At 69.6% G+C, this 57,671-nt stretch carries 53 protein-coding genes and 1 pseudogene (1 of these 54 running past the window's edge); 28 read left to right on the top strand and 26 right to left on the bottom strand.

The annotated features are described in order from the left end of the window. Together LY40_RS20565 and LY40_RS20560 are read left to right on the top strand one after the other, a co-directional pair. Window positions 1-223: the end of a hypothetical protein gene (locus LY40_RS20565; protein WP_258937880.1), read on the top strand. It extends 464 nt beyond the left edge of the window; only the last 223 of its 687 coding nucleotides appear in the window; the start codon falls outside the window, past its left edge; its stop codon occupies window positions 221-223. 61 nt (window positions 224-284) lie between these two features. Then, the gene (locus LY40_RS20560; protein WP_258937879.1) at window positions 285-767 is read left to right on the top strand and encodes a YbaB/EbfC family nucleoid-associated protein; all 483 of its coding nucleotides are present in this window, start codon (window positions 285-287) and stop codon (window positions 765-767) included. Between the two features lie 31 nt (window positions 768-798). Here the strand turns inward: LY40_RS20560 and LY40_RS20555 are convergent, their stop codons facing one another. Beyond that, the gene (locus LY40_RS20555; RefSeq protein WP_183780100.1) at window positions 799-1,164 is read right to left on the bottom strand and encodes a VOC family protein; all 366 of its coding nucleotides are present in this window, start codon (window positions 1,162-1,164) and stop codon (window positions 799-801) included. A gap of 193 nt (window positions 1,165-1,357) precedes the next feature. Between LY40_RS20555 and LY40_RS20550 the strand changes: the two genes are divergently transcribed. Next, window positions 1,358-1,882, top strand: a complete 525-nt coding sequence (locus tag LY40_RS20550) for a CGNR zinc finger domain-containing protein (RefSeq protein WP_258937878.1) — start codon at window positions 1,358-1,360, stop codon at window positions 1,880-1,882. A 387-nt stretch (window positions 1,883-2,269) separates the two neighbouring features. Here LY40_RS20550 and LY40_RS20545 read toward each other — a convergent pair whose 3' ends face one another. After that, window positions 2,270-3,559, bottom strand: a complete 1,290-nt coding sequence (locus LY40_RS20545) for a DUF445 domain-containing protein (RefSeq protein WP_258938049.1) — start codon at window positions 3,557-3,559, stop codon at window positions 2,270-2,272. A gap of 83 nt (window positions 3,560-3,642) precedes the next feature. Between LY40_RS20545 and LY40_RS20540 the strand changes: the two genes are divergently transcribed. From LY40_RS20540 to yczE, 3 genes are all read left to right on the top strand, one after another. Continuing rightward, a complete protein-coding gene (locus LY40_RS20540) occupies window positions 3,643-4,809 on the top strand; it encodes a pyridoxal phosphate-dependent aminotransferase (protein ID WP_183780105.1) in 1,167 nt (388 codons plus the stop codon). Between the two features lie 131 nt (window positions 4,810-4,940). After that, window positions 4,941-6,068: a hypothetical protein gene (locus tag LY40_RS20535; protein ID WP_258937877.1), complete on the top strand. Its 1,128-nt coding sequence runs from the start codon at window positions 4,941-4,943 to the stop codon at window positions 6,066-6,068. Between the two features lie 541 nt (window positions 6,069-6,609). Continuing rightward, window positions 6,610-7,209: a membrane protein YczE gene (yczE, locus tag LY40_RS20530; protein ID WP_258945841.1), complete on the top strand. Its 600-nt coding sequence runs from the start codon at window positions 6,610-6,612 to the stop codon at window positions 7,207-7,209. Window positions 7,210-7,213: 4 nt separating this feature from the next. On the opposite strand, the gene LY40_RS20525 is transcribed toward yczE, so the two are convergent. Together LY40_RS20525 and LY40_RS20520 are read right to left on the bottom strand one after the other, a co-directional pair. Further along, window positions 7,214-7,798 (bottom strand): Clp protease N-terminal domain-containing protein, encoded by a 585-nt coding sequence (locus LY40_RS20525; protein WP_221212655.1) that lies wholly within the window; start codon window positions 7,796-7,798, stop codon window positions 7,214-7,216. Further along, complete coding sequence (locus LY40_RS20520) at window positions 7,795-8,004, bottom strand: helix-turn-helix domain-containing protein (protein ID WP_183780114.1); 210 nt, start codon at window positions 8,002-8,004, stop codon at window positions 7,795-7,797. The genes LY40_RS20525 and LY40_RS20520 overlap by 4 nt, the downstream gene beginning before the upstream one ends. Before the next feature lie 62 nt (window positions 8,005-8,066). Here LY40_RS20520 and LY40_RS20515 point away from each other — a divergent pair, with 62 nt between their 5' ends. The 3 genes from LY40_RS20515 (at window position 8,067) to LY40_RS20505 (ending at window position 10,387) form a co-directional block, all read left to right on the top strand. After that, window positions 8,067-8,855 carry a PP2C family serine/threonine-protein phosphatase gene (locus tag LY40_RS20515; RefSeq protein ID WP_258937876.1) on the top strand — a complete coding sequence of 263 codons (789 nt, stop codon included), beginning with the start codon at window positions 8,067-8,069 and terminating at the stop codon, window positions 8,853-8,855. A 54-nt stretch (window positions 8,856-8,909) separates the two neighbouring features. Then, complete coding sequence (locus LY40_RS20510) at window positions 8,910-10,004, top strand: DUF998 domain-containing protein (protein ID WP_258937875.1); 1,095 nt, start codon at window positions 8,910-8,912, stop codon at window positions 10,002-10,004. Window positions 10,005-10,177: 173 nt separating this feature from the next. Next, on the top strand, window positions 10,178-10,387 hold the full coding sequence (locus tag LY40_RS20505) for a hypothetical protein (protein ID WP_183780126.1): 210 nt from the start codon (window positions 10,178-10,180) through the stop codon (window positions 10,385-10,387). Between the two features lie 470 nt (window positions 10,388-10,857). On the opposite strand, the gene LY40_RS20500 is transcribed toward LY40_RS20505, so the two are convergent. The 3 genes and pseudogenes from LY40_RS20500 to LY40_RS20490 form a co-directional block, all read right to left on the bottom strand. Next, on the bottom strand, window positions 10,858-11,109 hold the full coding sequence (locus LY40_RS20500) for a hypothetical protein (protein WP_183785753.1): 252 nt from the start codon (window positions 11,107-11,109) through the stop codon (window positions 10,858-10,860). Window positions 11,110-11,820: 711 nt separating this feature from the next. Further along, window positions 11,821-12,633 (bottom strand): annotated as a pseudogene (ku, locus tag LY40_RS20495) (non-homologous end joining protein Ku); the annotation flags it as partial. A gap of 40 nt (window positions 12,634-12,673) precedes the next feature. Continuing rightward, window positions 12,674-13,267 carry an HSP18 transcriptional regulator gene (locus LY40_RS20490; RefSeq protein WP_183780134.1) on the bottom strand — a complete coding sequence of 198 codons (594 nt, stop codon included), beginning with the start codon at window positions 13,265-13,267 and terminating at the stop codon, window positions 12,674-12,676. Window positions 13,268-13,678: 411 nt separating this feature from the next. On the opposite strand from LY40_RS20490, the gene LY40_RS20485 reads away from it, so the two are divergent. The 3 genes from LY40_RS20485 to LY40_RS20475 are packed head-to-tail and all read left to right on the top strand — an operon-like array spanning window position 13,679 to window position 17,732. Further along, a complete protein-coding gene (locus LY40_RS20485; protein WP_258937874.1) occupies window positions 13,679-15,130 on the top strand; it encodes an FAD-binding oxidoreductase in 1,452 nt (483 codons plus the stop codon). Beyond that, window positions 15,127-16,443 carry an FAD-binding oxidoreductase gene (locus LY40_RS20480; RefSeq protein WP_307877050.1) on the top strand — a complete coding sequence of 439 codons (1,317 nt, stop codon included), beginning with the start codon at window positions 15,127-15,129 and terminating at the stop codon, window positions 16,441-16,443. The genes LY40_RS20485 and LY40_RS20480 overlap by 4 nt, the downstream gene beginning before the upstream one ends. Then, entirely contained in the window at window positions 16,440-17,732 is a 1,293-nt protein-coding gene (locus LY40_RS20475) for a (Fe-S)-binding protein (RefSeq protein WP_258937873.1), read from the top strand. Before LY40_RS20480 ends, LY40_RS20475 begins: the two co-directional genes overlap by 4 nt. A 12-nt stretch (window positions 17,733-17,744) precedes the next feature. On the opposite strand, the gene LY40_RS20470 is transcribed toward LY40_RS20475, so the two are convergent. The 3 genes from LY40_RS20470 to LY40_RS20460 all read right to left on the bottom strand — a co-directional run bounded on the left by LY40_RS20470 (window position 17,745) and on the right by LY40_RS20460 (window position 22,252). Continuing rightward, entirely contained in the window at window positions 17,745-18,341 is a 597-nt protein-coding gene (locus LY40_RS20470; RefSeq protein WP_258937872.1) for a GTP-binding protein, read from the bottom strand. 117 nt (window positions 18,342-18,458) lie between these two features. Beyond that, entirely contained in the window at window positions 18,459-18,848 is a 390-nt protein-coding gene (locus LY40_RS20465; RefSeq protein WP_183780148.1) for a roadblock/LC7 domain-containing protein, read from the bottom strand. After that, complete coding sequence (locus tag LY40_RS20460; RefSeq protein ID WP_258937871.1) at window positions 18,845-22,252, bottom strand: sensor histidine kinase; 3,408 nt, start codon at window positions 22,250-22,252, stop codon at window positions 18,845-18,847. Before LY40_RS20460 ends, LY40_RS20465 begins: the two co-directional genes overlap by 4 nt. A gap of 444 nt (window positions 22,253-22,696) precedes the next feature. Here LY40_RS20460 and LY40_RS20455 point away from each other — a divergent pair, with 444 nt between their 5' ends. From LY40_RS20455 to LY40_RS20445, 3 genes are all read left to right on the top strand, one after another. Further along, on the top strand, window positions 22,697-22,912 hold the full coding sequence (locus LY40_RS20455) for a hypothetical protein (RefSeq protein WP_183780152.1): 216 nt from the start codon (window positions 22,697-22,699) through the stop codon (window positions 22,910-22,912). 516 nt (window positions 22,913-23,428) lie between these two features. Continuing rightward, the gene (locus LY40_RS20450; protein WP_258937870.1) at window positions 23,429-24,463 is read left to right on the top strand and encodes an NAD(P)-dependent oxidoreductase; all 1,035 of its coding nucleotides are present in this window, start codon (window positions 23,429-23,431) and stop codon (window positions 24,461-24,463) included. After that, window positions 24,460-25,617: a DUF1015 family protein gene (locus LY40_RS20445; protein ID WP_258937869.1), complete on the top strand. Its 1,158-nt coding sequence runs from the start codon at window positions 24,460-24,462 to the stop codon at window positions 25,615-25,617. Before LY40_RS20450 ends, LY40_RS20445 begins: the two co-directional genes overlap by 4 nt. A 16-nt stretch (window positions 25,618-25,633) precedes the next feature. On the opposite strand, the gene LY40_RS20440 is transcribed toward LY40_RS20445, so the two are convergent. Beyond that, the gene (locus LY40_RS20440; RefSeq protein ID WP_258937868.1) at window positions 25,634-27,229 is read right to left on the bottom strand and encodes a peptide chain release factor 3; all 1,596 of its coding nucleotides are present in this window, start codon (window positions 27,227-27,229) and stop codon (window positions 25,634-25,636) included. 157 nt (window positions 27,230-27,386) lie between these two features. Here LY40_RS20440 and LY40_RS20435 point away from each other — a divergent pair, with 157 nt between their 5' ends. Further along, entirely contained in the window at window positions 27,387-28,229 is an 843-nt protein-coding gene (locus tag LY40_RS20435; RefSeq protein WP_258937867.1) for an LLM class F420-dependent oxidoreductase, read from the top strand. Between the two features lie 240 nt (window positions 28,230-28,469). On the opposite strand, the gene LY40_RS20430 is transcribed toward LY40_RS20435, so the two are convergent. Genes LY40_RS20430 through LY40_RS20415 form a run of 4 tightly spaced genes read right to left on the bottom strand, consistent with a single transcriptional unit; the run spans window position 28,470 to window position 31,650 of the window. Then, window positions 28,470-28,793, bottom strand: a complete 324-nt coding sequence (locus LY40_RS20430) for a putative quinol monooxygenase (protein ID WP_183780163.1) — start codon at window positions 28,791-28,793, stop codon at window positions 28,470-28,472. 24 nt (window positions 28,794-28,817) lie between these two features. Then, window positions 28,818-29,843 (bottom strand): NAD(P)-dependent alcohol dehydrogenase, encoded by a 1,026-nt coding sequence (locus LY40_RS20425; RefSeq protein ID WP_183780166.1) that lies wholly within the window; start codon window positions 29,841-29,843, stop codon window positions 28,818-28,820. Beyond that, window positions 29,840-30,619, bottom strand: a complete 780-nt coding sequence (locus LY40_RS20420; protein WP_183780169.1) for an iron-sulfur cluster assembly protein — start codon at window positions 30,617-30,619, stop codon at window positions 29,840-29,842. Before LY40_RS20420 ends, LY40_RS20425 begins: the two co-directional genes overlap by 4 nt. After that, window positions 30,619-31,650 carry an amidohydrolase family protein gene (locus LY40_RS20415; protein ID WP_183780172.1) on the bottom strand — a complete coding sequence of 344 codons (1,032 nt, stop codon included), beginning with the start codon at window positions 31,648-31,650 and terminating at the stop codon, window positions 30,619-30,621. Before LY40_RS20415 ends, LY40_RS20420 begins: the two co-directional genes overlap by 1 nt. 174 nt (window positions 31,651-31,824) lie before the next feature. Between LY40_RS20415 and LY40_RS20410 the strand changes: the two genes are divergently transcribed. Continuing rightward, the gene (locus tag LY40_RS20410; RefSeq protein ID WP_258937866.1) at window positions 31,825-33,276 is read left to right on the top strand and encodes an AAA-type ATPase lid domain-containing protein; all 1,452 of its coding nucleotides are present in this window, start codon (window positions 31,825-31,827) and stop codon (window positions 33,274-33,276) included. Window positions 33,277-33,581: 305 nt separating this feature from the next. Here LY40_RS20410 and LY40_RS20405 read toward each other — a convergent pair whose 3' ends face one another. Then, a complete protein-coding gene (locus LY40_RS20405; protein WP_258937865.1) occupies window positions 33,582-33,956 on the bottom strand; it encodes a DUF779 domain-containing protein in 375 nt (124 codons plus the stop codon). A gap of 5 nt (window positions 33,957-33,961) precedes the next feature. After that, a complete protein-coding gene (exaC, locus tag LY40_RS20400) occupies window positions 33,962-35,485 on the bottom strand; it encodes an acetaldehyde dehydrogenase ExaC (RefSeq protein ID WP_183780181.1) in 1,524 nt (507 codons plus the stop codon). A gap of 216 nt (window positions 35,486-35,701) precedes the next feature. Here exaC and LY40_RS20395 point away from each other — a divergent pair, with 216 nt between their 5' ends. From LY40_RS20395 to LY40_RS20360, 8 genes are all read left to right on the top strand, one after another. Further along, window positions 35,702-37,228 (top strand): helix-turn-helix domain-containing protein, encoded by a 1,527-nt coding sequence (locus LY40_RS20395; protein WP_183780184.1) that lies wholly within the window; start codon window positions 35,702-35,704, stop codon window positions 37,226-37,228. Between the two features lie 215 nt (window positions 37,229-37,443). Then, window positions 37,444-37,872, top strand: a complete 429-nt coding sequence (locus LY40_RS20390; protein WP_258937864.1) for a diol dehydratase small subunit — start codon at window positions 37,444-37,446, stop codon at window positions 37,870-37,872. 297 nt (window positions 37,873-38,169) lie between these two features. Next, entirely contained in the window at window positions 38,170-39,876 is a 1,707-nt protein-coding gene (locus LY40_RS20385; RefSeq protein ID WP_183780190.1) for a propanediol/glycerol family dehydratase large subunit, read from the top strand. Between the two features lie 16 nt (window positions 39,877-39,892). Then, a complete protein-coding gene (locus LY40_RS20380; protein WP_183780193.1) occupies window positions 39,893-40,483 on the top strand; it encodes a propanediol/glycerol family dehydratase medium subunit in 591 nt (196 codons plus the stop codon). 4 nt (window positions 40,484-40,487) lie between these two features. Further along, complete coding sequence (locus LY40_RS20375) at window positions 40,488-42,314, top strand: diol dehydratase reactivase subunit alpha (protein ID WP_183780196.1); 1,827 nt, start codon at window positions 40,488-40,490, stop codon at window positions 42,312-42,314. Then, the gene (locus tag LY40_RS20370) at window positions 42,311-42,709 is read left to right on the top strand and encodes a glycerol dehydratase reactivase beta/small subunit family protein (RefSeq protein ID WP_183780199.1); all 399 of its coding nucleotides are present in this window, start codon (window positions 42,311-42,313) and stop codon (window positions 42,707-42,709) included. Before LY40_RS20375 ends, LY40_RS20370 begins: the two co-directional genes overlap by 4 nt. Beyond that, window positions 42,694-43,098 carry a GlcG/HbpS family heme-binding protein gene (locus tag LY40_RS20365; protein ID WP_258937863.1) on the top strand — a complete coding sequence of 135 codons (405 nt, stop codon included), beginning with the start codon at window positions 42,694-42,696 and terminating at the stop codon, window positions 43,096-43,098. The genes LY40_RS20370 and LY40_RS20365 overlap by 16 nt, the downstream gene beginning before the upstream one ends. A 139-nt stretch (window positions 43,099-43,237) precedes the next feature. Further along, window positions 43,238-43,801, top strand: a complete 564-nt coding sequence (locus tag LY40_RS20360) for a GrpB family protein (protein WP_258937862.1) — start codon at window positions 43,238-43,240, stop codon at window positions 43,799-43,801. 130 nt (window positions 43,802-43,931) lie between these two features. Here the strand turns inward: LY40_RS20360 and LY40_RS20355 are convergent, their stop codons facing one another. Continuing rightward, a complete protein-coding gene (locus tag LY40_RS20355) occupies window positions 43,932-44,840 on the bottom strand; it encodes an NAD(P)-dependent oxidoreductase (protein WP_258937861.1) in 909 nt (302 codons plus the stop codon). 364 nt (window positions 44,841-45,204) lie between these two features. On the opposite strand from LY40_RS20355, the gene LY40_RS20350 reads away from it, so the two are divergent. Beyond that, complete coding sequence (locus tag LY40_RS20350) at window positions 45,205-45,417, top strand: PNPOx family protein (RefSeq protein ID WP_258937860.1); 213 nt, start codon at window positions 45,205-45,207, stop codon at window positions 45,415-45,417. Window positions 45,418-45,508: 91 nt separating this feature from the next. On the opposite strand, the gene LY40_RS20345 is transcribed toward LY40_RS20350, so the two are convergent. After that, a complete protein-coding gene (locus LY40_RS20345; protein WP_258937859.1) occupies window positions 45,509-45,958 on the bottom strand; it encodes an SRPBCC family protein in 450 nt (149 codons plus the stop codon). A gap of 99 nt (window positions 45,959-46,057) precedes the next feature. After that, window positions 46,058-47,800, bottom strand: coding sequence for an MSCRAMM family protein (locus LY40_RS26435; RefSeq protein ID WP_258937858.1), 1,743 nt, complete (start codon window positions 47,798-47,800; stop codon window positions 46,058-46,060). Window positions 47,801-47,946: 146 nt separating this feature from the next. Between LY40_RS26435 and LY40_RS20335 the strand changes: the two genes are divergently transcribed. Next, the gene (locus LY40_RS20335; RefSeq protein WP_183780217.1) at window positions 47,947-48,426 is read left to right on the top strand and encodes a GNAT family N-acetyltransferase; all 480 of its coding nucleotides are present in this window, start codon (window positions 47,947-47,949) and stop codon (window positions 48,424-48,426) included. A 25-nt stretch (window positions 48,427-48,451) separates the two neighbouring features. Here LY40_RS20335 and LY40_RS20330 read toward each other — a convergent pair whose 3' ends face one another. Continuing rightward, on the bottom strand, window positions 48,452-49,618 hold the full coding sequence (locus tag LY40_RS20330) for a GDSL-type esterase/lipase family protein (protein WP_258937857.1): 1,167 nt from the start codon (window positions 49,616-49,618) through the stop codon (window positions 48,452-48,454). A gap of 208 nt (window positions 49,619-49,826) precedes the next feature. Between LY40_RS20330 and LY40_RS20325 the strand changes: the two genes are divergently transcribed. Next, window positions 49,827-51,326: an SLC13 family permease gene (locus tag LY40_RS20325; protein ID WP_183780222.1), complete on the top strand. Its 1,500-nt coding sequence runs from the start codon at window positions 49,827-49,829 to the stop codon at window positions 51,324-51,326. A 257-nt stretch (window positions 51,327-51,583) separates the two neighbouring features. Here the strand turns inward: LY40_RS20325 and LY40_RS20320 are convergent, their stop codons facing one another. From LY40_RS20320 to LY40_RS20300, 5 genes are all read right to left on the bottom strand, one after another. Beyond that, a complete protein-coding gene (locus LY40_RS20320; RefSeq protein ID WP_308216685.1) occupies window positions 51,584-52,540 on the bottom strand; it encodes a peptidoglycan-binding protein in 957 nt (318 codons plus the stop codon). Window positions 52,541-52,740: 200 nt separating this feature from the next. Then, the gene (locus LY40_RS20315) at window positions 52,741-53,358 is read right to left on the bottom strand and encodes a class I SAM-dependent methyltransferase (protein WP_258937855.1); all 618 of its coding nucleotides are present in this window, start codon (window positions 53,356-53,358) and stop codon (window positions 52,741-52,743) included. An 89-nt stretch (window positions 53,359-53,447) separates the two neighbouring features. Further along, the gene (locus LY40_RS20310; protein ID WP_258937854.1) at window positions 53,448-54,995 is read right to left on the bottom strand and encodes a gamma-glutamyltransferase; all 1,548 of its coding nucleotides are present in this window, start codon (window positions 54,993-54,995) and stop codon (window positions 53,448-53,450) included. Continuing rightward, on the bottom strand, window positions 54,995-56,338 hold the full coding sequence (locus LY40_RS20305) for an MFS transporter (protein WP_258937853.1): 1,344 nt from the start codon (window positions 56,336-56,338) through the stop codon (window positions 54,995-54,997). Before LY40_RS20305 ends, LY40_RS20310 begins: the two co-directional genes overlap by 1 nt. A 57-nt stretch (window positions 56,339-56,395) precedes the next feature. After that, entirely contained in the window at window positions 56,396-57,517 is a 1,122-nt protein-coding gene (locus tag LY40_RS20300; RefSeq protein WP_258937852.1) for an NAD(P)/FAD-dependent oxidoreductase, read from the bottom strand. Window positions 57,518-57,671 lie beyond the last annotated feature (154 nt).

The raw sequence follows: 57,671 nt of genomic DNA, 5'->3' as shown, positions 1-57,671 counted from the left end.
GTTCGACGGGCGGAAGAAGGTGCGGATCTACGCGTTGTCGTACCGATTGCCCAGCAGAGATCTCTACTGCGCGGTCGCCTGGGAGCTCGGCTACACGCTGAAGAGCTACTACCGCAGCTTCGCGTTGTGGGGTGGGGACCGCAATCTCGTCAGGCTGACCTTCGAACGCCGCGACCGTGCCGACAGCGCGGAACCGGCACCTGCTCCGTACCAGGCGGGTTAGAACGACAACCGCCGAAGACCCGCCACCACTGATCACCGCACCAGGAGCGACGAGGGGTTCGATGACGGAACCGACCAGTGAACAGCTCATCGAACAGGCACGCGCCCAGGTACGACAGGCCCGCAACAAGCAGGCCGAGTTCGACGAGCTGCTGTCGACTCTGGACGAGGCGAGAACACAGCTCCATTCTCTACGAGCCACGGCGACCTCCCCCGACGGCACGGTGACCGTGACAGCCGGGGCCGGCGGCATCGTGCAGTCCGTGGAACTGTCGGACAACGCGCTGAGTAACACCAACGCGTCATCCCTGGCGTCGTCGATCAACGCGACGATCGCTCAGGCGATCCGGCAGGCCACCGAGAAGCACGTCGACCTCGTGCACCGGCACGTCGGCCAGGACGTCGGCATCGCCCGCATCCTCGGCCCCCAGGCAGCCTTCGCGCCGAGCAGCGGATCCGCTCCCGCCGAACCGCGTTCGGACACGCACCGCGGCCGGCGTGACGACGACACGGATCCGTTCCACGACCCGCTCAAGCTGGACTGAAACCTCACAGACGGGCCTCAGCAGACGGGCCTCAACAGGCGCAGAGGCAGAACGGGTGGCCGTCCGGGTCGGCGTAGACGCGGAAGGTCTCGGGCTTGTCGTCGAGCAGCCGCGCACCGAGATCCAGCGTCCGCTGGTGTTCGGCGTCGAGATCGCCGACCGTGAAGTCGAGGTGCAGCATCTGCGGCCGCTCGTTCGACGGCCACGTCGACGGCCGATAGTCGGGGTCGCGCTGGAAACTGATGTCCGCCCCGCCGTCAGGGTTCACGAGCGTCACCCACTCGTCGTCCGAGTCGGGGTCGAGCTCCCAGCCGAGGAGCTTCCCGTAGAAGTCCGCGAGCCGATACGGCTCCGGGCAGTCCAGGGCGACACAGCCCAACGTCACCGATGTACTCATTCAGCGCCTCCTTGCGCTCGATTCACCCGACGGAACGGCGTCACAGCGGCACAGCCCGGTCACAGCTCCACAGCTTGGTCACAGCAGCACAACACGCCGCCCCCACCACCAGGCCGACACCGTCATAACCAATGAACACATGATGCCGGTTACGAAAACCGGACGCAACCACTGTTTCCAATACACTGGTGACGTGGACGCGGACGTGAGGCTGGTGCTGGACTTCCTCAACACCGTCGACGTCGAGAAGGACGTCGACGTGCTGCGCTCCGTCACCGAGTGGCACGCGTGGACCCACGCGCGCGAGTTGACGCCGGGCTCGATCGACGACGCGTTCCGCGCCCGCCGGGTCCTCCGCGAGGCCGCGGGCGAGCCGGCAAGTGATCCGGTCGCCGGGACCGATACCTCGCACACCGCGCGCGAGCTGCGAATACCCGTCGACGTCGCGTTCCGGCTCTCCCCCACTGCCGACCCGCAGCTGATCGCCGACGACGCCGTCTCGGCCGTGTTCACCGCGGCGATGCGGCTGGCCGTACTCGGCGACTGGCGCCGCATCAAGATCTGCCCTGCCGACGACTGCCTGTGGGCGTTCTACGACGAGTCCCGCAACCGTTCGCGCACGTGGTGTTCGATGCAGGTGTGCGGCAATCGCGTCAAGGCGCGCACGTTCCGCAAGCGCACCGGCTCAGCACCCGGCGAGGACTCCACAGCCGGTTGACCACAACCCACCGGACCTGTGGATAACTACGTGGATAACCCCACCCACTGTGGATAACCTCCCCCTCTCGGGTGGCCTGGACCACACTACGAGTGGATCGGACCAAGCCCGGCTGCAGCCACACGGTCACGCACCGCGACCGGCGGCAGGGCACCCGGGGCGACCGAGCATGGGCCGACCGGGCATGGAGCGACCGAGCGTCCACCGGAGCCCGCCCACGCCCACGCCCACACGACGAATCGAGGCCGGCGCGGGGCTCCAGGTCGACGGGGTAGCCCGCCCTGCCCCGCACCAGCACCAGCACCAGCACCAGCACCAGCACCAGCACCAGCACCAGCACCAGCACCAGCACCAGCACCAGCACCAGCACCAGCACCAGCACGGGAATCAGAACAGCAGCTCACCGACCGTGTAGATGACCAGGCCCGCCAGCGCGCCGACGACCGTGCCGTTGATGCGGATGAACTGCAGGTCGCGGCCCACCTGGAGCTCGACCTTGCGCGAGGTCTCCTCGGCGTCCCACCGTTCGACGGTGTCGGTGATGATCGTCGTGATCTCCCGCGAGTAGTGCCGCACGACGTGTGCGGCGGCGTCCTCGATCCAGCCGTCGACCTTCCTGGCCAGCTCCGCATCCGCCTGCAACCGGCCGCCCAGCGTCTGCAGCCCTTCCCGTACGCGCGTTCGCAGTTCACTCGACGGATCCTCGGCTGCGGTGAGCAGCATGTCCTTCGCGGTCGCCCACGCCGAGCCGATCAGCTTCTTCACCTCGGGGTGTTCGACGAGCTGACGTTTCACGGCGTCCGCGCGCGCCATCGTCTCCGGGTCCTTCTGCAGGTCCTGGGCGAACTCGCTCGCGAACCGGTCGAGCGCCAGCCGCATCGGGTGGTTGACGTCGGTCTTCACGGCCCAGGCGAACGTCAGCACCTCGCCGTACACCTTGTCGGCCAGCATCTCGTCGACGAACCGCGGCGACCACGACGGCGCCCGTTCCGACACGACCCGCAGCACCGTGGCGTGGTTGGTGCGCACCCAGTCGTACGCGCGGTCGCACATCAGGTCGACGAACCGGTAGTGCGCGCCGTCGGTCAGCACCTGTTCGAGGAGCTTGCCCAGCGGCGGACCCCACTCGCGGTCGACGACGCGGCGGACGACGGCCTGTTCCATCACGACCTGCACGTCCTCGTCCCGCAGCACCGTCACGGCGCCGCGCACGACGGTCGAAAGTTCCGCCGTCACCCGCTCGGCGTTGTCGGGCGCCGCAAGCCACTCGCCCGTACGCCGCGACACCTCGAGGCGCCGAAGCTTGTCCCGCACGACGGGTTCGGACAGGAAGTTCGCCCCGACGAAGTCGCCGAGGCTCTCCCCCAGCACGTTCTTCTTGTTGGGGATGATCGCCGTGTGCGGGATCCGGATCCCCAGCGGATGCCGGAACAACGCGGTGACGGCGAACCAGTCGGCGAGGCCGCCGATCATGCCGGCCTCGGCCGCGGCGCGCACGTAGCCGACCCATCCGGGCCAACCCTCGCTCTCGGCCCACCTGGCCAGCAGGAACACCACCGCCGCGCCGAACAGGAACGCGAGCGCCACCTGTTTCATCCGGCGCAGGCTCTGCCGTTTGGCCTCGTCGCCGGCGAGGCCACCGGACGGCGCCGGTGCCGGGGCGGCGGCACTCGACACCGGGGGCCCGGACGTCCCGGCGCCGGAAGTCACGTCGTCACTCGGTTGCTCCACACCCGCATTGTCCGTGAGGATCGATTCCCGTGCGCCCACCTCTCGTTTCCCGCCTCCAACCGTTCACGTCGACCGTCTTCGCGGAGATGACGGCACTGGCCACGCGCACCGGCGCGGTCAACCTCGGCCAGGGCTTTCCCGACACCGACGGGCCCACCGGAATGCTCGACGCCGCCAGGGACGCGCTGTACGGCGGTGCGAACCAGTACCCGCCCGGGCCCGGACGCCCCGAACTGCGCAAGGCCGTCGCCGAGCACCGCACGCGTTACGGCCTCCACTACGACCCCGACACGGAGGTCCTGGTCACGGCAGGCGCCACCGAAGCGATCGCCGCATCCCTGCTCGCGCTGGCCGACCGCGGCGACGAGGTGATCGCCATCGAGCCGTACTACGACTCGTACGCCGCCGCGATCGCCATGGCGGGCGCGCAGCGCCGCACGGTCCCGCTGGCCTCCGACGGCGAGCGATTCGCACTCGACGTCGACGCCCTGCGCGCCGCCGTCACCCCAGACACCCGCGCGATCCTGGTCAACTCGCCGCACAACCCGACCGGCACCGTGTTCACCCACGACGAGCTGACCGCCATCGCCGAGGTGTGCGTCGACAACGACCTGATCGCCGTGCAGGACGAGGTGTACGAACACCTGACGTTCGACGACATCGAGCACACCCCGCTGGCGACGCTGCCGGGGATGCGCGAACGCACCGTGTCGATCTCGAGTGCGGGGAAGACGTTCAACTGCACCGGCTGGAAGATCGGCTGGGTGTGCGCACCCGCGGAGCTGGTCGCGGCGGTGAAGACCACGAAGCAGTTCCTCACGTTCGTCTCCGGTGGGCCGCTGCAGCCTGCCGTCGCGTACGCGCTCGAACACGAGCTCGGCTGGGTCGAGCAGCTGCGGACATCGCTGGCGGCCAAGCGCGACCGACTGTCCAAGGGCCTCACCGAGGCCGGCTTCGCGGTGTGGCCGAGTGCCGGCACGTACTTCGTGTGCGCCGACGTGCGGCCGCTCGGCTTCACCGACGCCGAGGACCTCGCGTGGCGTCTCCCCGAGCTCGCGGGCGTCGCGGCGGTCCCCGTCAAGGTGTTCACCGACCACCCGGACGAGTGGAATCACGTGCTGCGGTTCGCGTTCAGCAAGCGTGACGAGGTGCTCGACGAGGCTGTCGAACGCCTGCACCAGCTACATCGGGGCTGAGACGTTCGGCCGGTCACGCACCCGCGATCGGTGGAACCCCCCGCCTCGGTGCTAGAAAGACCGCGGCCGGACCTGCGACGATCCCGGCCACCGGCCGACCGCCGGAAACGGCCAGACCGCGGGAGTGTGCGATGGGAAAGACGGTGGGCGTACGCGCCGCCGTCGTCGTGCGCGCTTTCGTGGTCGCCGCGTTCGCGCTGATCGCCTGGCTGCTCGTCACCGGATCGGCGTCGGCTTCGACCACGTCCCCGGGGCCCACTCCGCCGTCGGGATCGGCCGTCGACACCGGCCCTGTCACCGCCTCCGACGACACGGCGGATCCTGCCGACGACGCGGGGCTGGGCGGCATCGCGACCGGCGACACCGACAGCACACTCCCGCATCGGGCCGAGAACGCAGCGCTCAGCACCCCGGACGAGCGCGAACCCACCACTCCCGCCGCACCCGAGCCCGCAACCGGCGAGCCCACGACCGCGGACGTCCCGGAAGGCACGGCCGAGTCCGATACGGCCACCACCAGCGATGCGGCCACCACCGATACGGACACCGCGCAGGTCGGAGCGGACGTGGCCGAGCCGGCACCGGATGCCGAGCCGGAGCCTGCCGTACCGGCATCCGGTGACTCCGGCGGCGGTCTGGTCGCGGACCTGACCGGCGACCTCGCCGACGGGCTGACGGGCCGCGACGAGGACGGCGTGCTGCACCGCGTGACCGACACGGTCGACCAGGTCGACCGTGTCGTGCGCGACAGCGTGGCGCAGGTCGAGCGGACCGTCACCGGCACGGTCGACGACGTCGCGGCACCGCTCGTTCCGGCACCGCAGCCGCAGCCGCCCGCCGACCCGGCCGACTCCGAGCCGACGCGCGATCCGGCGCCGGTCGAAACGGCACCCGTCCAGGCGGACTCGCCCGCCCCGGCACGCCCGGCCGCTCCGGCGACACCCGCCCAGCCCGCACCACCCCGTGCCACGGGCACCACGGCCAACACGATCACCGGGCAGACGGCTCCGGCGCCCCAGGCCCACGGCGAGCCGACGTCACACGCGTCGCCGACAGTCCCGGCGCCGACCGTCCCGAAGCCTGCGCCCGCGAGCTCGATCGCCGGCGCGAACTGCGACAACGGCGGCGGCCGCAGCCATCAGGGCGTACTGCCGTCCACGCCCGCAGTCGAGCGGCTGCACGTCCTCGGCGCCGCGAATGCGAGCGACGTCGACGTCGACGCGGTCCACCTGGGCCTTCCTCCCACCGCGCCGGACTGACCCCGACCGGCATCTCCCTCGGGCAACTGTGCCCATCGGGCGGTTTCCGCCCGCTTCCGTAGTGACCCATCGCGTGTGCCGCAGTGCGTACACGTGTCCGTTTCGGGGTAATCCGCATGTATCGACGACTTCCCGCTCGGCCGACCGCGCCTGGCCGAGACGGGTCCTGGCTCCGGCGCCGCGCTGCCCCCGCGGCGCCGGAGCCGTGTTCGGGTGCGCGCCGCATCGCCTCGCTCACCGCGCCAGGTGGGGCGATGTCGCCGCTGCGCACCTAGCCGCCGGGCGGACCGGCATAGCGAGGGGCGATGCCGGTTCCGCAGGCGGCACTCCGTGTCCGCGTGACACGGATGGAGCCGGTGCGCTGGGTCTGACGCCGTTTTCTGGAGTGACGGCACCCCCGGGATCCAGCGCACCGGCTCCGCCTTTTCGCACACCTCCCGGAGTGACCGGCGTCCCACTGGCTGAACCCGATGGACCGCGCCGCCCGAGGCAGCCGATAGTGGTCCGTGTGGCGGCCACGGCGCAGTTCGAACTTCATCCGGTGACAGTGCGCCATGACCCGGCGCGGCGGTTGATCCAGCTGGTCGTGGGGCTGGTGCTGTTCGGCACGAGCATGGCGATGATGTCGCGATCGTTGCTCGGCCTGAACCCGTGGGACGTGCTCCACGAGGGCCTGATGCACCGCACCGGACTGACGTTCGGCACCGTGACCGTGGTGACGGCGGTGACCGTGCTGCTGTTGTGGATCCCGCTGCGACAGCGTCCGGGGATCGGCACGATCGCGAACGTCGTGCTCATCGCCGTATCGGTCGACCTGGTGCGGCTGGTACTACCGCCGCAGGAACACCTCGCGGTACAGATTCCGCTGCTGCTCGGCGGGGTCGTGCTGAACGGTCTGGCGACGGCGATGTACGTCGGAGCCCGACTGGGCCCGGGTCCGCGTGACGGCCTGTTCACGGGGCTGACGGCACGCACCGGTCTGTCGGTGCGCCTGGTGCGGACGGCGCTCGAAGTGTGCGTACTCGGCGCGGGCTGGCTGCTCGGCGGCACGGCCGGCGCCGGAACGGTGTTGTTCGCGCTGTCGATCGGCCCGCTGACTCAGCTGTTCCTGCCGTGGGTCGTGTGGCGTCCGCGCACGTGAACCGTCATACGGTGTTCCTGCGCTGCAACAATGCGCGGCGGAGCCGATCAGGGGATGCGCCTACGGCTGCGAGGACGTCGGCCGCCGGCCCCGGCACGGTGGCGAGCGCCGACAGGATGTGCTCGCCACCGATGGCGTCGTCGCGGACATCTTGCGCCTCCCGGAGGCTCGCTTCCAGCACGCGTTTCGCATCGTCGCCGAACGGCAGGTGCCAGCGGTTGCGACGCCGGCCAGGGTCCCCGGCGTCGGCCGTTCCCGCCGCCAGCGCACCCTCACCGTGGCGGTCTTCGACCCGGGCGACGACTGTGTCGACGTCGATGCCGAGGTCACGCAGGGCTCGCCGATCGGCTTCGCTCAGCCCGCCGTAACGGCGCAGTTCACTCACTCGATCGGTGATGACGCCCGGCCGCGCGTCGATCGCGGCGAGCAGGTCGAGGGCGCCGGTCCCGGCGGCGGTTCGGCCGGAGTCGACGACCGCGGTGAGCAGGTGCAGCGCATCGACCCGTGCGGAATCGTCGGCCTCGGCCCAGCCGACGGCCGTCGTGACGAGACTGCGTGCGTCCTTCGTGAACCGCTCGAACACGGTCATCGCCTCCCGTGCTTCTTGTGGACCGCCTGCCTGCTGACACCGAGCTCGTCGGCGATCTCCTGCCAGGACCAGCCGTGCACGCGCGCGCTGCGCACCTGCACCGCTTCGAGTCGCTCGAGCAACCTCCGCAGGGCAGCGACGGCGCGCAAGCCTGTACGGGGGTCGCTGTCACCCGCCTGGGTCGCCAGTTCGGTCGCGTTCGTCATGGTGTCAATTTAAGTTGACATAACACGCTTGTCAACAAGAGTTGACAACTATGGTGGTCCGCGTGCCACGGATCGAGATCGCCGAACAGGCCGGGACAGACCTGCGCGGCGATCCACGTCCGACCGAGGACCGCGTCGTCGTGGTCGACTCGGGCGGTGAACCGCAGACGGGCGCGATCGCCGTGCTCGACGGGGCGACCGAACAGCGTCCGGGACTGCCGAGCGGCGGCTGGTACTCCGAACGCCTGGCAGAGCGCCTGCGTGAGACGCTGCTGCGGTCATCCGACCCGGAGGCGGCACTCGCGGAAGCGATCGACGTCGTCGCACGCGACCACGCTCTGCAGGCCGGGGCGAGCCCGTCCAGCACGGTCGCGCTCGCCCGCTGGTCGCCGGACGTCGTCGACGTGCTGGTCCTGGCCGACAGTCCGGTGGTGAAGTTCGGGACCGACGACGTCGAGGTCGTTGCGGACGAACGACTGCCCCGGCTGCGCACAGCAGGCCGGTTGCGCACTCGAGCGGCGGTGGACGCACTGCGCAACCACGACGGCGGATTCTGGGTGGCCGAGGCCGACCCGTCGGCTGCGGCGCACGCCGTCCAGGCGCAGTGGCCGCGTGCCGAGGTGGAGACGTTGATTCTCGCGACCGACGGCGTCGCCGCGGGCGTCACCGACTACGGGCTGTTCGACTGGCACGGTCTGCACCGGCTCGCGTACACGCAGGGGCCGCAAGCCGTACTGGACACCGTGCGCGACGCGGAACGCTCCGACCGCGACCGGACCCGGTGGCCGAGACCGAAGATCCACGACGATCAGGCGCTCGCCGTGGTCGACTTCACCGCCCGATCCGGGTGATCTCAGGGGTTTACCCGGAACACACCGCTATGTCCGATGCGTTTATATGGACGTATGTCCAGCCCACCGTCGCACGCCAAGGTCCACACCGCGGACGTCGCGCGCACCCGTGCGTGGACGATCGCCGCGGCCGCAGGACTCGGCTGGGCCGTGTTCACGCTGGTCATCCTTCATTCGGTGAGCTCGTTCGACCCGTTGACCGACCCGCTGAGCCGATACGCCTTCACTGATCGCGGCGCCGGCATGCTCGAGGCGAGCCTGCTGTCCGCGGCCGTGGGCGTCGTGGCGGTGCGCGGCGCCGTGCTGTCCGCAGGTCTGCCGGTGAGCAGGACGACCTCGACGCTCGTGTACGCGACATCGACGGGCTTGGTCACGGCCGCGTTGTTCCCGGCGACCTTCAGTTCGGAGATCGACCCGGTGAGCGGCCGCATCCACCAGTACGCGAGCGTCGTGGCGTTCGCCAGCCTGCCTGCGATCGCCCTGTCACTGCTCGATGTCATGCGAGCGACCCCCGTTCTGGCTCGTGTCGCCTCGGCGTTGACGTTGCTGCTGCGGGTCGCACTGGTGAGCCTGGCGCTGTTCGGCGTCAGCTACGTCGCCGACGCGCTCTCGGGCGTACCCGGCTTCGCCGCGGTCGCCGACACCGTGTCCGTCGGGTTCACACAACGGATCGTCTTCATGGTGGACTTCGGCCTGCTCGCGGTGCTCCTCGTCGGCGCGATGCAGGGCGCCCGCGGATCCGCCACGGCGCCGACCTCGATGCCAGTGTCGACCCCTGCACCCGCGACCGCCTCGCCTGCCGGCTCCCCGATAGCCGGGCCGCCGGCGGCAGCATCTTCGGCCGCGGGGCTCACCGTCGGGCATGTGTCCGCTAGCTCCGCCGCCGCACAGCATTCACCAACGGTTGCGTCGCCCACGGTCGCCTCGTCCACCGTTGTGTCGCCGGCAGCGCCTGCGGCCACGGGACCCTCGCCCGCAGGCTGCCCGGCCGGCGAGTCCTCGCCTGCCGGCGACTTCGGTAGCGCCAGCGGGGAGTCCAGCCACTCCGTCACCCGCGAGACCGTCGACGACGACGCGAGCCGGTACGCCCAGCGCGGCTTCGGTAACACCGATCGGCAGCGCAGCGACAGGACCAACGTCATCACCTGATCAGACCCGGCCCACGACACTGTTCGTGAAACGACGTCCGTCACACACCGTCCACATCGGACCTTAGTTGTCCACGGCACATTTTCCGGCCGATCGGGAAACACAACGTGTGGCTCATACGTTTAACGGGTAGCTGCAGGACGCAGCCGGCACACGATTTCGGGGAGTAAACCGTGAACGCACACAGCCCGACCGCTCCGACCCAGAACCCGCAGCCGTCGCTACCCCGCGTCGACGAACCGGACGCCGCGCAGCGCCGCCGGGCCGTGCGCGCTATCGCATCGGCGGCACGCGACGCCGAGGACTGCGCACTGCTCCTCGACGCGCTCGGCTTGGATCCCGAGGAGGGACGGACCACCCTGCCGTCGCAACGTGATCAGTGACGCGCGGACAGTGACCGAACGCCGGTCCCACCACGCTCAGTCGATCCACGCTCAGCCGATTCACGCTCGGTCGATCCACGCTCGGTCGATCGCGTCGCGGCGACTGCATCGCTCCGACCACGTCGCGCCGACGGGCGTTCTACCGACCCGCGCATAGCCGGCCACGTGGCACCGCGACCCCTTTGCATCCGACCCGGTACAGCTGAGCTGACCCGGATGTCGGGGCCGCCGCGTACTGCACCAATCCGAACACGAGCTGCCGCTGACACGTGAGCCGTGCGCCGCATCGAACCGAGCGTTCGGTTGCGAACGTCGTCGACGTCAGGACTGAAGAGTCTCGACCACAACACACTCGACCACAGCACACTCGACTGGAGCGCACGCAGGCCGGAGCACGCAACCTGAAGCGAGGTCGGCGTCTGGCGTCTGGGCAGTTCTGGATGCGGAACGGGGCCGTCACCCCACAGGCCCTACGACGCTTGCAGCAGCTGATCCTGTGGAAAGTCCGCCCCCATCGCCGACGGATCCACCTGCCCGAGCAGGTGCAGGTGCGCGGCACACCCGCAGCCGCCCTCCACTGCTTCGCAGTCAATGACCAGAGAGTGCCGATCAGCCCCGAAGCTGAGACAGGCCATGTCCGTGCACTCGACGAACCCGGACACGTGTTCCACCAGCGTTCCGTGGCAATGGTCGATGCCGGCCTCGCAGCTCGAACAGGTCATGGCTCCTTAGTACCACCGCCTATCCGCACCTCCGGGACAGACACGCCCGCATGTGACGACGGCCCGCCCGAACCACCCATGCCGTTGGCCCGAACTGCACGATCGAAACCCGAACGACACGGCCGAACGACGCACTCGGCAGTCGCATCACTCGAACGCTCGGGGGGCCACGGCACCTCAGACGGACTTGCGGGCGGACCGGCTCGAACCGCCACGTGGCGCCTTCTCCGTTCCGGAGGTTTGGCCATCCGACGCAGTGGCCTTGTGACCCGCCCCGGATCCACTCGAGGGCCGGCCACCCGAGGACTCGCTCTCCGAGGGTTTGCTTCCTGAGGTTTTGCTTCCTGAGGTTTTGCTTCCTGAGGACTTGGTCTCCGAGGTTTTGCTTCCCGAAGTTTTGCTTGCCGAAGTGGTCGCCGAACCCTTGGCGCCCGACTTCTTCGCCCCCGACGACTTCTCGTTCGACGACTTCGCGCTCGTGGAGCCGCTGCCCGAGGACCTCGCGCTCGTCGTTTTCGTTTCGGCCGACTTGGAGCCCCGCCCCTTGCCGCCGTCCGCTTTGGAACCCGCGGACCGGGCTCGCGCAGTCCTGCCTGAGCTTGTCGATCCTGCGTTCTCGTCGGAACTTTCGCCCGCGTCGCCGGCCTCCCCGTCGTCCGCCCGCGAGTCGTCCGACTGCTCCGACGAGGTTGTTGATGCGGCTCCGCCATCGGCCGAGGCCGCATCCCCGTCCGACCCCGCACCCCGCGCCTCCTTCGCAGCCGTCACGCTCGCTTGCAGTGCCGACATGAGGTCGGTGACCTCGGGTTCGGATGCGGTCTCGGGTGGGTGTTCGGTCTCTTTGCCGTCGATCTTCGACTGGATCAGGTTCAGCAGCGCCTCGCGGTAGCTGTCCCGGTACTTGTCGGGTTCGAAGACACTGTCGGAGAGCGAATCGATGAGTGAACTCGCCATCGACATTTCCTGTGATCGAACCTCCGGCGCGTCCTCCCGCAGGAACGGAAAATCGACCTCGCGCACCTCGTCGGGCCACAACATCGTCGTCAGCACCATGACGTCCGAGACGACCCTCAGCACCGCCAGCGATTCGCGCTGCCGGATGGCCACCTTCGTGATCGCGACCTGTCCGGATTTGTGCAGCGCATCGCGCAGCAGCACGTACGGCTTGATCGCGGCTTTCTGCGGCTCGAGGTAGTAGCTCTTGTCGAAATAGATCGGATCGATCGCTTCGAGCGGAACGAACTCCTGCACATCGATCGACCGCGAGGTCGAGATCGGTAACTCGGACAGTTCCTTGTCCGTCAGCACGACCATGCCGCCGTCGGAGAGTTCGTAGCCCTTGGCGATATCGGCGTACGGCACTTCCTCGCCGTCCACCGTGCACACACGTTTGTACTGAATGCGTCCACCGTCGGCCTCGTGCACCTGGCGCAGCGACACGTTCTTGCTTTCCGTCGCCGCGTACAAGTGGATCGGAATCGTCACGAGCCCGAAGGACACCGCACCCTTCCACATGACGCGCATACCGAGAACGGTACGCGTTTTCGCAGTTCATCGACACCGATCACCGCCTGACCCTTCGGTCGATGGCCTCGCTCCGGACGTGCTCGACCTCCGAATTCACGCCGTCGACCTGCGCCGCCAGTTCCGGATGACTGTCGCGCAGATGGGCCGCTGCCGAGACCATCGGACCGATCAACAGCACCGGATCGTCCTTGCCGAGCGTCCGCGAAACCACATCCACGTACGGCCTCGCTTCGTCACCCACATCGTCGAGTGACCCGACCAATGCCGCGAGCTTGCGGACCACCTCGGAGTTGTCCTGAGCCCACGCTCGAACCGCCCGGTGCCCGGCTCGGCGATCACGCTCGGCCTGCACCCGCCCGTCGGCCGTCAACCCGAGTTCGTGTTCGGGTTTGTGCAGCCGCAGATACCGCCGTTCCGCGGCCTGCCTGCTCGCGACCCCCAACGCAGGTGCGAGGTCGGCCCAGCTCACACCCAGCCGACGTGCGGCACCGATCAGAAGCGGCTCCCAATCGGTGAGCTCGTCACGCAGCTCGCGCAACACTGCGAGTGCGGACACCACGTCGTCCGCACTCTCCACGTCGTCGTCGACGGCTCGTTCGACCGTCTCACGCAGTCCCTCGTAGCGATCCACATCGTCAACGTAACGACGACATCGAGCACTTGTCAACGGATCGACGACAGTGGTATCAATGGAGTCCAAGCAATCAGGGCTGCGGCCACACCGCCCGCAGATCCCCGGCAGCCACAGTGGGCGACGCTTCGGCAGTGACAGGTCGCCCGGATCGGGGTTGACTCACGGGGCCTCGCCGGAACTAAAGTTTCTTGTGACGATATTGAAATTTCATATTCCGAAAAAGGAGATATCAGTTCGGAGTCCGTCGACTTCCATCCCTCGACGTGGTACCCGGGAATCGGAACCCACGGACACCGGAGAGAAGAGCGGACCGGACCTGATCCGCCCGCCCGAGCCCCTCAGTCTCGGGCCGACGTTCGAACGCAGACGGTTCGGACACCACCGCACGATTGCGGAAGGAGAGCGACGATGCTCGACCGCGCAGCCCACGACGCACTGGTCGCGGCCGTCGGCACGGAGAACGTCATCTCCGATCCGGTACAGCTACGCAGCTACGAATGCGATGGCCTGACCGGCTTTCGGCAAATACCTTCACTCGTCGTACTCCCACGCGCCACCGAGCACGTCGCAAACGCCGTACGCGCCTGTCATCGGCACGGCGTCCCGTTCGTCGCACGCGGCGCGGGCACCGGACTGTCGGGCGGTGCAATGCCGGTCGCCGACGGCGTCGTGATCTCACTGCAGCGAATGCGCGAGATCGTGGACATCGACCCGGTTGACCGAAGAGCGGTGTTGCAGCCGGGCGTCACGAACCTCGACATCACGAAAGCTGCTGCCGCCCACGGGCTGTACTACGCCCCTGACCCGTCGAGCCAGCAGGTTTGCACGATCGGCGGCAACATCGCGGAGAACTCCGGTGGTGCGCACTGCCTCAAGTACGGCTTCACCACGAATCACGTGCTGTCCATGACCGTCGTGCTTCCCGACGGGGAGATCGTGACACTCGGCGGTGACACCGACGAACAACTCGGCCCCGATCTACGAGGTGTGGTCATAGGTTCGGAGGGGACGCTCGGCATCGCGTGTGACATCACGGTGCGCCTTCTCCGCACTCCGGAGACCGTGCGCACACTGCTCGCGGACTTCCCCTCCGTGACGGCGGCGGGCGACGTCGTCAGTGACCTCGTCGCCGCCGGCATCATCCCCGCGGCGGTCGAGATGATGGACAATCTGGCGATCCAAGCCGCAGAGAAAGCGGTCGGCGCGGGATACACCCTGTCGACGCCTGCGGCGCTCGTGGTCGAACTCGACGGGCCCGAGTCCGAGTGCGAGGCTCAGTTCGCCGAAGTCCGCGCGATCTGTGACCGGCACGGCTGTACGCGGCTGCACATCGCCGAGACCGCAGCGGAGCGGGCCAGGATCTGGAAGGGCCGCAAGGCTGCTTTCGCCGCGGTGGGGCGAATCAGCCCCGATTACATCGTGCAGGACGGGGTCGTTCCGCGGACACGACTCGCGGAAGTGCTGAACCGGATCGAGAACATGGGCCGTGATGCCGGTCTGCGCGTGGCGAACGTCTTCCATGCGGGCGACGGCAATCTGCACCCGTTGGTGTTGTTCGACGAGGATGCGGGCGAGCTGGAACGCGCCGAAGAACTGTCCACCGACATCGCGGAACTGTGCGTGGAACTCGGGGGCTCGCTGTCCGGCGAACACGGAATCGGCACGGACAAAGCCTGCTCCATGCCGCGCATGTTCGGCGAGGCCGACCTTTCCACGATGGACAGGGTGAGGACGGCATTCGATCCGCAGCACCTGTGCAATCCGGGCAAGCTGCTGCCCACACCGAGACTGTGCGGAGAACAGCCGGGCCGGTACCGGCCGCACCCGCTGGAAGAGGCCGGGGTGATCGAGCGTCTATGACCGCCACGATTCTGACACCGACGGACCTGCGTTCGGCGTGCGAGGCGTTCGCCGAGACCGGGGGCACGGTACGAATTCAGGGTGCCGGCACAGCCGCCTCCTGGGCCGGCACCACCGGCGCGGCCGACGTCGTCGTCGACACGACGGGCCTCACCGGGATCCGGTCCTACAACCCGGCCGACATGACGGTCTCCGTCGGCGCAGGCACACCGCTGGACCAGCTACAGGACGAGGTCGCCCAGCACGGCCAGCGCGTGGCATTCGACGCCGCGCGAGTACGTCGGGGCGCGACCGTCGCCGGCCTGATCGCAACCGCCGATTCGGGCCCACTGGCACTCGGCTACGGATCCATGCGTGACCTTGTCATCGGAGCGACCGTGGTGTTGGCGGACGGCACCCCCGCCAGGACGGGCGGGCACGTCATCAAGAACGTCGCGGGCTACGACCTGGCGAAGCTGATGCACGGCTCGTACGGCGCATACGGCCTGATGGCCGAGGTGGTGTTGCGCTTGCATCCCGCTCCGGAGGCACAACGCACCGTGGCGCTGGACTGCACACTGCCCGAAGCCGCCGACCACACGCGGTCATTGCTGGCCGAGGCACAGGAACCGGTGTCACTCGAGTGGGCCGACGGCACGCTGCTCGTCCGCATCGAGGGCACGACCGACGGCACCACAGCCAGGGCGCGAAGGCTCGTCGAACTGACCGGAGGCCGAGCGCTGTCGGATGACGAGGCAGCGGAATCATGGCAACGGCACGCTCGGTTGGTCGACGACGCGACGGTACGGGTCGGCTGCAGGCCGAGTCGCCTACCCGGTGTCCTCGGCCGGTTCGACTCGCCGGCGGTGGCCGGGCTGGCCACCGGTGTCGCGACGCTCTCGGTACCTGCAGCGCAGGTCGACCACGTCCATGACGCCGTCACGGAAGCAGGAGGGACCTCCGTGCGGCGGAGCGCGAGCGGTGGGCAGGCACGGTCGTGGGGGCAGCAGCCGTCCGCATTGCACGTGCTGCGGGCGATCAAACGCGAACTGGACCCGGCCTTCCGGCTGGATGCCGAACGTTTCGGAACGTGGCTCAAACCGGCCGCAGCCGCATCGGCCGAGCCCGCCGGCAGGGACACGAGCACCGGTACGACTCCGTCGAGGGCGGCGTCTCGGACCGCGTCGCCGACAGCATCCGGAGATTCCGCCGACGAGACGGCGCACGGAGCGGTGACCCCGGACGACGCGGCGTTGCGGCCGGTGGCCAGGACCCAGGCACCAACCGACTCCGGTGGGACGGAACCTGCCGGAACGGAACAGGAGGACTCGTGACGGACTCGAGTTTCGACGCGACCAACCCGCCGTCGCGCGAACTGCTGAACGACTGCGTCCACTGCGGGTTCTGCCTGCCGACCTGCCCCACCTACCAGTTGTGGGGTGAGGAGATGGACTCGCCGCGCGGACGGATCTACCTGATGGATCTCGCCGAGCGCGGTGAGATCGAACTCGAGGGCGCGTTCACCGAACACATCGATGCCTGCCTCGGATGTATGGCGTGCGTGACGTCGTGCCCGTCCGGCGTGCAGTACGACCGTCTCCTCGAGGCGACGCGGCCGCAGGTCGAGCGGAACGTACCGCGTGCCCGATCGGACCGTTGGTTCCGGAACGGAATCTTCGCGCTGTTCCCCTACCGGCGCCGGCTGCGTGCAGCGGCCCTCGGCGGTGCGCTCTACCAGAAACTGCGCCTGCCGGCGCTCGCCGCACGGATACTACCGCCGCGGCTGCGGGCAGCACAGGCGTTGATGCCGCAGGTCCGACTGCGGTCGGCGTTCGCGAGCCTGCCGCGTCGGGTGCGCCCGGCCGGCGCACCGCGCAAACGTGTGGCGTTGCTGTCGGGGTGCGTGCAGGACGTGTTCTTCCACGAAGTGAACACTGCGACCCAGCGTGTGCTCGCGGCGGAAGGCTGCGAGGTCCTCACTCCACGCGAGCAGGGATGCTGCGGCGCACTCGGACTGCACGCCGGACGTGAGCCGCATGCCCGCGAACGTGCGAAGCAGACGATCGCGACGTTCGAGAAGCTTCCGGTGGACAACATCGTCGTGAACGTGGCCGGATGCGGATCCTCGTTGAAGGAGTACGGCCACCTACTCGCAGATGATCCACAGTGGAGGGAGCGGGCAACGGCTTTCAGCGAGAAGGTACGGGATGTCACGGAGCTGCTCGCCGAGCTCGAGCCACGGGCAGAACGGCACCGTATCGACGCGAAGGTGGCATACCACGACGCGTGTCATCTCGGCCATGCACAGGGAATCCGGGAACAGCCCCGGTCGGTGTTGCGGACCATCCCAGGCGTTGACCTGGTCGACCTGCCCGAGGCCGAACTGTGCTGTGGCTCCGCCGGGATCTACAACATGACCAACCCCGAGCCGGCCGAGGAACTCGGCGAACGCAAGGCGCGGAACGTGCGAGCGGTCTCCCCCGAACTGCTGGTCACGGCCAACCCGGGTTGTCTGCTCCAGTTGCGGCGTTTCCTGGACGACGTGCCGATGTTGCATCCGGTGCAGCTGCTCGACGCATCCATCCAGGGCCGCAGGCCGACGGAGGCGCCGATGACCGAATGATCACGACACGGCTCAGGACGGTGCCGAATGGGCCAGGTCGTACTGGTGCATGACGTGTTCGACGAGCGCGATCAGCACATCCCTCGACGACGCGCGGTCGCGCGCATCGCACAGCATGAGCGGCACGGTGGGTGCGATGTCGAGAGCGTCCCGAACCTCGTCGACCGTGTAGCGGTGGGCGCCGTCGAAACAGTTGACACCCACGATGAACGGCACGCTGCGCCGCTCGAAGAAGTCGACCGCCGGAAAGCACGCCTCGAGACGCCGGGGGTCGGCCAGTACGACGGCACCGATCGCACCCTCCGCAAGCTCGTTCCACATGAACCAGAACCGGTCCTGCCCCGGCGTACCGAACAGGTACAGAATCAGCTCAGGGCTGATCGTGATGCGGCCGAAGTCCAACGCCACGGTGGTACTGACCTTCGACTCGACGCCGGTCAGATCGTCGGTGCCCGCGGACGCCTCGGTGATCGCCTCTTCGGTTCGTAGTGGCGGTACCTCACTGACGGAACCGACCAGGGTCGTCTTACCGACGCCGAAGCCGCCGGCGATCAGCAGTTTCGCGGCCGTGGTCTCTCCACTGCCGGGTTCGGGCTGTCCGGGTGTCATGGAAAACCGCCTGCGTACGTTTCGTGTTCGGATCCGCCGGAGCGTCCTCGCGGTAGTGGCACATGTTCGCAGGCGATCCAACCACGCGGGCGGCGACGTGCCGACCGCGAGGGTCCGTCACGTCCGAGGTGCCGCGCTCAATACCGCACCGACTCGCTTCACCATCATGTTCATGGAGTAGGCCACCATGCCCATATCCGCATCGGCCGACGTCAGAAGGGCGAGACACGCCCCGCTGCCGGCAGCCGTGACGAACAGGAACGCGTGGTCCATCTCCACGAGGGTCTGCCGCACGCCACCACCACCGAACTGGCGGCCGGTTCCTTTCGCCAGGCTTTGGAACGCCGACGCGACCGCCGACAGGTGCTCGGCCTCCTCGGCGGCCATGTTGCTGGAGTTGCCCATCAACAGGCCATCCGCCGACAGCACCACCGCCCTGTCGGCGCCGGCGACCTGCTGCACCAGATCGTCGAGCAACCAGCCGAGCTCACTACCCCTGCTTGTCATCCTGGTCCTTCCCCACTTGCGAAAAGGCCGGTGCCTTCTCGCTTCCCCTGATCCTGGCGCGCACGTTGCGTGCCACGCTGGAATCCCGCGAACCTGTTCCTCGCCGCGTCGGCGTTCGCGCCCCGGTCCTCCGTCCCCGGCTCCGACGACTCCGGCGCGTCCTGCGGCGCTTCCCGAAGCTGCGGAGCGAGGTTCTCCTGCTTGCGCCTCCGCGGCAACGGCGGTTTCGAGCGTGCACCGCCGACCCCGGCAGCTCCCCCAGCGCCGGTACCTCCCGCAAGTCCGGCCGATCCCCCGCGTCCACCGGCCCCCGTGGCCCCCGCCGGCGGCACTGCGGGCTGCTGGCCGGAATGGTGCAGTGGGTTCCGCGGTCGCGGCGGCATACCGCCACCTGACGACTCCCCCGGCGACTGTGGCTGCCCGGATGCCGCCGAACCCGACGTCGACGGCTCGGCCGGTGCCGCAGACCCAAGTGCCTGCGAACCAAGTGCCGCCGAACCGGGTGCTACCGAACCGGGTGCCGGGCGCCGTGCTTCCGCCCATCCTGCGGCCGTCGACGGCCCCTCGGACTGTTCAGTCGGCGACTGCCCGGCCGGTGACTGCACCTGCTGCTCTGGGTCGGCCGGCGATTGGGACCGCCGCCGGCGCGAAGGCTCCTGCCCGGGCTGCCCACGTGATGCCGCCCTGTGGTCGCCTGCCGAGGACTCATCACCGGCATGTTCGTCGCGAAGGAAGCGGTCCTGTACCGAAGGGGCGCGCCCCGGCCGGCCAACGGGACGTTCCACACCCGAGGACGGCCACGATTCGGAACGCTGGTCGGCCCACGGCCGCTGACGCGAGGCACGACGCGGCTGTGGTTGCTGCCGGCCAGACTGCCCGTGCGGTTGCGGTGACTCCGCGTGCCGTGGCTCCTCGTGCGGTGACTCCGACTGCTGGGAATCCGGCTGCTGGGAATCCGACTGCCTCGACTCGGACCAGTCCTGCGACCGGGTGGACTGCGACGACCGGGATTCCAGCGGCGACCGAGGGTCGGGCCGTTGCTGCGGCTCCGCGACCTGCCCCTGGGCCGACCGCCCGGGATCCGGCCATTCCCTCACCTGGCCGTCCGGTGCGGCCGGCAGCTCCGGCGTCCCCTCTCGTGCAGCTCCAGGTACCTGCTCAGCACCGCCGTGTTCCTGCGGTGCGGTGTGTTCCTGCTCCGCACCCGGTTCCTGATGTGCGGCCTGCTGCGGGTGTGCCTGCCGTTCGTCGCCCTGTCGGGCCGGCTCCTGCTGGGCCGACGTGCTCGTCGAACCGAACCATCCGGCTCCCGGCGCTTCGACCTTCGGCTGGGAGCCGGACAGGATCGCGCTCACCGATGCCGCGGTCGCGAATCCGTGGCCCGGAGCGGCGCCGCCTGCGGCCTCGTCGCCCCCGGATCGGCCGTCGCGCGCGCCACCGGTCCGGGGGTCGGCCTGTGCGGCACCCGTCCGCGCGGAGCCCGCCGCATCGGACGGCTCCGCGGTCGGCCAGCCGACGGCCGTATTGGAGCCGGTGTCGGGGCCTCGGCCGCCGTCGCGGCGGTCGTGTTCGGGCAGCGTGCCGAGCAGCTCGGGGTCCAGCCGCACGACGGCGCGAGTACCCCCGTGAATCGCTTCCCGGAGCCGCACCTGGATGCCGTGCCGCGCGGCCAGCCGCGCGACCACGAACAAGCCCAGCCGTGGCTCGTCGGACAGCGCCATGAAGCTGAAGTCCGGCGGCTCGGCCAACAGCGTGTTCAGCCGTTCGGCGTCCTCTTCCTCGATGCCGAGCCCCTGGTCCTCCACCTCGAGAACCACGCCCTTCGCCTCGGCCGCGTCGCCGCGCACCACGACGCGCGAATCGGGCGGGGAGAACGCCGTCGCGTTGTCCAGCAGTTCCGCCAGCAGATGCACGACGTCACCGACGGCCGGACCGATCACGGCGACGTCCGGCAGCGTCGCCACGTCGACCCGCCGATACTGCTCGATCTCGGCGTTCGCGCCGCGCACGAGATCGGCGATCGACACGGGATTGCGCCACCGCCTGCCCGGCTGCTGTCCGCCGAGGATGATCAGGTTCTCGGCGTTGCGGCGGGCACGAGTGGCGAAGTGGTCGACGCGGAACAGCATCTCGAGCTGCTGCGGATCGTCCAGGTGCTCCTCGGCGTCGTCGATCGCCTTGAGCTGGCGATGCACGAGCACCTGGCTGCGGTGGGCGATGTTGAGGAACACCGTCTTGGTGCCCTCGCGCACCCGCGACTCCTCGATGGCCGCGGCAACCGCGGTGCGCTGCGCTTTCCGGAACGCATCGGCGACCTGGCCGATCTCGTCCTCGCCGTGGTCGACCGATTCGAGTTCGACGACGTCGACGTTCTCGCCTGCCCGCACGCGTCCGACGAGGTCCGGCAGCCGGTTGTCGGCGAGGTCGAGCGTTTCCTCGCGAAGCCGCACGAGCCGCCGCACCAGCCATTGCGCGAGCCGCCACGCGAAGAAAATCAGCAGCGATCCGACGACGAGCGAGGCACCGCCTGCGACGAGTGCGCCGACGAGGGTGCGATCGGCACGCTCGACGCCTTCGTTCGTGGCGTGGGTGCTCTGTTCGATGTACAGCGACATCAACGCCCCGCCGACCTCGCTGGCAGCCTCGTGCCACCGCTCGGGTGACACCGGAACCTGCTGGGTGCCGCCTTCGAGGAACGCGTTCTCGACCCGGGACACGACCCGCCACGCGTCGCTGCCCACGAGCCGTTCGTACTCGGCGCGCACCTCGGGAGTCATTGACGACCGCGCGAGCTGCGCACGGTAGGCGCCCACCTGGCCCGCGTAGGTGCGGAACTCCTCGTCGGTCAGTCCGCCTGCGACGTGCCCGGCGGCGGCAAGCGCATCGGCTCGTGCCATGCCGTCGGCCGCCGTGAACAGGGGCATGGACTGGACGCGCAGGTACGCCGTCTCGGCGTCTGGGGTCAGCCTGGCCACTCCGGTGAGCCCGGCCGCGACCGTGTCGATGATCCGGTTGTAGAGGTCATAGGCGTCCTGCAGTGAGGGGCCGTTGGGTCCGCCGGCGCCGTCGACCTGGCCACGGAACCGCTGGAGTTCGCCGAGCTGACCTCGCAGCTGTTCGATGACGCCGCGGATCTCGTCGGATGCGCCGTCGACCATGCCGTCGACGTCGTCCATGAGGTTGCTGGTCGCCGCGTCGGTCGCGGTGCGTTGTTCGGCGAGTTCCCGTTGCGAGGGCGATCCGGCGAGGGCTTCGAGGGTGAGTCTCCGTTCGGCACGGATCGCACCGAAGAAGTCGACACCGGGCTCGGCCGCCTCGTGCACCCGGACGACGAAGTCGCGGCCCTTGACGGCGTCGTAGATCAGGTAGCCGGACACGACGACGCCGACCACCAACAATGCCACGCTGGGTATAAGCGCGGCAGCGAGCACACGCCCGCGGAGTGAACGCCTGGAAGGCTTGGTGACCACGCCTCGAGGCCCTTTCATCGACGCCGGATGACTGCCCAGGGCCCCCGCCCCCATCGAGCTGATTACACGTCGGGCCGGGTCGCCAACTGCCGCGGGCGGCCCGACCACGCAGCGCGGAGGTTATGCAGCACGACCTGGAGAGTCAACGCTGGTGACTCGACCAGTTCGAGGATTCTCGGCATACGCGAAGCGAACGAGCTGCGTTTTCAACCTTCGAACACGCGGCGAAGTAGTAACTCGACGTGATCAAGGTCATGACCCATCCGGTGGACGACGAAGGTCGCTTTTCAACTCGGCAGTAACCCTCTCGGACGCCCCAGCGATATGCATACCGGACACCGTCCCTGGCCCGCAGCTGTCCCCTTGAGGAGGTGAGCGATGCTCCGGCGCCCCTTGAGTGACCTCCGATTCCAGCAACCGTCTGCCGAGCGAGTGCTGTTCGTGTTGCTCTCCGTAGCGTTCGCCGTCACAGCGGCACTGCAGTTCTTCCTGGCCGACGCGATGTCGGTGTGGTGGCCGATCGTGCTGGCGGCGGCGCTCACCGTCGCAGCGATCATCTGCCTCTACGCCGCGTTCCGCGACACCGGCGACTGACCGAGCACCGACCGTCGTCAGGACCCACACGTCACTCGCTGTGACACCCCCGACACGGCGGCGCCACCGAGCCGCAGCGAACTCCCCGATGCGAGCACGTGCGGCGACTGAAACCCACAGGCCTACGGAAGTTCGCAGGCCCACGGAAGTTCGTAGGCCTACGGAGTTCGCAGGCCTACGGAAGTTCGCAGGCCCACGGAAGTTCGTAGGCCCTACAGACCCCACACGCCCGACAGCGCCGCTGCGAAGGGCGGCCGCCGTCGACTACGAGGTTTCCGCCAACCGGAACCGAAAGTCTCACCGCACCGACCCCATGTGGCCGCGCACAGTTGATGTCGGCCCACGGTGTTGACGTGCTTCGGCCGCGTCTCCACCATTGCGTTATAGGCAACTGATTGTGCTATGCGCAACAACGCTCCGAAGAAGTGGCCGCGGGTCGAAGGAGTCGCCGCGGGCGCGTCTCCCACGCCCACGCCGATACCCCCACAGGTTCGTCGCGCCGAGAGAAGGTGGCCGATGAGGATCCTTGTCGCCGACGCGTTCCCGGACGAATACCGCGCCGAACTCGCCGCATACGGACATGACTGCACCTACGAACCCGAAACCACGGCCGAAGAGCTGACCCGGGCACTCGCCGGCCACGACGCGCTGATCGTGCGCAGCACCGCGGTGACCGCCGACGCAGTCGAGGCCGCCGACTCGCTGCGCCTGGTGATCCGTGCCGGCTCCGGCACCAACACGATCGACCGCGACGCCGCGGCACGTCGAGGCGTCTACGTCTGCAACGTGCCGGGTCGCAACGCCATCGCGGTCGCCGAGCTGACCATGGGGTTGCTGCTCGCGTTGGACCGCAGCATTCCCGACAACGTGGCCGATCTGCGTGCCGGCCGCTGGGACAAGAAGCGCTATTCCCGGGCACGGGGTATCCACGGCCGCAAGGTGGGCGTCGTCGGACTCGGTGGTATCGGGCTGGCGTTCGCCGAACGCGCGGCTGCGTTCGGCGCCGACGTCCACGCGGTGGCCAAACCGGACCGCGACGAACGGACCCTGGAACGGGCACGCGCCATCGACACGGTCTTCGTCGACTCGCTGGACGAGCTGGCCCGCACCTGCGATGTGCTGTCGTTCCATGTGCCCGCCACCGCCGACACCCGCATGCTGGTCGACCGGCAGCTGCTCTCGCAGCTGCCGCCGGGGGCGATCGTGCTGAACACGTCTCGCGGCGACATCGTCGACGAGGACGCGCTGATCGAGGCGATGGAGAGCAACGGTGTGCGAGCGGGTCTCGACGTCTACGCCGACGAGCCCACCTCCAGCACCGGGACCGTGACTTCCCGGCTCGCCAAGCACCCGAACGTCTACGGCACGCACCACATCGGCGCCTCCACGGAACAGGCCCAGCACGCGGTCGCCGCCGAGGTGGTGCGGATCGTCACCGCCTTCACCGCCGCAGCGCCCTCGGACGCCCCGCCACACTGCGTCAACCTCGACGCGCTCGAACAGGCCGCCCTGTCCTCCCCCACCTCCACGACCTCGGGTGGCGGGCCATGACCGCGCCGCAGCCGCTGCCCGCCCACGAGCTGACCGCGCTGCACGGGGACGACTGGAACGCGGGTGTCACGACCCGGCCGCCGCGCGTGCTGGTGCTGAACCCGCAGCGCGCCGCGTACCTGCCGGAACCGGCGACCGCCGGGCACCTGCCCGGCCTCCTGGAACGCGGCGTGCTGCACCACGTCCCCGACCCCGCCGTGCTGGTCTATCGGGTGACCAGCGGTGCGCATCAGCAGACCGGCGTCGTCGTCGAGGTCGCGGTCGACGACTACCGGACAGGGCGGATCCGCCGGCACGAGGCCACCGACCACGACCGGGAACGGCAACTGGCTGAGCTGACCGAACGCTGCGGCGTCGAGAAGCTGCCCGTCACGCTCGCCTATCCCCAGCGTCCAGCCCTGCATGAGCTGATCACGCGCGTCGCCGCGGGCGAGCCACACGTGCGCGTCACCCGCGAACACGAGGAGCACGCGGTGTGGATCGCGCAGGACGCGGAGACCGTGCGGGCCGTGTACGACGAGCTGGCCGCGCTCCCGGTGCTCTACATCGCGGACGGGCATCACCGGATGGCGGCCGCCGAGCACAGCGCCGCCCCGACCGGGTCGTTCACGCTCGCCGCGCTGTTCCCGAGCGATCAACTCCGCATCCTCGGCTATCCCCGGTGCGTCCGGCTCCCGGCGGACGCACCGGCGCCGGTCCTGCTCGATCGGCTGGCTCGGCAACCCGTGGTGGCGCGAATCCAGGAGATCGCACCCTCCGACGAGATCCGGCCGGACCACGGGACGGTGTCGATGTACCTGGACGGCCGCTGGTACCGCCTGTGGCTCCGCCGGCCGAGCAGCGCCACGCCTCCCCCGACCACCGTCCACCCGCTATCCACAGTGGACACGGTGCTGCTCGACGAAGCGATCATCGCGCCGGTACTGCCGGCCGGGGAGGGCGGTCACACCCCGCTGCCCGGTCACGTCGGCACCGCGACCATCGCGAACTGGTGCGACGAGCACGGCGCCGTCGGGTTCCTGCCGAGTCCGCCGCGGTTCGACCAGGTCATGGCCGTCTCCGATGCCGGTCACGTGATGCCGCCGAAGTCCACCTGGTTCGACCCGAAGGTCTGCCACGGCCTGTTCCTGCGCCCCGCGACGGGCGGTCGATGAACCGCCCCGGTGGACGTCAGCCTTCGGCGAGCAGCGGTTCGAGTTCGAGTTCCGGGTTGGCGCGCAGGAGGATGCGCATCGACATCTCGTCCTCGAACACGGCCAGCTCGGTGCCGTCGGCGCGGTCGAGGACCTCGCTGCGCCTGCCCGCGTCGACGATGCCGCGCTGCGACGAGTCACCCAGTTTCCGGACGGCACTGTAGGACAGCCGGTCCAGCTTCACCGGAGCGTTGAACTCGTGCTCCATCCGGTGGGTCGCCACCTCGAACTGCATCGGGCCGACGGCAGCGAGCACCGGGGCGCCCTCGCCGCGCAGATCCGAGGTCAGTAGCTGCACCACGCCCTCGGCGGCGAGCTGGTCGATGCCCTTTCGGAACTGTTTGGCCTTGCTCAGGTCCGACGGTGTCGCGACGGCGAAGTGCGCGGGCGCGAACTGCGGCAGTCCGGGGAAGCGCACCGCGGGTTTGCCGGAGTACAGGGTGTCGCCGACCCGCAGCGCCGTGGCGTTGACGAGGCCGATGACATCGCCGGGGTACGCGGTGTCCACTGTGGATCGTTTCTGCCCGAACACCTGCTGCACGTATTTCGTCGCGAACGGACGTTTCGTCGTGGCGTTCGTGACGACCATGCCGCGTTCGAACACGCCGGAGCACACCCGGGCGAACGCCACCTGGTCGCGGTGCGCGCGATCCATCCCGGTCTGCACCTTGAACACGAACGCCGAGAACTCGCCGTCCAGCGGCCGCGGCGCGCCGTCGGCATCGTCCCGCGGAGCCGGCCGGGGCGCGAGGTCCACGACGAGGTCGAGCAGGTGGCGCACGCCGAAGTTGAGCACCGCGGCGCCGAACAGCACCGGCGTGGCGCTCGCGTCGCGGAACCGCTCCTCGTCGAACTCGCCGCCGGATTCGAGCAACAGGTCGTACTCTTCACACGCGGTCGTCCAGTCCTCACCGACCTCCGCCTCGGCCTGCTCGGGCGACAGGTGCTCCTCGGGGGCGGCCTTCGCGCCGCCCGCGGTCCGCGCGTAGCGGACGAACTGCCCCGTCGGCACGTCCAGCACTCCCTGGAAGTGCCCCGGCGATCCGACGGGCCAGGTCAGCGGCATGGGCTGCAGTTCGATGCGCTCGAGGAGCTCGTCGCACAGTTCGAGCGCCTCCCGGCCGGGCCGGTCCCACTTGTTGATGAACGTCAGCACCGGAATCCCCCGATGCCGGCACACGTCGAACAACTTCAACGTCTGCGGCTCGAGCCCCTTGGCCGCATCCAGCAACATCACCGCCGAATCGACCGCCGACAGCACCCGATAGGTGTCCTCGGAGAAATCCGCGTGACCCGGCGTGTCCAACAGGTTGATCACACACTCGCGATACTCGAACTGCAACGCCGCCGACGTGATCGAGATACCACGCGCCTGCTCCATCGACATCCAGTCCGACACGACGCCCTGTCGGCCACCCTTGCCGTGCACGGAGCCGGCCTCGGAGATCACGCGCGCGTGCAGCGCGAGCGCCTCCGTCAGCGTCGACTTACCGGCGTCGGGATGGCTGATGACGGCGAACGACCGCCTGCGCTGCGCCTCGTGGAGGGGAGCGGCGTCGTGAGGAGTGGACACAGTCCACCAGGCTACTCGCGCGAACAGCCACCCTCCGATGTGCGGGTCGCATGCCCGCCGGCCGCCGGCTCCGCGTGCGCCCGCGAAGCCTGCCTGCGGACGGCCTCGCCGGTCCACACCCTCCCGAAGTTATCGAGAACATGTTCTACTTACGGGCATGCGCCACGGGATCGTCATGTTCACCAGCGACCGCAGCATCGCACCCGCCACGGCGGCGCGCCTGGCCGAGGAGGCCGGATTCGCCTCGTTCTGCGTGCCCGAACACACGCACATCCCGGTGCGCCGCGACGCCGCACACCCGCGCACCGGCGACTCCTCACTGCCCGACGACCGCTACGTGCGCACGCTCGACCCCTGGGTCGCACTGTCGACGGCAGCCGCCGTCACGAGCCGCATCCGGCTGGGCACCGCCGTAGCCCTGCCCGCCGAGCACGATCCCCTCGCACTGGCGAAGGCGATCGCCTCGCTCGACCACCTCGCGGGCGGGCGCGTGACACTCGGCGTCGGATTCGGCTGGAACACCGATGAGCTCGCCGACCACGGCGTACCTCCCGGCAAACGGCGCACGGTGCTTCGCGAGTACATCGAGGCGATGCGCGCGCTGTGGACCGCCGACGAGGCCACCTACGACGGCGACTTCGTGTCGTTCGGGCCGAGCTGGGCCTGGCCGAAACCCGTCGGCGACGTGCCGATCGTCGTCGGCGCCGCGGGCACCTCGAAGACGTTCGACTGGATCGCCCGCACCGGCGACGGCTGGATGACCACACCCGGCGAGGGCGACATCCGCGACAAGATCACCACTCTCCACCGCACCTGGCGGGAGGCCGGCCGCGTCGGACTGCCCGAGGTCGTCGCGCTGGCGGGCAAGCCGAACCTCGAACAGCTCGACGAGTGGGCCGCCGCAGGCGTCACCGAGACGCTGTTCGGCCTGCCCGACCGCACCGAACCGGAGGTCGCCGAGTACCTGCACCGTCTCGCGGGCACCCTCGCCGACCGGTGACGCCGGACGGCAGCGCGACCCGATCGCCCCGCACCTCGTCGAACGTCGACCCGACCTGGGTTTTCGACGTCCGGCATCCGGGTATTCCTCAAGACTCGCCCGCTCGGGAGTGGCGAGAATGCGCCGGCTCTCACAAGCCGGCGGGGAACCCGTCGCCGTCGGGGGCGACGGGTTCCGCGCTGCCGGGCCGGAAGGGCCGGCGGGGCTGGCGGGGCGCACCGCCGGCTGGGCCGCAGGCGGCTACTTGACCGCCATCTCGCCCAGTTCCGACCAGTCGTCCTGGTCGACCGTCGTGTTGACCACCCGCGGGGTCGCGGCGAGGTACGGCGGCAGCGTCTGCTGTGCGGCCTTGAAGTGTTGGGAGTTGACGTGCGCGGCGCCGGCGTCGCCGTCGCGGAACGCCTCCACGAGCACGTACTCGTTCGGGTTGTCGAGGCTGCGCGACCACTCGAACCACAGGCAGCCCGGTTCGTTGCGCGTGGCGTGGGTGAAGGCCTTCGAGATCTCGGGCCAGCGATCGGCGTGCTCGGGTTTGACCCGGAACTTCGCGGTAATGAAGATCATCGCTTCGTCTCCTCGTCGTCGGTGTCAGGGCGTGAGGACGGCGCGGCCGCGGATCCGGCCCGCCTCCAGGTCGTCGATGGCATCCTGGAACCGCTCCAACGGGTACTTACTGGTGTGCAGCCGCACCTTGCCTTGTGCAGCAAGCACCATCAGCTCGCACAGGTCGTTGTAGGAGCCCACCAGGTTGCCGATAAAGTTGATCTCTGTCGAGATGATGTCGATCGTCGGGACGTCGATGTTCTCGCCATATCCCACCACGTGATAGTCACCGGCGCGACGCAGCATGCGCACCCCCTCGGCCGTCGCCCCGCCCTCGCCGACGAAGTCGACGACGACCTCCGCACCGTTGCCGCCGGTCAGCTCCAGCACCCGCGACACGTGCGTGCCGTCGGCGACGACGCCGTGATCAGCACCGATGGACACCGCCAACGTCACGGCGTCCGGATTGCGGTCGACGACGATCAGTTCCGCGGCGGTGAGTGCCTTGAGCACCTGGATGCCGATGTGCCCGAGCCCGCCCGCACCGATGACGACGCACCGATCGCCGGGCCGCAACCTCCCGGCCGCCTTGGCCGCCGCGTGATAGGCCGTCAACCCCGCATCGGCGAGCGCGGCCACATCGGCGGGCTCCAGCGAGTCGTCGAGCCGCACCACACTGCGCGCCGACGTCTTGAGGTACTCGGCGTAGCCACCGTGCGTGTCGATGCCGGGGAACAGGCTCTGCCCGCAATGCACGTCGTCACCCGACCGGCAGGCCCGGCACAGACCGCACGTCACCAGCGGGTGCACGATCACCTTGTCGCCCTCGGCCACGTTGGTGACCGCGCTGCCGACGGCGTGCACCCAGCCTGCGTTCTCGTGCCCGATCGTGTAAGGCAGCGTGACGCCGGACTTCTCGGCCCACTGGCCTTCGAGGATGTGGACGTCGGTGCGGCACACGCCCGCGCCGCCGATCTTCACCACGACGTCGTAAGGCCCCGTCGGCTCCGGCATCGGCACCTCGGCCTGCCGCAGCTTCTCGTGGTAGCCGACCACCTGGATCGCTTTCATGACACCTTCTCCTGGAATGCTCGGGGCGACTGGTCGGCCGCCGAATCGGGGTAACGGGTACGCAGCAGACCGCGGCAGAAATGCGCGTTGCCGTCCATCGACACGCGCAGCGAACGCGCGACCCGCAATCGCCACGGCACGTCCTCCGGTGAGCAGGACTCACCGTCCGGGCCGATCAGCGCGGGCCGGTCGGCCGCGGTGGACAGCCCGAGCGTGCGGCGGTGCCGCAGCAGCGCGCGGGTGGCGTCGTCGGCGGGCAGGTCGCCGAGAGTGACCGCGTGCAGGCCCTCCTCCGGCAGGTCGGGATGGGCACGCAGGTACCGCGTGAGCGCCCGTTCCATCGCCGCGGTGTGCGCTTTGCGGCGGAACGTCAGCCGCAGGTCGTCGAGGTCCTCGTCGGCCTCGTCGCCGAACGTGCCGCGGTAACCGGCGTCGGCGGCCAGCCCGCGGTTGATGATCTCCGAATCGTGGTGGTCGTCGAGCCGCACCGTGGCCGCGACGCCGAGTGCGAGCAGCGCGTCCTTCGCGTCCGACGCCATGAGGTAGGCGAAGTTGGGTGCGCAGAACGACGTCGGCAGCCGCAGGTGCACCACCAGTTCACCGTCGGCGACGTCCATCGACCGGACGAATCCGAGGTCGGTGATCGGCTCGTCGAGTTCGGGATCGACGACGGTGCCCAGCGCCGCACGTGCCCGCTCCAGCAGCGGCGCATCAGCCGCGGATCCCACCACGGCAGCGGCATCCGCGCCGGCCGGCTCGTTCGTCGCGGCACCCATCAGGCCACCGCCACGGCTTCGGTCTTGTTGCCGGTGGAGTCCTCGCCGGAGGGCAACCGGCATTCGGCGGGCACGTCGATGTCGTACATCTTCGCCGCGTTCAGCCCGAGGATCTTCTTCTTCTGCGCCGTGGTCAGCGGCGCGTACTCGACCATGTCCTCCGGGATCTGGAAGTCGACGAACTGCTCCACGAGCCACTTCGGCGTCCAGATCGCGTAGTCACTGGAGAACTGGATGCGGTCCTCGTCCAGCCAGTACAGCAACTCGCCGATGATCTGGGCGAAATAGCGCGGCCGCGAGTGGATGAACGGCATGGCCACCGCCAGGCCCGCGTGCACGTTCGGTTCCTGCGTGGCGATCCAGCAGAAGTCCTCGAGCCGCGGCAATCCGCAGTGCTCGACGATGATGTTCAGATCAGTGAAGTCCGTGGCGACCTTGTCGATGTCGGCCACGTCGAAGGCGTCTCGGTCGAGCGGGCGGATCGTCGGGCCCTTGTGGATGTGGATGTTGCGGATGCCCAGTTCCTGGCAGGCCTCCAGATACCGGTACGACCACGGGTCGTCGAGCTTGTAGCCGCGCGAATCCCCCTGCCACTCGGCCGTGTAGAGCTTGACGCCCTTCAGCCCGAACCGCTCGGCGTCGCGCTTGAGCTGGTCGAGTCCCGCCTGCTCGAACCGCGGGTCCCAGCAGTGGTTGTAGGTCAGCTTGTCCGGATGCCGCTGCGCGAGCGCGAACGCCTCCTCCGTCTGGCCGAACCCGTTGTTGTAGAACGCGCTCAGCAGCGCGGGCTGGAAGATCGCGTGGTCCACGTAGCCGTCGGTGAACAGGTCGCGCATCAGCCGCTCCCCGCCCTGATACAGGTACTCCTCGTACGGCCACACCTCGGATTCCGGGCTGAGGTTGCGGTGATAGTCGTAGAAGCAGTCGATGAACTGCTTCCCGTGGATGTTGCGCTGATTCTCGGGACGGGCGTCCCAGAGTGCTACGTGCGCGTCGAGAATGAAGTACTTCTCGCCGTCCTTGGTGTACATGGGTCTCCTCCCGTACGTGGCGCCGGTGGCACGTGGTGCGGGAACGCTACGAGCGCCCGGGAGTCCCCGGGACCCCATGCGTGTCTCACTTTGAGACACCTGGACCGCTGAGGTTCGGGGCACGCTGTGGTTGTCTGACTCGGGAAGGCGCAATGACGCGCTCGGGAGGCTCACATGCACCGCGACGACTTCGCGCTCTCCGCGGGCCCGCAGGGCGGAGCACCACGGCTCCGCGCATCCTGGCGCCGCAGCGAGCGCTACGGCCTTGCGGCCGACGAGATCCGGCCCGTGTTCACGGGGTCGGTCGACACCGAATCGCTGCTGTACGAATGCGGCAACGAGGTACTGCGCGGCCTGCAGCGGACACTGGCGAACGAACCGGTCAGCATGATGATCACCGACCCCGACGGGCTCGTACTGAGCAGGCTGTCGGAGGACGCCACGATCAACCGCTCACTGGACCGCGTGCACCTCGCCCCGGGTTTCTACTTCGCCGAGCGCAACGCCGGCACGAACGGCCTCGGACTCGCGCTGGCCGACCGCGCGCCGTCGCTGGTGCGCGCCGACGAGCACTACTGCACCGGCCTGCGCGGATACACGTGCGCGGCAGCACCGGTGGTCGACCCCACGGGCGACGTCGCGGGCAGCGTCAACCTCACGACCTGGTCCGATTCCGCGCCGGAACTGCTGATGGCGCTGGCGCAGTCGGCGGCGGCCAACACGTCGGCGTTGATGCTGGCCAGGGGAACCGGCAGGGCCGCTCCTCCCACCCCGCACGGCGAGGTGTTCCGCGTCTACGCCGACCGCTCGCGCGCACCCGAGGAGGGCCTGCCCACGGCGGGATGGCGCAGCGCGTTCGCCGAGGCGCGCACGGCGTTCCGGCGCGGCCTGGCGGTCGCCGTGGTCGGCGAACCGGGTACCGGCAAGACCGCACTCGCGTCCCTGGCGCGCCGCGAACTGCGCCGCGAACGGGTACTGAGCGCTCGGCCGCCCACGCCCGAGGACGTCGAGTCGTGGTTCGAGCTGTGGGTTCCCGAACTCGGTAAGGAGAGCACCTGTGTGATCGTGTCCGGGGTCGACAGCCTACCCGCGTGGGCGACGACCGAGCTCGCGCAGTTGTTCACCCGGGTGCGGGCCACCGACGGCGTCCAGCCCTACGTGGTCACCGCCGCCTCGGCGGACACGCTGCCGACCGAGCTCCGCGAGCTGGTCGACGTGGTCGTCGAAGTGCCGGCCCTGCGGTTCCGCCCCGCCGACATCATGCCGCTGGCCAGGCATTTCGCCCACCAGGCCCGGGGTCGCGAGATCGACTTCACCCCTGCTGCCGCCCGGACGCTGACCGGCTTCGACTGGCCTGGCAACGTCCGCAGTCTCCGCCGGGTCGTCCGCGAGGCCGCGGCCAGGACCGACCGCATCGACCTCCACCACCTGGCAACCGAAGTGTTCACCGGACCGGGCCATCCGCTGACCAGGTTGCAGTCGGTGGAACGCGACGAGATCGTTCGCTGCCTGACCGAACCGGGCACGACCGTCAGCGAGGCGGCCGAGCAACTGGGCCTCGGCAGGGCCACGATCTACCGCAAGATCCGCCAGTACCGCATCACGGTCCCCGACCGCGCCCCGTGAGCGATCCGGGACGCCCGCCCTCGAGCGCACCTTGGGGGTGGAGAGCGATCCTGCCGCGCGGAGCGCGTCCGTGCGGGTGGCGGTGGGCGGGAGCGACAAGTCCTCCCCTCGCCGGAGCGCAGCCCACGGCATCGGGTCCCGACACCGGATCACGGTGTCGGGCCAGGGTGTCGGGTCGCGGTGCCGCGCCGCAGGCGAAACGTGGCACGAGGCCCGCCCGCCGGTACGTCCATAGTGGACTCATCGGCGGACGGGCCTCGCGGGTCGGGGTGGGCGGGGTTCGAGGATCGGCCGGACAGCCGGGGTCAGGACCGTCCGATCTCGGCGAGTTCGTCGTCGGTCAGCAACCGCGAACGGATCAGGAACCGCACGCCCTCCGGCGCCTCGAGCGAGAATCCGCTGCCACGCCCGCTCACCACGTCGATGGTCAGGTGCGTGTGCTGCCAGTACTCGAACTGCGCCCGCGACATCCACACCGGAACGGGATCGGCCACCCCGGCGACGTCGAGGTCGCCGAGGTGGACGTCCGCCTCGCCGGTGCGGAACTCACCGGCCGGATAGCACATGGGAGCGCTGCCGTCACAGCAGCCGCCGGACTGGTGGAACATCAGCGGCCCGTGCTCGCCGGCCAGTTGTCGCAGCAGGTCCGCCGCGGCGTCGGTGAGATCCACTCTGCTCATGGCCGTCAGAAGAATCCCTGCGCGTCGGGCGAGTACGACACCAGCAGGTTCTTCGTCTGCTGGTAGTGGTCGAGCATCATCCGGTGGTTCTCGCGGCCGATACCCGACTGCTTGTACCCGCCGAACGCCGCGTGTGCGGGGTAGGCGTGGTAGCAGTTCGTCCACACGCGACCGGCCTCGATGTCGCGGCCCGCGCGGAACGCGGTGTTGCCGTCCCGCGACCACACGCCCGCGCCGAGGCCGTACAGCGTGTCGTTGGCGGTCTTGATGGCGTCGTCGTAGTCGTCGAACTTCGCCACCGACACCACCGGCCCGAAGATCTCCTCCTGGAAGATGCGCATCTTGTTGTCGCCGGCGAACACCGTCGGCTTGATGTAGTAACCGCCGGACAGCTCGCCGCCGAGGTCCGCCTTCTCACCGCCGGTGAGGACCTTCGCGCCCTCCTGCCTGCCGATGTCGATGTAGGACAGGATCTTCTCGAACTGATCGTTCGAGGCCTGCGCACCGATCATCGTGTCGGTGTCGAGCGGATTGCCCTGCTGGATCTTCTCGACGCGGGCGACACCGTCGGTGATGAAGCTGTCGTAGATCGACGACTGCACCAGCGCACGTGACGGACAGGTGCACACCTCGCCCTGGTTGAGGGCGAACATCGCGAAGCCCTCCTGCGCCTTGTTGTAGAAGGCGTCGTCGGCAGCGGCGACGTCGGAGAAGAAGATGTTCGGGCTCTTGCCGCCGAGCTCGAGCGTCACCGGAATGATGTTCTCGCTGGCGTACTGCATGATCAGCCGGCCCGTCGTGGTCTCACCGGTGAAGGCGACCTTGCGGATGCCGGGGTGCTGGGCGAGCGGCTTGCCCGCTTCGGCGCCGAAGCCGTTGACGATGTTCAACACGCCCGCGGGCAGCAGGTCGGCGATCAGCGACAGCAGCACGTGGATCGAGGCCGGGGTCTGCTCGGCGGGCTTGAGTACCACGCAGTTGCCCGCGGCCAGCGCGGGAGCGAGCTTCCACGTCGCCATGAGGATCGGGAAGTTCCACGGGATGATCTGCCCGACGACGCCGAGCGGCTCGTGGAAGTGATACGCCACGGTGTCGGCGTCGAGCTGCGAGATCGAGCCTTCCTGCGCGCGGATCGCACCGGCGAAGTAGCGGAAGTGGTCGACGGCGAGCGGGATGTCGGCGACGAGCGTCTCGCGGACGGGCTTGCCGTTCTCCCAGCTCTCGGCCACGGCGATGGCCTCGAGGTTGGCCTCCATCCGATCGGCGATCTGGTTGAGCAGCACCGCCCGCTCGGCGGGGGACGTGCGGCCCCACGCGTCGGCGGCACCGGTCGCGGCCTTCACCGCGCGGTCGACGTCCTCGGACGTGCCGCGTGCGATCTCGGTGAACACCTTTCCGGTGACCGGTGTCGGGTTTTCGAAGTACTGACCCTTGGCCGGCGGCACGTACTCCCCACCGATGAAGTGGTCGTACCGCGGTTCGAACGCGACGACGCTGCCTGGCTGTCCCGGTGCGGCGTAAGTGGTCATCCGAAAAGAGCCTCTCTGCTCGATTTCACTGCCTTCGACGCCGAACGTAGGAAGCGCCACGTTGCAGGCGCGTTGCACCAGCACGCCTGCGACGTGCGGCGCACCGGGCGGGTGGCACCAAGGGGCACCTCGTGTCATTTGCTTGCCCTCGGCAGCGCGAGCGGGGCATGCTCGAACGACAGCACCGCCCGTCACCGTCGCCGTAGCGGAGTGTCCATGAGATCCCAACCCGCCCCGAACGCACTGCACAGCGCGTCGGATCCGATCGCTCAGCAGCGAGTGCTGCAGCAGATCCGCGACGCCGCGCTCAGTGACGAGGAGATCGGCGGCGCGAGCGGTCGGGCGGCACCGCGGACGGTCATCTCGGAGTCCTGGCGCCGGTCACTGGCGACCGGCGTGGATCCCGACGACTATCTGCCACCGCTGGTGTACGACGACGACGAGATCGACGACGTGCGCGAATCCCACCCCCTGCACACGGTGCTGCCACCGCTGCGGGAACTGCTGGTGAGCATCGCCGACGAGGCGCAGCACATCACGATTGTCACCGACGCCGACGGCACGATCCTGTGGCGGGAGGGCCCTTCCGGAGTGTGCAGGCTGGCGGACTCCGTCGGGCTGCGCGAGGGCACGCGCTGGGCCGAGTCGGCGATCGGCACCAACGCCATGGGGACCGCCCTCGCCACGAACACACCGGTGCAGATCTACTCTGCCGAGCACCTCGTGCGCACCTACCACTCGTGGACGTGCGCCGCGGCCCCGATCCACGACCCCGACACCGGCAGGGTGCTGGGCGCCATCGACGTCAGCGGCAGGCTGGACACGCTGCATCCGGCGATGGTGTCGCTGGTCAACGCCACCGCGCAGGTCGCGGAGAACCACCTGCGGCTGCGTATGGAGGACGCCGACGAACGCCTGCGCAGGCGGAACCTGCCCCGTCTCGAACGACTCGGCGGCGAACCGGGCGCCCTGCTCACGACGTCCGGCAGGGTCATCGCCGCGAATCCGCTCGGCACGTTCCCCCACCGCGTCGCCGTCGACCCCGACAGCGACCGGATCGACCTGGACGGCCGCGAGGCGCTGCTCGAACCGCTGTCGGGCGGGTACCTGCTCCGGCTGCCGCGCAAGGGCGGGAAGACGATCTCCACGCGCCCGGCTGCGCCGACCCTGCGGCTATCGTTCCTCGGCTCGGCGCCCGAGGCGCAGCTGGGCGGTCGCACCGTGCCGTTGACGCTGCGCAGGGCGGAGATTCTCGCGCTGCTGGCGCTACATCCCGGAGGGCTGACCGCGGAGCAACTGGCGTTGCACCTCTACGGCGACGCAGGAAACCCCACGACGGTGCGCGCCGAGGTGCACCGGTTGCGTACCGAGCTCGGCGATGCGTTGCTCGCCAAGCCGTACCGGCTTTCCGCCGACGTCGACGCCGACTTCCTGCGAGTACGCGACGCCCTCGCCGCGGGCGAGGTCGTGACCGCGGCCTCGATCGCGACCGCACCGCTGCTGCCCCGGTCGGAATCGCCGACGATCAGGGCGGAACGCGAACAGCGCACCGTGGCCCTGCGCACGGCCGTCCTCGACAGCGGCGACCCCGATGCCCTGTGGTCGCTGTCCGAGGGGGAACCCGGCCGCGACGACGTCGAGGTGTTCGAACACCTCACGCGCGTCCTTCCGGCGGGCGACCCGCGTCGCCCGGTCGCGGACGCCCGGCTGGCCTGGCTGCTCGACAGCGACGACGATGACTGACGAGGCGTGCGGTGACCGTTGACGGTCCCCGCAGGCCGACGGTCGACGGTGGCCACCCACGGGCCGCCGTCGGCGATCCACAACCGAACACCGCGTACGACGCGGGGCGCCCGCCACGTCGGGTGCAACGTTGGTGCAACGTCCCCGAACCTAGATTCGCTGCACATAGATTCGACACCCGATACCGGCTTCACAGACGAAGGCAGGTGATGGCGGTGACGCTTCCCGACCAGGTGGAACTCGACCCGGGGCGCGACTATCCGCTCGCGGCCCATCGGCCGGAGCTGCTCCGCACTCCGACGGGTAAACCGATCGACGAGCTGACAATGCAGGCTGTGCTCTCCGGCGACGTCGCCGCCGAAGACCTGCGCATCTCCCCTGACACGCTGCGGTTGCAGGCACAGATCGCCGAGCAGGTGGGCCGTACCCAGCTGGCACGCAACTTCCGCCGCGCCGCCGAGCTGACCGCGTTGCCGGACGACCTCGTCCTGTCGATCTACAACTCGCTGCGACCGAACGCGTCGACGAAACAGCAGCTGACCGACATCGCCGACCGGCTCGAACGCGAGTACTCGGCGACCCTGTGCGCCGAACTGGTGCGCGAGGCCGCCGACGTCTACGAGCGCCGCGACATCCTGGCCTGACACCACCGGCCAGGGCTGCCGCAGTCGGGACGACTCGCCACCGGGTAGGGGCACGCGTCGCCCAGCTGGCGAATCGGCTCCTTCGGGAGGGTGTTCCTCCGGCACAGCTCCACAACCCGGCACAGCTCCACAACCCGGCACAGCTCCACAACCCGGCCCAGCTCCACAGTCCGGGAGAGCGCAGCCCCGAAAAGGCTCAGCTCAGTCCCACTGCAGCCCAGCCCCAAAACAACCCAGCCCCGGAACAGCTCAGCCCCGGAACAACTCAACCTCCGCACGCAGCAAGGAGATCCGACGATGACTGCGGAACCGCTTCCGGTATCGAGTCCGAAATCCAAGCGCACCGAGGCGCTCGAAGAGCGTCCGGTCAACCTCGACGGGTTCGTCGAGGAGTGGCCCGAGGTCGGCATGGTCGCGATGGACAGCCCGTACGACCCGGCGCCGAGCGTGCGGGTGACCGACGGCGTCATCGTGGAGATGGACGGCAAGCCGCGTGCCGAGTTCGACTTCCTCGACCAGTTCATCGCCGATCACGCGATCGACGTGTCGGTGGCCGAACGCGCCATGTCGCTCGAACCGGTCGAGGTGGCGCGCATGCTGGTCGACCCCACGGTGACGCGGTCGGAGGTCGTCGAGGTCGCGGGCGGTCTGACGCCCGCCGCGCTGCTCGAGGTCGTCAAGACGATGAACGTCGTCGAGATGATGCAGGCGCTGCAGAAGATGCGCGCCCGGCGCACACCCGCCAACCAGGCGCATTCCACGAGCGCGCGCGACAACCCGGTGCAGGTCGCCGCCGAGGCGGCCGAGGCGTCGCTGCGCGGGTTCCGGGAGTTGGAGACGACGCTCGGTGTGGTGCGCTACGCGCCGCTCGTGGCGATCGCGCTGCAGGTCGGAGCATTGGCCGGCACGCCGGGCGCGCTCACCCAGTGCGCTCTCGAAGAGGCCACGGAGCTGGAGCTCGGCATGCGCGGCATCACCGCCTACGCGGAGACGATCTCCGTCTACGGCACGGAGCCGGTGTTCTGCGACGGCGACGACACGCCGTGGTCGAAGGCGTTCCTGGCTTCGGCGTACGCCTCGCGGGGCATCAAGATGCGCTTCACCTCGGGCACCGGCTCCGAGGTGCAGATGGGCAACGCCGAGGGCCGCTCGATGCTGTACCTGGAGATCCGCTGCATCCTCGTCGCGAAGGGCGCAGGTGTGCAGGGGCTGCAGAACGGTTCGATCAGCTGTATCGGCGTGCCGGGCGCCGTACCGGCGGGTATCCGCGCGGTGCTGGCGGAGAACCTGCTCGCCAGCACGGCCGACCTCGAATGCGCCTCCGGCAACGACCAGTCGTTCTCGCACTCGGACATGCGCCGCACCGCGCGGCTGCTGCCGCAGCTGCTGTCGGGCACGGACTTCGTGTGCTCCGGCTACTCGGCGGTGCCCAACTACGACAACATGTTCGCCGGCTCCAACCTGGACTCCACCGACTACGACGACTGGAACACCATCCAGCGCGATCTGCAGGTGGACGGCGCGCTGCGGCACGTTCCGGAGGAGGAACTGCTGGCCGCGCGTAGCAGGGCCGCCCGCGCGTTGCAGGCCGTGTTCGCCCAGCTCGGACTGCCGGCCATCACCGACAAGGAGGTCGAGGCAGCCACGTACGCGCACGGCAGCCAGGACCTGCCGATGCGGGACGTGCTGGAAGACCTCAAGGCCGCCCAGTCGGTCATGGACCGGGGGATCACCGGACTCGACGTGATCAAGGCGCTCGAGGCGTCCGGCTACAGCGACATGGCCCGGACGTTGCTGTCGGTGCTGCGGCACCGGGTGTCCGGCGATCTGCTGCACACCTCGGCGATCCTGACGCCCGAGCTGGAGACCCTGTCCGCGGTCAACGATGCCAACGACTATGCGGGCCCCGGCAGTGGTTACCGCCCCGCGGGCGAACGCTGGCGCGAGATGAAACGCCTTCGCCATGTCGTCAGTGCCAGCAATCCCGAAGAGGAAATCGGCTGAAAGGACACCTCCTGCCATGACGAGCATGGAAGCGCGACCCGAGCGGGTGCTCGATGCGGTCGAGCGTGGTGAGGCCGCGGTGGGTACCCGTCCGGACGAGGTCGTCATCGGCCTCTCCCCCGCGTTCGGGGACTTCTTCACCAAGACGATCGTGGAGATCCCGCACGCCGAGGTGCTGCGCGAACTCCTCGCCGGGGTCGAGGAGCAGGGCGTGCACGCGCGGGTGGTCCGATACCGCGGTGGCTCGGACCTCGCGGTGATCGCCCACGCTGCGGCGCGGCTGTCGGGCTCGGGCATCGGTGTCGGCGTGCTGTCACGCGGCACGACGATGATCCACCAGAAGGACCTCGTCCGACTGTCCAATCTGGAGTTGTTCCCGCAGGCGCCGCTGCTCGATCCGGAGACCTTCCGCAAGGTCGGCCGCAACGCCGCGCGGTACGCCAAGGGTGAGTCGCCGGAACCCGTGCCCGCGCGCAACGACTACATGGCCCGGCCCCGCTGGCAGGCCAAGGCGGCGTTGCTGCACATCAAAGAGACCGAGTTCGTGACGCCCGGTGCGCCGCCGGTCGAGCTGGACGTCCGGATCCGGCTGGCCGACGCCGGTTGAGGCCGTGACACTGCTGGCCGGCGTCGACATCGGAAACTCGACCACCGAGGCGTGTCTGGCCGAGCTCGGCCCCGACGGCCCGCGCTACCTGGGCGGGGCGCTCGCGCCGACGTCCGGGGTGAAGGGCACGGCCGAGAACGTGCCCGGCGTGGTCAAGGTGGTGCAGGAGGCGCTGTCGGCGGCGGGGCGCGGTCCGCACGAGCTGTCGGCGGTGCTGGTCAACGAGGCGACACCGGTGATCAGCGGGCTGGCGATGGAGACGATCACAGAGACCGTGATCACCGAGTCGACGATGATCGGGCACAACCCGGACACCCCTGCGGGTGCGGGTCTCGGCACCGGCACGACCGTCGCGTTCGCCGAGCTCGGCGCGTGCACGCCAGGCGAGCAGGTCATCTGCGTGGTCGGCGCGGGCGTTGACTTCGAGGACGCCGCCGCCGGGATCGCCGCCGCCCGCGACCGCGGTGTCGAGGTGACCGGTGCGATCGCGTGCGCCGACGACGCGAACCTGATCGTCAACCGGCTGCCCGCGCCGATCCCGGTGGTCGACGAGGTGACGCTGGTCGAGAAGGTGCCGCTGGGCATGCCCGCGGCCGTGGAGGTGGCCGAACCGGGCAGAACGGTGCGCACGCTGTCCAACTCGTACGGCATCGCGACGCTGTTCGACCTCGACCCCGATCAGACCCGCCTCGTCGCACCCGTGGCCAGGGCGCTGGTGGGCAATCGGTCGGCCGTCGTGGTGCGCACGCCCTCCGGCGACATCGCCGACCGCCGGATCCCTGCGGGGACGCTGACGCTCATCGGCGAGCACGCGCGGCTGTCGGTGGGCATCGACGCCGGCGCCGAGGAGATCATGGCGACCCTGCGCCGGGTGGCCCCGTTGGCCGACGCGACCGGCGAGGCGGGAAGCCACGTCGGCGGGATGCTGGCCACGGTTCGCGACGCCATGGCGGAAACGCTGTCGGACACGGCCGGTGAGCAGGAGGTGCGCATCCAGGACGTGCTGGCGGTCGACACGTTCGTCCCGCAGCGCGTCACCGGCGCGCTGGCGGGCGAGTTCGCGCTGGAGAACGCGGTCGCGCTGGCGGCGATGGTGCGCACGAGCCGTGCTCCGATGGAGGTGCTCGCCGAGCAGCTGCGCTCGGCGCTCGGCGTGGCCGTGCTGGTCGGCGGGGTCGAGGCCGACATGGCCGTGCTGGGTGCGCTGACCACCCCTGGCACCGAGCGGCCGCTGGCGGTGCTCGACCTCGGCGGCGGCTCCACCGACGCCGCGCTCGCCACGGGCGACGGCGAGGTCCGCTCGGTCCATCTGGCGGGCGCCGGCGACCTGGTGACGAAGCTGATCGACTCCGAGCTCGGACTCGACAACCGCGAGGTCGCCGAGGACATCAAGAAGAACCCGCTCGCGAAGGCCGAGAGCTTCTTCCACGTGCGCATGGAGGACGGCACGGCGCGCTTCTTCGACGAACCGCTGCCCTCCGAGGCGTTCGCACGCGTGGTCGTGCTCGGCGAGGAGGGCATGCGGCCCGTGCCGACGCGGCACTCACTGGAGAAGGTCCGTCAGGTGCGCAGGTCGGCCAAGCACAAGGTGTTCGTCGTCAACGCTCTGCGTGCGCTGGAACGGGTCGCACCGGGCGGGAACCTGCGGGAGATCGGGTTCGTGGTGGTGCTCGGCGGTTCGGCGTTGGACTTCGAGATCCCGGACATGATCGCCGAGGCGGTGGCGGGCGCCGGGATCGTGTGCGGCACGGGCAACGTGCGCGGCCGCGAAGGGCCGCGCAACGCCGTCGCGACCGGCCTGGTCGACGACCACGCGGGACGCGCCCGATGAGCGGCGTCGTCGACCGCCGCGGCCAGCGGGACCGCCGGTCACCACCGGCCGTCGTCGCCCACTGCGCCTGCGAGCGCGGCGTGCGTGAGCTGCTGGCCGGGCTCGAGGAGGAGGGTGTGCCGGTGCGCCTCACCGACGGCGACCCAGGGTCGGCGGCCACGGCGGTCGAGCTGGCGCACGCCGCAGCCCGGGAGTCCCCGCTGGACGTGGGCGTCGGCATCGACGCCGAGGGCCGCGTGTGCGTGCACCACGCGAAACGCCCCGCCGACCGTCCCGTCGTCACCACAGATACCGCCCGCGCCCGATGGTGCGGGCACAACGCGGCCCGCCTCGTCGTCGGGCTGCCGTTGAAGGACGCCCCCGAACGGATGGAGGAACCGTGGCCGCACCACTGACACTCGCGGACGCCAAGGCCGTGCTCGAGGCCGCCCTGGCCAAGGCCGAGGAGATCGGCCAACCGATGAACGTCGCCGTCGTCGACGCCGGGGCGCACCTGGTGACGTTCGCCAGGCAGGACGGCGCGATCCTGGCGAGCATCGACATCGCGACCCGCAAGGCGCGCACGTCGGCGCTGCTGAAGATGACGACCGCGCAACTCGGCGAGGCCGCACAGCCGGGCGCACCGCTGTACGGCGTCGAGGTGACCAACGGCGGCCTGGTGATCTTCGGCGGCGGCATCCCGCTGAAGCGCGACGGCGAGGTCATCGGCGCGATCGGCGTGAGCGCGGGCAGTGTCGAGCAGGACACGGAGGTCGCCGAGGCCGGCGTCGCAGCCCTGCCCTGACGGTCCGGAGCGGCGGTGCCGGCCCACCGCTGCTCCGTCCGCGGATGCTCCCGTCCGGGGTTGCTCCACGCGGGCGGGTTCGACGGAGGTAGCCGTCTGCCCCTGGGCCCGCGGCCGGGCACCGAACTAGCGTGAGCGTATGGCGCGCGAATCACTCGACGCGGAGAGGCTGGCCGCGATGCTGGTCCACGGGCCGACGCCGACCCGCGTGGAGATCGTCGACTACGACCCGGACTGGCCGCGGCGGTTCGCTCGCAGGGCCGCCGAGGTGCGCGAGATCCTGGGTGAGCGGGCGCGGCTGGTCGAGCACATCGGGTCGACATCCGTGCCCGGGCTCGCGGCCAAGCCGGTGGTCGACATCGTGGTCGGCATCGACGACCCGGACGACGAACCCGCCTATCTGCCCGACCTGGAGGCCGCGGGGTACGAGCTGCGGGTCACCGAGCCGGGACACCGCGCCCTACGGGCCGGCGACCCGGACGAGCCGGTGAACCTGCACTGTTATGCGCCCGACGACGTCGAAACCCGCCGTTACCTGGTGCTGCGCGACCACCTGCGCAGCCACCCGGACGACCGCGACCGCTACGCCGCCGTCAAGCGGGAACTGGCCACCCGCGAGTGGGACGACATGAATTACTACGCCGAGGCGAAAGGCCCGGTCATCTGGGACATCCTCGGCCGTGCGGGCTGGGTCGAGCCGTGACCCCTAGCCGTGACCGCCGAGTCATGGCCGTCGCGTTGTAGCCGCCAAGTCGTGGCCGTCGAGTCATGATCACCGAGCCGTCGTGTTGTAGCCGTCGAGCCGTGATCACCGAGCCGCCGTGTCAGCCGTGTCAGCCGTCGGCCGGGCTACTGGTGAGGTAGGTGGCGGCCATGTCCTCGTCGCCGTGGTCGGCGACGCCCTCGCCGAAGCGGTGCCGGATGGTGCGCAACATCGGCAGGTCGAGTCCGGCCTCGTCGGCGGCGGCGTCGATGAGCCGGGCGTCCTTGGCCGCCAGGGCGAGCTTCATCGACGGCTCGAAGTCGCGGGCGATCATCATCGCGCCTTTCGCCTGCAGGTAGGGCAGGTCGAGCGGGCCGCCTGCGACGGCGTCGAGGAACTGCTGCGGGTCGACGTCGAGGCCTTCGGCGAGCGCGACCGTCTCGGCGGTCGCTTCGACCAGCGACATCACCCACGCGTTGGCGACCAGCTTGAGCCTGCTGCCCGCGCCGGCCTCGCCGACCCAGATCGTCTTCTTGCCGACCGCGTCGAACACGGCGCCGGCCCGTTCGCGGACGTCCTCGGGGCCCGAGGCGAGCACGACGAGGTCGCCGCGCTCCGCGGGCGCCTTGGTCCCGAGCACGGGGGCGTCGACGAACGCCACGTCGTGCGCCGCGGCCAGCTCGGCGAGTCGCTGGGTGCCGTCGACGCCGACCGTGCTGGTCTGCAGCCACACCGCGTCGGCTGCCAGGGAGTCCAACTCGTCGCCCAGCGACTCGATGATCGCGCCGGTGTCGGCGAGCATCGTCACGACCACGTCGGCACCGGTCAGCGCGGTGGTCACGTCGTCGGTCACGACCACACCGTCGGCGGACAACGACTCCGCCTTCTCCCGCGAGCGGTTCCATGCGCGCACCGCGAAGCCCGCCTGGGCGAGGTTGCGCGCCATCGGCAGGCCCATCAGTCCACCTGCGCCGAGGAAGGCCACGGTCGCGGCGCCGGCCTCGGCGTTCGTGGCGCCGGTATTCTTCGTGTCGGCCACGGGATCGTCCTTCCACCTGCGACGACACCTCCGGGTCGGGCGCCGCCGCTGTTCGTACTGCTGCGCTCCATGGTCGGCCATCTGCTGCACGCGCGCCTGCCGAGACGATCCAGCGGTTGACCTCTACCTTGGTGAAGGTTCTACGTTCGGTCCATGACACTCACCTTGACCACGACCGAAGTGGACTACCTCCGCTCGCAGCGCATCGGGAGGCTGGCGACCGTCGACTCCCACGGCGCGCCGCAGAACAGCCCGGTGGGCTACTGGCTCGACCGGAGCGCGAACACGATCGACATCGGCGGCTACAACCTGGCCGAGACCCGCAAAGTTCCGGAACGTCCGCGGCAATCCGTACGTCTGCCTGGTGGTGGACGACCTCGCGTCGGTGGATCCGTGGCGGGTGCGAGGCGTGGAGATCCGCGGCACGGCCGAAGCCATCGAGAACACGGAACCGCCGGTGGGCGTGATGAGCCCCGAGGTCATCCGCATCACTCCACTGTGGATCGGCAGCTGGGGAATCGACGAGGCGAACCCCGGCCTCCACGTCCGCAGGGCCGCCGACGAATCCGTGGCCTGAACCCGGCGGCCCGGGACAGTCCGGTACACCGCTGTCGCGTCCTGCCGCGACACCCGTCGTCAGGGCCGTGATCGGGCCCCGACGCACCGCATCACGACTCGGCGAGCCGGGCGAGGCGGTCGACGGAGGCCTGCAGCTCGGCGCTGGTCGTGGCGCTCGCCCGCGCGAGCCGGTTCTCGTCGGTGAGCTGCGACCAGTCGTAGGTGTGGGTGACCAGCGTGGAAGTGGCGTCGACCGGTTCGAGTTCCCACCGCCACAGGTGCCCCGGCGGCGCGTCACCGGGGTCGGACGGCAGCCACGCGATCCGCCGCCCCTCCGCGAACTCGACCACCCGGTTCTCACGGATGCCACCGTTCGTCAGCGTCATGATGAACACCTCGCCCACCTCGCGCACCCGCTGCCCGGCGGGCGCCTCGGCGAGGTTGTCGTTGCCGTCCCAGCGAGGCTGGAGCGACGGGTCGGCGATGAGGTCGAAGATCCGCTCGGCGTCGGCGGCCACCGTCCGCTGCGCGGTGACGACGTACGGGCTCGGCGTGGTCATGTCCACGATTGTGCCGCCCGTGGCCTACCGGGGCGAGGGGCCACGTGCGGTGTCTCCTACAGGGCGGCCGTCGCCACGTCGGGTCAGCGGCCGAGGTCCTCAGGGTTGCCGCCGACGCGCGGCTGCGACGAGGAGGCCGCCGAGCGCCACGAACACCAGGCCGACTCCCGCGAGTTGCGGATGGGCGCCACCCGTCTCGGCCAACGACGACGGACCGGATTCGTCACTCGATACGTTCTGTGCTCCCTGGTCGAGGGGCGGCTCCGGCGGTCCGGCGCCTCCGCTGGGACCGTGATCGAAGCCGCCGCCCCCGTTGTCCGGCCCCGTCGTCGGGTCCGGGGTCGGATCGGGCGTCGGATCCGGGGTGGGATCCGGGGTGGGATCCGGGGTGGGATCCGGGGTCGGGCCGGGCTCGGTCGGCGAGTTCTCCATGACGACCTCGACCGACAACGAGTCGGCCGAGACCTCCACCGATCCGGGGTCGGCGGCCGTGTAGCCGTCCGGTGCGGCCGTCTCCTCGATGAGATAGTCGCCCCATTCCAGATCCGACCACGTGTACGTGCCGTCGGTCGTTCCCGTCGGCGCTCCGACGGCCGTGTCGGTGGCGGGGTCGAGCTCACCGTCGCCGTCGTCCAGCCAGAGCTGGAACGTCCCGCCGTCGAGCGGTTCGCCGGTGGACTCGTCCCGCTTGCTCAGGGTGATCTCACCGGGAAGTCGCTGGTCGACGACGTCGACGACCGCCGTGTCACCGGCCGTGACCGTTGCCTCCGTGGGCTCGGGAGCCGGGGCGTAGCCCGGCGGAGCCTGCACCTCGGTGACCGTGTACACGCCGGGTTCGACCGCGTCGAACTCGACGACGCCGTCCGCGGTCCCGTCCGGGTCCTGTGGCCCGCCATCGGTCACCTGCAGATCCGGCTCCTCCGCACCCGCGATGGGATTGGGCTCCACGACGAACTCCGCACCCGGCAGGAGCGGCCCGTCGGCGGTGGTGTCGTGCTTGTCGATCCGCAACGCGCCGCAACCGTCGGGCACATCGGCCTGGAGTGGGGACACGTAGTCCTTCAGGTGCGACGTCATCGCCGTCCCGGCTGCGGACCGGACGTTGATCGTGGTGAGCGGAATACCGGGGCACGCGCCGGCTGCGCCGTACAGCGCACTCAGATCGACGGCGACCTCGGCGAACGCGAATCGTTCATAGGTACTGCCGTCGAACGGGTCCTGCACCGGCGCGTCGTTGTTGCTGCTGCCGACGATCGAGCCTGCGGGTGGTGGCCCGAGATCCGTCCAGCTCGCGCCGTCCCATTGATACAGGGTGTCGACCTCGACGCCTTGCGTGCTCGAATGCTGTTCCAACACGAGAAGGTAGTCACCCGCCGTGCGTTGCGGCACCGACATGCCCTGAGCGTTGGTCGTGTTGGGTTGCTGGTTCAGTTCGATCCGGAACGTCGTCGAACCCTGCGAAGCGGAGCGTTCGAACCCGAAGAAACCCCATTGCGATCCGTCCACGAGCCGGCTGTGCAGGTAGACGTTCCCGATGTCGTCGGATGCCGGTTCGACCGCTCCCTGGGCCGGTACCCACGTCTGCGGGTCCTCCTCCTCGGTGCCGCCTCCGAAGTGGATGTCGTCCGGGCTGGCCAACGGGTCAGCGGCTGCCGGCCCACTGACGACGTTCGCCCAGTCGTCGCCGTCCGCTCCGTCGTCGCCCGCGGTGAGATTGCCGTCGATCTCGAACCCGCCGAGCGTCTCCGCCTGCGCCGTACCTGTCATCGTCAACGCCGTCAGAGCCACTGCCAGCAGCAGCGCCGCGCTTCTACGCGGGCCCTTCGATCGGATCGTGCGCACGCTCGCCCTCCCACCAAGATCCGCCTGCACGCTCAGTGTCGAACAGGTCACGCCGCGGCGCAGTTTCACGGCTCGCGTGCAGGTGACGCGTGGGGCTCCGAACATCACGAGGCAGCGCCGGCTCGTTCCCGGGTAGCGTTGCCCACGTGCAGATTCGCGAGTTCACCGATGCCGACTGGGACACCGTGTGGCCGATCGTCCAGGAGGTCATCAAGGCAGAGGACACCTACGCCGTCGAGCCCGATCTGACATCGGAGCAGGCGTACGAGTTCTGGGTGGCGGGCCAGCACACCGTCGTGGCGGTCGACGACACCGGCATCCTCGGCACCGCGCACATGAGCCCGGTCCGCCCGGCACGCGGAAGCCACATCGTGAACGCGAGTTTCATGGTGTCGAGCGCCGCGCGCGGCAAGGGTGTCGGCGAGGCGCTCGTGCGTTATGCGCTGGACCGCGCCCGCGCGGACGGTTACGCGGGGATGCAGTTCAACGCGGTCGTCGAGACCAACACGTCGGCGGTGAAGCTGTACGAGCGGCTGGGGTTCCGCATCATCGGCACGGTGCCCGGCGGGTTCGATCACCCGGTGCAGGGCCGAGTGGGCCTGCACATCATGTACATCGACCTGTGACCGGCGGCGGGTAGCCGCGTCCCGGTCACGCCGTGGCGAGGTGCTTCGCGAACCGCTGTCCGATGCGGTGGTGTGCCTCGCCGTCGGGGTGGAGCGCGTCGGAAAGCGGCAGTTCGTCGTGGTCGTCCGGCCCGTACAGGTCGAGACCGTCCACATAGAACAGATTCGGGTCGTGAGCCGCCCGTTGCTCGACGATCCGTCGCAGCGCGTCGCGGACGACCGTCAACGTCAGCCGCCCCGCCTTGACGTCACTGGGATCGCCGGTGGCCGCGAACCGGATCCGGCCCTCGCGCAACGCCTCCACGTCGAACGTGCCGGGACCCGGCGTGTCCTCGTGGATCGGACAGTACAGCGGCGAGACGACCACCAGCGGCTTCGCCGGGTGACCGTCGCGGACGGTGTCGAGGAAACCGTGGACGGCCGGGGTGAACGCGCGTGTGCGCATGGCGTCGGCGTTGACGAGATTGATGCCGATCTCGAGGCTGATCAGGTCGGCAGGCGTGTCGCGGACGACGCGGGCGGCGAACGGGTCGAGCATCATGGCGCCGCTGTAGCCGAGGTTGATCAGGTCGACTCCGCCGGACGCGGCGGCCAGCGCCGCCCAGGTGGCGGACGCGCTCGCGGCGTTCGATCCCTGGCTGATCGAGCTGCCGTGGTGCAACCACACGCGGCGGCCTGCGCGGGGCACCGGTTCGACGGGCGCGTCGGTGCGCAGGTCGACGAGCTCGGCCTGTTCGTTGTGCGGCAGCCACAGCTCGACGTCCTTCACGCCCGCGGGCAGGCCGGTGAACGCGAGGGTGCCGACGTTGCCTCGTTCGACGTGCGACTGGCCGGTCGTCATGTCGACCTGGATGACGTCGCCGCCGGGCGCGGTGGCCTGCTCGGTGAGCTCCCCGTCGACGAGCAGGTCGTAGACCCCGTCGGGCCGGGACGGGACCCCGCGGATGACCTTGCGAGTGCGGAGGACGTCGAGCTCGATCGAGGTCGCGGAGGTGCGCAACGCGAGGCGCACCCCGGCGGGCTGAACCTCAGCCTGGGCCAACTGAGCACCCTCACCCTGGCCGTCGAAACACTGCCCGCGCGCCCACGAGGGCAACCGGTGCGGCAGCACGCCGCGTTCGGTGCGTTCGAGTTCGAGAGCCCCGAGGACGAGCTCGTCGGCGAGCGGGACACTGACCGGACCGGACGTCATGTCCACACCTTGTCACGCACGGACTCCGCCGCGCATGCGGATATCGCCGCCTCGCCCGGGGCGGAGCCTGCGCCGGGCGGTTCTGGCATTGATCGTCGAAATGTCTCAATGAGCACAGAATTAGTATTTGTGTCGATATTTGACCACGCTTAGCGTTTCCCGGACGACAGGGTCGGCGAGGACCCTGCCCGCGACCGAGGAACCGCCCATGACCGTTGGCCAGGAACGCACCGACGACCGTTCGGTGCACACGCTCTCGACCACCAAGAAGGTGGCGCTGGCCGCAGGCCCGATACTGGGTATCGCCTGCTATCTGCTGTTGCCCGCCGATCTGGCGGCGCCGGCTCGCGCCGCCGCCGGAGTCGGCGTGCTGATGGCCACGTGGTGGATGACCGAGGCGGTGCCGATCCCCGTCACCGCTCTCCTGCCGCTGGTGCTGTTTCCCACACTGGGTGTCCTGGAAACGGACGCAGCGGCCGCTCCGTACGCCAACCCCGTGATCTTCCTGGTGCTGGGCGGCGTCCTGCTCGGCCTCGCCACCCAGCGCTGGAACCTGCACCGGCGGATAGCACTGCGCACCGTTCTGCTGATGGGAACCAGACCGTCACGGCTGGTGTTCGGGCTGATGGTGGCGAGCGCATTCATCTCGATGTGGGTCAGCAACACCGCGACGGCCGTGATCATGGTGCCGATCGGACTGTCCATTTTGCAGCTGGTGTCGAGCCTCGACGAGCGCGCCGCAACCGGGAAACTCGGTTCGGCGATGCTGCTCGGCGTCGCCTACGCCGTCACCATCGGTTCGATGGCGACTCCGATCGGCCAGCCTCCGATGGCGCTCATGAAGGCTTACCTCGCCGCGACCCACGGTTTCGACCTCGGCTTCGGACAGTGGATGCTGGTCGGGGTGCCGTTCGGCGCCGTGTTGCTCGGTGTGGCGTGGCTGGTGCTCACCAAGCTGGTCTTCCGCTCGGAACTGGACGAGATCCCGGGCGGGCGTGGGCTGATCCGGTCCGAATTGGACAAGCTGGGTCCGCTGAGCGGCCCGGAACGCAGTGTGTTGCTCGTGTTCGCGGCGGCGGCCTGCTGCTGGGTCGTGGTGCCCACCTTGGCCGAACTTCCCCTGCTGGCGTCGTGGACCTGGCTGGGCAGCATCTCCGACACCGTCGTCGCCATGGCGGCGGCGATCGCACTCTTCCTGATCCCCGCCGGGCGGCGGCACAACGGACCGTTGCTGGAGTGGAGCGCGACGAGCGAGGTCCCGTGGGGCGTACTGCTGCTCTTCGGCGGTGGTCTCAGCCTGTCGGCGGCGTTCTCCGAAACCGGATTCAGCGAATGGCTCGGCCAGCAGGTGGCCGGCGTGCCGGTGCCCCCGGTGGTGCTCCTGCTGATCGCCGTCGTCACGGTCATCCTGTTGACCGAGCTGACCAGCAACACCGCCACCGCCGCCGCCTTCTTCCCGATCATGGGATCGGTCGCCGTCGGCGTCGGCATGGACCCGCTGCTGATGACCATCGCGGTGGCGATGGCCGTGTCCTGCGCGTTCATGTTGCCGGTCGCCACGCCGTCCAACGCGGTCGCGTTCGCCACGGGAGAGCTGCCGATCAAGCACATGATCCGGGCCGGCGTCTTGATCAACCTCGCAGGCATGGCCCTGATCATGCTCACGATGGTGACGCTCGTGCCGCTCGTCTTCGGAGTGAGCCTCTGACGACGTCCGCACCGGCCCACCCTGTGCAGTACGAACTGACCCCGGGCAATACCCACGGCGCAGCGAGCTCGTCACCCTGAGGCATTCCGGGTGGCTGCTGCCGACGGCAACAGCGGGTCCGCACCCTTTCCCGCCCAGGCTCCGCCGCGCATGTGGACCTCGCCGTCACGCCCGGGCGGAGTTCCACACCGAGGCACGGAACTCCGCCTGGGCGTCGCCGCGGCCGTCCGCCACTGCGAAGGGCACGTACCGGCGGTTCAGCCGACGAGGGCCTGCCAGGTCACCGGCCCGCACACGCCGTCGACGTAGAGGCGGTTGACGCTCTGGAACGAACGGATCGCCGATACCGTCACCGAGCCGTAGTCACCGTCGATGCGCAGGCCCGCGCTGCGGATGTTGAGCGCCGTCTGGGCTGCCTTCACGTGGTTGCCGTCCGAACCGGAACGCGCGGTCGCCACGAGCTTCGCCCACGTCTTCGGGCCGACCTGCCCGTCGACGTACAGCCCCTTCGACGACTGGAACGACTTCACCGCGGAGACCGACACCGGACCGTAGTCGCCGTCGATCACCAGGGAGGTGCCGCGGTGGCGAATCAGGTACTGGATCACCTTGACGACGTCGCCGGACGCGCCGGGATCGATGGCCGGCCAGCCGCCGCCGAGGTCCACGCCACGCGCGCGCATGAACGACACCGGGTCGACGACGCCGTTCAGGCCGCCGCGGTGGGTTTCGAAGTGCAGGTGAGGACCGGTCACATTGCCGGTCGTGCCCATGTCGCCGATCCATTCGCCGGCCGACACCGAGGAGCCCTCACTGACGCGGAACCGGCTCAGGTGGCCGTAGTAGGTGTAGGTGCTGTTGCCGTGGAAGAGGATGATCCCGTTGCCGGTGCGGCCGGAGAGCACGCCCCAGCCGACGCGGTAGGCACTGCCGCCCGCGGCGGCGTACACGGCCGTACCCGTCGAGTTGGTGACGTCCTGACCGGCGTGGGGCACGCCGCCGCGGTCGGCCCCGAAATGCCCGCCTGTCGGGAAGTAACCCTGTGCGGGGTTGCGCCAGGCGCCGTTCTTGAGCGATGCCGCCGACGCCGTACCGGTCGCGCTCATCAACCCGAAGGCCAGTGCCCCGGCTCCCACCGCCGCGCCGGACAGCATCGCCCGCCGCGATACGCCCCGCCGCTCGTCGGATTCGCCGTCCGGTCTGTCGTCCGGCACTCCACACTGCTCACACATGTCGCTGCCCTTCCGTAGCCGGTAACCCTCGTCACGCTACAAATCGGACAAGTCGGGCGACACCTACGAAGGATCCGAGACCATCCGGGGGCCGGTGAACGATGGCGGACCGCCGGTCGAACGACACGCGGCCACGGCTGGCCGGCGCGGGCCTGCGGTTCGCGGCCGACGGCGGCGAACGGTCACGTGGTGGTCGAGCGGGGGCTCAGGACGGCGACGAGGAACTCTGACTCCGGGGAGAACGGCCTCAGATCCCATGTGGACAGCGCAAGCTCGGTGTCGAATCCCGCTTCGGCGGAGTCGGTGAAGAAGTCGTCGGCCGTGTATCCGCGGTCGGTTCCGAAGCCCACGGCGACCCTGCCCTCGGAGGCGACATGCTCGCGGAACCGCTGCAGGACGGTGGCACGGGTGCTGGGTGCGAGGAACGGCATCACGTTCCCCGCGCACACGATCACGTCGAACGGCGTCGTGATTCCCCTGGCGGGCAGGTCGAGTTCCGCCAGGTCGCCGACCAGCCACTGCGGCCCGGGATGGTCCTGCTCGGCTGCGGCGATCAGGGTCGAGTCGACGTCCACGCCGACGACGTCGTGACCCGCCGCTGCGAGCGCAGCGCCGACGCGTCCTGGGCCGCATCCGGCGTCGAGGATGCGCGCGCCGCGCGGGGCCATGGTGTCCACGAGCCGCGCCTCACCCGCGAGGTCCTCGCCTGCGCGCGCGAGGCCGCGCATCCGCTCGACGTACCAGTCGGAGTGGCCCGGGTTCTCGGCCACCTTCTGCATCCAGAGGCTCGTTTCCACCACGAGGCCATTGTCCAGGTGCCGGCCCCGGGAGCCCCTCGCCCCTGCCGAGCCGCCCTGATCCGCGGGCGCCGACCCTCCCGTCGACGGGCTCAGTACGCCTCGGCGGCCCCGTTCCTCCTCGGATCGGCGCACGACCGCAACAGGCCGGACCCCGCATCGAGCGTGACGCCCTCGAAGTTGCCCGTGAGCGAATGCCACGGCCCGAGGTCCGACAGCCATCCCCCGCTGGCGGCCCATCGGCGGCGGAACTCGGTGTCGACGTCGGCGGGGAATCCGTGTTCGAGCGTGACGCCGGGCAGCCATCCGTGCTCGGGCTCGTGCGGGCGGGCACCGAATCGCGGCATCGCGACGACCTCCTCGATGGGCAGGCCGAAATCGACCAGGTGCACGAGGTTCTGCAGTAGGCACGCCACGAGCGAGACGGACGGCGAACCGGACGCGAGCACCGGCCGCCCGGCGGAGAGCAGCAGGTTCGGCGCGAGGTAGACCCGGGCTCGCCGGCCGGGCTCGGGCATTCCACGCTGGAAGAACGACCCGCCGCCGGACAGCTGCGTTCCCTCGGCGAACAGGCCGTTCACCCACGGTGAGGCCATGTGCGAATGCGTGATCGACGCGATGTTGCGCCGCTCGTCCACCACGGTCACGTGGATGGTTCCCGGTGAGGGCATCCGGCCGTGCCGCGGCCCTCCCGCCGGGGCTGGTTCCTCCCCGGTCCGCGCCGGCGCGTAGTAGACGTCGTTGTGCACGCGGGCGAGCAGTTCCAGCGTGTCGGCCGATTCCGTCGCGGGCCCCATCGACGGCACGTCACAGGTCTCCAGCCGGTGCAGCGCATCGACCAGCTGAGCGCCACCGTCGTCGGGCGGGGCCGACGCCACCACCTCCACACCGCGATAGCTGCCACGCACCGGTTCGTACCAGCCCGGTTCGTAGGCGTGGAAGTCGTCCGGGGTGATGACGCCCCCGCCACGGACGCATTCGGAGGAGAAGGCGCGGGCGAAGTCGCCGAGGTAGTAGTCGAGGTCCTCGTCGCGCAGCCGCTGCAGCGTGCGGCCGAGGCGTTCCTGCCGCAGCGTGTCCCCTGGTGCCACGAGACTGCCGCCGGGCAGGTAAGCCTCCCGCGCCTGCGGATGCGCGCCCAGCTCGGCTCGATGCGCGTACAGCTCGCCGAACAGGTACGGATGAACGGGGAAGCCGTCGTGCGCCAGCTGGACGGCGGGTGCCAGCAGCCGGTTCCGGGTCCCCGTGCCGAACCGGGCATGAGCGGCGCGGAACGCGGGCCACCAGCCGGGCACGGGGACGCCGCGGCCGGTGCTCAGGTCGGCACCGCCGAAACCGGCCAGCCGGGTCAGCGGCGCCGCGACGTTGCCGTTGAGATACGACGACGTGGCCGATGCCGCGTCGTGATACAGCATCGACAACCCGCCCGTCACCGCGGTCATATGCGGTTCGACGACCAGTTGGGCCGCGGCGGCCGCCAACGCCGCATCGCATGCGTTGCCGCCCTCCTTCAGCACGTCCGTTCCCGCGCGGACGGCGAGCGGATGCGAGGTGACGACGATGCCGCGGCGGCCCTCGACGGGTTCCTTCCTGCCGAACCGGGCGCGCAGGCCCAGTTCGGCCACGGTGGCGCGATCCATCACGCGCTCCGCACCTCGGTACGTCGTTGTTCGTCGACGGCCGCCGGCATGGCGAACAGCGACACGAGCACCGACACGACACAGATCGCCGTCATGTACCAGCCGAAGGCGGTGTTCGTTCCGGTGAGGTCGAACAGCCACACCGCGACCAGCCCGGCCGTCGACCCGAGCATCGTCGTGCCGATGTTGTAGTTCAGTGCCGAGGCACTCGAACGCACTTCCGGCGGGAAGCTCATCACGTACGCGGTCGTCAACGGCGCGCCGACGAAGTTGTTGATGAACGTGAACGCCACGACGGCGACGATCGCGAGCCCGAGGGAACCCGAACCGATCGCGACGAACGTCGGCACGGTCAGCACCACGAACAGGCCGTATCCGACCACGAGCGGCAGCTTCGCGCCGTAGCGGTCGGCGACCTTGCCGCCCCAGATGGCCGGGATCGGCCCGATCGCGTAGGTGAGCAGTGACGCGAGCAGGGCGTTCGACGCGGCGAAGCCGGCACTGACCATCGCGGTGACGAAGTAGGCCTGGATGACGAACGAGCCGACCCGCTGGCCCGCACCGAGGCCGATCGCCTTCAGCATCTCCCGCCAGTGGTACCGCACCGCGGTGCGGAACGGTGTCTGCTTGACCTTGCTCCGCTTGGCGGCCTCGGCGACCTCCTTGAACTCGGGCGTTTCCTCGACGTGCCTGCGGATGTAGATGCCGATCAGGGCCATCGGGATCGACAGCAGGAACGGGATCCGCCAGCCCCACGAGTTGAACGCCTCTTCCGGCATCGCGGAGATCGCGAGGTAACAGGCCAATGTGGACAGCAAGGGTCCGACGGAGGTGGATGCGACGCTCAGCCCGGCGAGGAAGTTGCGTCGATCCCCGCGGTCGTGTTCGAAGATGAAGTTGGCCGCCGTCGTGTACTCCACGCTCGCACCGATGGCCTGCAACACCCGGCACAGCAGAATGAGGATCGGCGCGAAGATGCCGATCGCCGCGTAGGTCGGCATGAGGCCGATGCCCGCGGTGCCGATGCTCATCACTGCGAGGGTGAGGATCAGGACGAACCGGCGTCCCTTCAGGTCGCCGACCGGCCCGAGCACCATGCCCGCGAGCGGACGCAGCGCGTAGGCGAGCACGACACCCGCATATGTCGACAGCAGTCCCACCGCTGCGTCGCTCTCCGGGAAGAACTGTCTGGAGATGATGACGGCCAGTGTTCCGTACAGACTGAAGTCGTAGTACTCGACGACGTTGCCGAGCATGGCCGACACCAGCACCTTCTTGCGGGCGCGTTCACCCCCTTTCGGCTGCGGTGCGGGGGCGGTCCGCTGCGGATCGTCGACGGTCACGGTGGTCTCCTCCGGGCTCGGGCCCGCACCCATGAGTGCGGGTGCGGGCGGCGGTGTTCAGCGCTGAAACCGCTCCGGGCGGAACGGGGCGAGCATCGGGTGATCGGAGCCGGTGCCGAGCTCGTGGGCGATCAGTTCGCCCGCGATGAGGCCGAGTGTGGCTCCGGAATGAGTGAAGGCGACGTAGCAGCCCGGCGTCTCGGAGAGTCGTCCGAACACGGGCTCCCCGTCGCCGGGGATCGGTTTGGGACCGAGCTTCCACGAGGCCGCGGTCAACCCGGTGTCGCCCGCGAGCACGTTGGCCGCCTCGGCGACGAGCTCCTTCACGACCGCCTCGTCGACCGTGTACTCGCCCGCCGCGGAGATCGCGATGCGGTCGGTGTACCAGTCGTGGTCGAGCGCGAACGTCCCGCCGGGGTTCGGGCGCACGGCCACCCGCGGCGTGTTGAGCACCGCCGGCAACGGCACGGGAGCCGGTTCGGTCACCACGAGCATCGCCGGCGGCGAGGCGCCGGGCACGGTCGCACCCAGCTCCGCGGCGACCTCCGGGGTCTGCGCGCCGCACGCCACGACGACCGTGTCGCCGTCGACGTCCCTGCCGTCCGCGGTGCGGACGCCGGCGGTCCTGCCACCCGCCGTCCGCACGCTCGACCGGCCTGCGCCGGTGACGAGCTCACCGCCCGCGTCGACGAACTCGGTGGCGAGACTCTCGATCAGGTGCGGGAGCGATACCCAGCCCTCACCGGGGTTGTGCACGGCGGGCCCGCTGACGGCTTGCGGATCCACGCCGGGCACCGTGCGCGCGGCCTCGTCGGGAGTGAGCAGGTGCGATTCGTAGCCGTGGCGCAGTTCGGCCTGATGCCGCCCGTGGGCCTCGTCCGGTGACGGCTTCCAGCAGAGACCGCCGTCGAACCGCAACCAGTCACGGGTGGGATCGGCGGCGAAGAGCGTGCGGTACCGATCGATCCCGGCGACGCGCAGCGCGTGGTACGGCGCCGACCGGCTCCCCGCAGAGTTCAGCCATGACAGCGATCGGCCCGAAGCACCGCTCGCGAGCTCGTCCTCGGTCACCAGCACCGTCGGGACGCCGCGGCGGCGCAGGTGCGTGGCCGTCGAGACACCGATGATGCCGCCACCGAGCACGACGACCCGTTCGGCGGGTGCGTTGCCTGTGGGCATGGAGATATCCACCTTCTTCTCTCTGCGATCGCTTCAGCGCCGGGTCGGGTGGCTGTGGGCGCGTTCGACGAGTTCGAGGACCTCGACCGCCTCATGCGGGTCGACCGGCACCTCGCCCGTGCCGGCAATGGCCTCGGCGAGCCGGCGGTAGAAC

The organism is Prauserella salsuginis, assembly GCF_024648885.1.
Classification (GTDB): Bacteria; Actinomycetota; Actinomycetes; order Mycobacteriales; family Pseudonocardiaceae; genus Prauserella; species Prauserella salsuginis.
This window is presented reverse-complemented; position numbering and strand designations above follow the sequence as displayed.

Bases quoted from the DNA above. Each gene is read 5' to 3' on its own strand.
- LY40_RS20555 (WP_183780100.1), bottom strand. From the start codon at position 1,164: ATGAGTACATCGGTGACGTTGGGCTGTGTCGCCCTGGACTGCCCGGAG.
- LY40_RS20385 (WP_183780190.1), top strand. From the start codon at position 38,170: ATGACTGCGGAACCGCTTCCGGTATCGAGTCCGAAATCCAAGCGCACC.
- exaC (WP_183780181.1), bottom strand. From the start codon at position 35,485: ATGACCACTTACGCCGCACCGGGACAGCCAGGCAGCGTCGTCGCGTTC.
- LY40_RS20415 (WP_183780172.1), bottom strand. From the start codon at position 31,650: ATGTACACCAAGGACGGCGAGAAGTACTTCATTCTCGACGCGCACGTA.
- LY40_RS20310 (WP_258937854.1), bottom strand. From the start codon at position 54,995: ATGGATCGCGCCACCGTGGCCGAACTGGGCCTGCGCGCCCGGTTCGGC.
- LY40_RS20450 (WP_258937870.1), top strand. From the start codon at position 23,429: ATGAGGATCCTTGTCGCCGACGCGTTCCCGGACGAATACCGCGCCGAA.
- LY40_RS20380 (WP_183780193.1), top strand. From the start codon at position 39,893: ATGACGAGCATGGAAGCGCGACCCGAGCGGGTGCTCGATGCGGTCGAG.
- LY40_RS20470 (WP_258937872.1), bottom strand. From the start codon at position 18,341: ATGACACCCGGACAGCCCGAACCCGGCAGTGGAGAGACCACGGCCGCG.
- LY40_RS20425 (WP_183780166.1), bottom strand. From the start codon at position 29,843: ATGAAAGCGATCCAGGTGGTCGGCTACCACGAGAAGCTGCGGCAGGCC.
- LY40_RS20465 (WP_183780148.1), bottom strand. From the start codon at position 18,848: ATGACAAGCAGGGGTAGTGAGCTCGGCTGGTTGCTCGACGATCTGGTG.
- LY40_RS20525 (WP_221212655.1), bottom strand. From the start codon at position 7,798: ATGACCGTGTTCGAGCGGTTCACGAAGGACGCACGCAGTCTCGTCACG.
- LY40_RS20445 (WP_258937869.1), top strand. From the start codon at position 24,460: ATGACCGCGCCGCAGCCGCTGCCCGCCCACGAGCTGACCGCGCTGCAC.
- LY40_RS20560 (WP_258937879.1), top strand. From the start codon at position 285: ATGACGGAACCGACCAGTGAACAGCTCATCGAACAGGCACGCGCCCAG.
- LY40_RS20370 (WP_183780199.1), top strand. From the start codon at position 42,311: ATGAGCGGCGTCGTCGACCGCCGCGGCCAGCGGGACCGCCGGTCACCA.
- LY40_RS20480 (WP_307877050.1), top strand. From the start codon at position 15,127: ATGACCGCCACGATTCTGACACCGACGGACCTGCGTTCGGCGTGCGAG.
- LY40_RS20500 (WP_183785753.1), bottom strand. From the start codon at position 11,109: ATGACCTGTTCGAGCTGCGAGGCCGGCATCGACCATTGCCACGGAACG.
- LY40_RS20420 (WP_183780169.1), bottom strand. From the start codon at position 30,619: ATGGGTGCCGCGACGAACGAGCCGGCCGGCGCGGATGCCGCTGCCGTG.
- LY40_RS20330 (WP_258937857.1), bottom strand. From the start codon at position 49,618: ATGACGTCCGGTCCGGTCAGTGTCCCGCTCGCCGACGAGCTCGTCCTC.
- LY40_RS20520 (WP_183780114.1), bottom strand. From the start codon at position 8,004: ATGACGAACGCGACCGAACTGGCGACCCAGGCGGGTGACAGCGACCCC.
- LY40_RS20395 (WP_183780184.1), top strand. From the start codon at position 35,702: ATGAGATCCCAACCCGCCCCGAACGCACTGCACAGCGCGTCGGATCCG.
- LY40_RS20360 (WP_258937862.1), top strand. From the start codon at position 43,238: ATGGCGCGCGAATCACTCGACGCGGAGAGGCTGGCCGCGATGCTGGTC.
- LY40_RS20300 (WP_258937852.1), bottom strand. From the start codon at position 57,517: ATGCCCACAGGCAACGCACCCGCCGAACGGGTCGTCGTGCTCGGTGGC.
- LY40_RS20410 (WP_258937866.1), top strand. From the start codon at position 31,825: ATGCACCGCGACGACTTCGCGCTCTCCGCGGGCCCGCAGGGCGGAGCA.
- LY40_RS20325 (WP_183780222.1), top strand. From the start codon at position 49,827: ATGACCGTTGGCCAGGAACGCACCGACGACCGTTCGGTGCACACGCTC.
- LY40_RS20405 (WP_258937865.1), bottom strand. From the start codon at position 33,956: ATGAGCAGAGTGGATCTCACCGACGCCGCGGCGGACCTGCTGCGACAA.
- LY40_RS20485 (WP_258937874.1), top strand. From the start codon at position 13,679: ATGCTCGACCGCGCAGCCCACGACGCACTGGTCGCGGCCGTCGGCACG.
- LY40_RS20455 (WP_183780152.1), top strand. From the start codon at position 22,697: ATGCTCCGGCGCCCCTTGAGTGACCTCCGATTCCAGCAACCGTCTGCC.
- LY40_RS20435 (WP_258937867.1), top strand. From the start codon at position 27,387: ATGCGCCACGGGATCGTCATGTTCACCAGCGACCGCAGCATCGCACCC.
- LY40_RS20510 (WP_258937875.1), top strand. From the start codon at position 8,910: ATGTCCAGCCCACCGTCGCACGCCAAGGTCCACACCGCGGACGTCGCG.
- LY40_RS20430 (WP_183780163.1), bottom strand. From the start codon at position 28,793: ATGATCTTCATTACCGCGAAGTTCCGGGTCAAACCCGAGCACGCCGAT.
- LY40_RS20535 (WP_258937877.1), top strand. From the start codon at position 4,941: ATGGGAAAGACGGTGGGCGTACGCGCCGCCGTCGTCGTGCGCGCTTTC.
- LY40_RS20345 (WP_258937859.1), bottom strand. From the start codon at position 45,958: ATGACCACGCCGAGCCCGTACGTCGTCACCGCGCAGCGGACGGTGGCC.